This is a genomic window from Heyndrickxia shackletonii (assembly GCF_001420715.1).
Classification (GTDB): Bacteria; Bacillota; Bacilli; order Bacillales; family Bacillaceae_C; genus Margalitia; species Margalitia shackletonii.
In genome coordinates this window covers 1-57,671 of sequence record NZ_LJJC01000004.1, presented here as the reverse complement: position 1 = coordinate 57,671, position 57,671 = coordinate 1, and the positions used below count along the sequence as shown (strand labels likewise).

Below are 57,671 nucleotides of genomic sequence, written 5' to 3'. Positions count from 1 at the left end.
CCAATTTATATGGATAATGATGCGAGTAAAAGCGTTTGAACGGATCCCTTTCCGGACTAGTATATACTCTATAGCGATATTCCTTCCCAACGGCCTTATGTCTGGCATGGAAATCATCCTCCACCAGCTCTGCGCTTTTTACCAAAATATCATCCGGTAATGTCGTATTTAGAACAGTTGGCCACTTATCAACCGGAACATCTAGCGGTGAATCAAAATGGATCACTTGGCCATATGCATGAACACCTGCATCTGTCCTTCCTGAACCTTCCACCAAAATATGCTGCTGCTTATGAATCCGGCGGAGAGCCTTTTCTAGCTCCCCTTGAACCGTGCGATCCTTTGGTTGGATTTGATAACCGCAAAAGCCAGATCCATCATAAGAAATAATACATTTATAACGTGACATAGCGAACCTCGTTATGATCTTAGAATAGTTAAAATTGCTGTAATGAAAATTAATACGATTAGACTTGTAGTATCGGGCAGATGCCACAATAACAGCCGATACTTCGTTCTGCCTTCTCCTCCTCGATATCCTCTTGCTTCCATCGCCGTTGCCAGCTCCTCGGCACGCTTAAAAGAACTAACAAAAAGAGGAATCAATAACGGAACAATTGCTTTAATCCGATCCTTTAGAGGACCACTAGAAAAATCGACCCCTCTGGCCATTTGTGCTTTCATAATTTTATCTGTCTCGTCCATCAGAGTAGGAATAAATCGCAAGGAGATAGACATCATCAAAGCCAGCTCGTGAACAGGGAATTTGATCTTTTTTAAAGGATTTAATAATGTTTCTAAACCATCTGTTAACGAAATTGGCGATGTGGTTAAGGTTAGTAAGGAAGTTACAAATATCAGATTCATAAATCTTAATGAAATAAAAATTCCTTGCTTTACCCCTTCTTCATAGATTTTAATAAATCCAAAATGAAATAGAAGATGACCTTGCCTCGTAAAAAACAAATGCAAAACCAATGTAAATAGGATTAACCAAAGAACCGGCTTTAATCCATTAATAAAAAACCGAAGTGGAATCTTGGAGACAAAAATCAGAAAGAATGTAAAAACGGTTAAAATTGCATAGGTAACAAAATTATTTGCTAAAAAAACTATACAAATAAAGGCGAATACAAATATAAGCTTCGAGCGTGGATCTAAGCGATGTACGATGGAGTCCGCTGGTACATATCGCCCGAATATCATTTTCTCCATCATGTCCGCACACCTCGCAATTCAACATTCTTTAGGGCTTCCGTTAATTCCTCAATAGTAAGGCAAGTCTTTCCTAACTTCAAATGAAATTTTTCCTCAAATAAATATTGAAAGCGAACAACATCCGGAACGTTAAGACCTAGAGACATTAATTCTTGAGGAGCAGAAAAAATCTCTCGCGGACTTCCTTTTTGTTTTAATTCTCCATGCTGCAAAATAACAATTTCATCCGCATACATAGCGGCATCCTCCATACTGTGTGTAACAAGAATGGTAGTAAGTCCTTTTTCCTTATGCAAATGATAAAACATGTCCATAATCTCTCTACGGCCTCTTGGATCCAAGCCCGCAGTAGGCTCATCCAAAACAAGAACTTCCGGTTCCATCGCTAACACACCTGCAATCGCAACCCTTCTCATTTGTCCTCCAGATAAATCAAACGGTGACTTCTCCAGAACTTCTTCAGGCAAACCAACCTGTGAGATTAGCTCTTTTGCTCGCTTCTGAGCATCTTCTTTTGCTACACCAAAATTCATTGGCCCGAAACATATATCCTTTTCCACTGTCTCTTCAAAAAGCTGATGCTCCGGAAATTGAAAAACAATTCCAACCTTTTGACGTATTGGACGCAATTGTTTTTCCTTTTTACCAGATGTAACGGTACGATCACCGATTGTAATTGTACCAGCAGTCGGCTGCAGCAACGCATTAAGATGCTGTAATAAAGTTGATTTCCCCGAACCTGTATGGCCGATTATTGCTAGAAATGTCCCTTGTGGAATATGGAGATTAATATCATGAAGAGCCCGTCTTTCAAATGGCGTACCTGCTTGGTATTTGTATTCTACTTGTTCAAGTGTAATGTCCATAATGCGTCCACCAATTCTTCTTCTGTTAGATAATATGTTGATAAAGGATAACCTACTTCTTTCAGTGATTTAGACATTTTAATCGAAAAAGGAATATCTAAACCCAATTTTACTAATTCTTCATCCATCTCAAATATTTCACTAGGGGAACCTTCCCCATATACCTTGCCACCGTTCATAATGATAATACGATCTGCTTTTGCGGCTTCTTCCAAATCATGTGTAATGGAAATAACAGTAAGACCTGTTTTATCCTTTAATTCTCGAATCGTATTTACTACCTCTAATCGTCCCTTAGGATCTAACATCGAAGTTGCTTCATCTAATATAATTACATTCGGCCGTAATGCAATGATTCCGGCAATGGCTACTCTTTGCTTTTGTCCTCCTGATAAATGGTGCGGCTCTTGATTCAGAAAGCCTGACATATTGACTTTTTCTAAAGCGTCGTGAACTCTTTCAACCATCAGTTCTCGCGGTATTCCGTTATTTTCTAAACCAAAAGCCACATCATCCTGAACTGTTGTTCCAACAAACTGATTATCTGGATTTTGGAAGACCATCCCGATTCTTTTCCTTACATCCCAGACAGTCTCTTCTGATAATGAAATACCATCTACTATAACGTCCCCTTTTTCCGGGAAATGAAGTCCGTTTAAAAGCTTGGCCAATGTTGATTTCCCCGAACCATTATGACCAACAATAGCAAGCCATTCCCCCTCCATCACTTGCAGGGAGATATCTTCTAATGCGTAATTTTCCTGGCCTTCATATTTAAAAAATATATTATTTATTGTAATTATTGGTTCTGCCAACTTCTTTCCTCCTCATTCTAAGCTAGTCTAATCTAGTCTGATGTTTTCTTTCTCTGCTCTTCTATTATGTCATTAAAAAGGAGAATTTACATAATAAATAAAAAAGCCCGCACCCCTCTCCAAGGTTGTGCGCGCCCTTTTTATCATAACTCTTACATAAGAGATGGAGAGGGATACAAGGAGCTAGACGGGACACCTAATAAAAGAGAGATGCCCATCGTAACACTCTAATAGCTTTAACATTATACAAAAAGGGCATTGAAGCAGTTATGAATAACTGTCCTGCCCTTGATGTAAAAAAATATTATACTAATTCAATAATTACTACAGGTGCACCGTCACCGCGACGAGGTCCAAGTTTCATAATACGAGTGTATCCACCTTGGCGTTCTTGGTAGCGAGTTGCAATGTCACCGAATAGCTTTTGAACAGCATCTTCGTTTGTTTCAGCATTTGCTACTTCATGGCGAATATATGCAGCTGCTTGACGACGTGCGTGTAAATCACCACGTTTACCAAGTGTAATCATCTTTTCAACAACTGAACGTAATTCTTTAGCACGAGCTTCAGTTGTTTCGATGCGTTCGTTGATGATTAAGTCAGTTGCTAAATCACGAAGTAATGCTTTACGTTGGGCACTTGTACGTCCTAACTTTCTGTAAGGCATGAAGTTTCCCTCCCTTGTTGAATTATACTTTTTTCATCAATCGTCTTTTCTTAAGCCTAAACCAAGTTCTTCTAACTTAGCTTTTACTTCTTCTAAAGACTTGCGACCTAAGTTACGTACTTTCATCATATCTTCTTCAGTCTTGTTAGCTAATTCCTGAACAGTGTTGATTCCGGCACGTTTTAAACAGTTATAGGAACGAACGGAAAGATCTAATTCTTCAATGGTCATTTCAAGAACCTTTTCTTTCTGATCCTCTTCTTTTTCAACCATGATCTCAGCATTTTGAGCCTCATCCGTTAATCCGACAAAGATATTTAAATGTTCATTTAAAATCTTTGCACCAAGAGAAATGGCTTCTTTTGGTCCAATGCTGCCATCAGTCCAAACATCGAGTGAGAGCTTGTCAAAATTGGACATTTGTCCTACACGTGTATTTTCCACTTGGTAATTTACACGTTGAACAGGAGTATAAATAGAGTCGATAGGAATAACTCCGATAGGGAGATCTTCACGCTTATTAAGATCTGCCGGTGTATAGCCGCGACCTCTTGTTGCAGTCATACGCATACGGAAATGAGCATTCTTTGCCAATGTAGCAATATATAAATCTGGATTTAAGATTTCTACATCACTATCATGCGTAATATCTGCAGCTGTTACAACTCCTTCTCCCTGTACATCAATTTCAAGCGTCTTCTCTTCGTCAGAATAAATTTTCAATGCTAGCTTTTTAAGATTTAGGATAATAGATGTAACATCTTCTACGACGCCTTCAATTGTTGAGAACTCATGCATTACCCCATCTATTTGAATAGACGTGACAGCGGCACCTGGGAGTGAGGATAATAGGATACGACGTAAGGAGTTACCCAAAGTTGTACCATATCCACGCTCAAGCGGTTCTACGACGAACTTTCCATAAGATGCATCATCGTTGACCTCAACCGTTTCAATTTTTGGTTTTTCAATTTCAATCATTCAAATTTACCCTCCTTCAAAACGTCGAAACCCCGGTAAGAATCTAATTCTAATAACCCGAAATTCCCCATGTATACATTCCCGTTTGTGCACAACAACTGGATTAATCTTATCTGTTTCAAAAACATATCATATCCCATTATAGACAGGGATACAAAATCTCATACAGAAAAAATTAAACACGACGGCGTTTTGGTGGGCGACATCCATTATGTGGAACTGGTGTTACATCTTTAATAGCTGTTACTTCTAATCCTGCAGCTTGAAGAGCACGGATTGCAGCTTCACGACCTGCACCAGGACCTTTAACAGTTACTTCAAGAGTTTTCATACCATGCTCCATAGAAGCTTTTGCTGCTGTTTCAGCTGCCATTTGTGCTGCGAATGGAGTAGATTTACGAGAACCTTTAAATCCTAATGCACCCGCACTTGACCAAGCAAGAGCATTACCATGTGGATCTGTAATAGTTACAATTGTATTGTTAAATGTAGAACGAATGTGTGCAACACCTGATTCGATATTCTTTTTCACACGACGTTTACGAGTATTAGTTTTGCGTGCCATTCTATTAAGAAACCTCCTTTACTAATTATTTCTTTTTACCTGCAACAGTTTTACGAGGACCTTTACGAGTACGAGCATTGTTCTTCGTATTTTGACCGCGAACTGGTAAGCCACGACGATGGCGTAAACCACGGTAAGAACCAATTTCCATTAAACGTTTGATGTTTAAAGAAACCTCACGGCGAAGGTCACCTTCTACTTTAAGTTTATCGATAATATCGCGAATTTTATTTAACTCTTCTTCTGTTAAATCACGAACGCGAGTATCCTCAGATACACCTGCTTCAGCTAGAACCTTTTGAGCAGTTGGTTTACCAATACCATAGACATAAGTTAATGAGATCACTACACGCTTATCACGTGGAATGTCAACACCTGCAATACGTGCCATTGAAAAAGCGCACCTCCTTCAAATTATCCTTGTTTTTGTTTATGTTTAGGGTTCTCACAAATAACCATAACTTTACCTCTTCTGCGAATAACTTTACATTTTTCGCAGATTGGCTTTACTGATGGTCTGACTTTCATTTGTCTTTACCTCCTTAACAGTACGGAGTGCATTCATATTATTTATAACGATACGTAATTCTTCCGCGTGTCAAATCATATGGAGAAAGCTCAACCGTAACTTTATCTCCTGGTAAAATACGAATAAAGTGCATTCTGATTTTACCGGATACATGCGCTAAAACGGTATGGCCATTCTCTAATTCTACCTTAAACATTGCATTTGGCAAAGTTTCACTTACAGTACCTTCAACCTCGATAACATCGTCTTTCGCCACCGAACCAGTCTCCCTTCTATCTAACATTTGGGACCACATTTAATACCTCTTTTAGGAGGTATTGGTGTGTCTTCATGTAATTCTTGACCAATCCTATGTTCGGCATACTTGCCAACACGGAAAAAGCCCTTTTGCTACGACAATTAATGAATCGCATGAGAGATGTTCGAAAGACGCTCACCAGGCTTTCATTCTTGTAAGCCATGATTAGTGATTTCTCAAGTCACCTCTAATAGCTTCCCGGTTTCTATGTCAATTGTACCTAAAGGATAGGTCAATAAAGAATCACCATGACAGCCATTATAAATTAACATCGCAAAAGATGCTAGATGATTCCATCTTAAGAACGATCTTATGAAATATAAAGAACAAATTTCTTTGTTCATTTAAGCACATATGCACCCACGCATTCCATTATAACGTTTATAAGAAGGAATTGCATCAAACCTTAAAAGAAATTTTTCAGCAATTACATCCAATTCAGTGTTGTAATTCCTATTTTATTGGAAAATTATTAGCTTAGAAGATTATTTTGATAAACCTTCTAGCAAATTTTCAATATCAGCAAATACTTTATTAATATCTTGCTGACCGTTAATCGTACGCAAATATCCTTTTTGCTCATAAAAATCAAGTAGTGGCTGAGTTTGTTTAATGTTAACCTCTAAACGGTTTTGAACAGTTTCTTCATTATCATCAGCTCTTTGATATAATTCTCCGCCGCATCGATCACAAACACCCGGATTAGCAGGAGGATTAAAGACAAGATGATATGTGGCACCGCAATTTTTACAAATACGACGACCAGTTAAACGCTCCATTAAAATATCTTTGTCTACTTGAATATTTACACAAAAATCTATTTGCTTATTCAAATCAGTAAGAATTGCTTCTAGGCTTTCAGCTTGCGGAACTGTTCTTGGGAAACCATCAAGTAAGAAACCATCTTCACAATCCTTTTTGCTTAATCGTTCTCGAACAATGCCGATTGTAACTTCATCTGGAACAAGCTCACCTTTATCCATAAAGGACTTGGCTTTTACACCTAGCTCCGTGCCCTCTTTTATAGCAGCGCGGAACATATCTCCAGTGGAGATGTGTGGAATATGATACTTATCCACGATTCGTTCGGCTTGTGTTCCTTTTCCGGCACCGGGAAGACCCATTAACACTAAATTCACCAGTACTTCCCCCTTAAGACTTAATCCATGTTTTAGGAACAAGCGACCTGCTCCTAAAACATAGTATTACTTAATAAAACCTTTATAATGACGCTTTACAAGCTGTGATTCTAATTGTTTCATTGTATCAAGTGCCACACCGATCATAACAAGTAAGCTTGTTCCACCGATTTGAACTGCCGGCGGTAACCCTGCAATCGAAGTGAATATTACCGGTAAAATCGATACAACTGCAAGGAATATAGATCCTACAAATGTTAAGCGATACAATACACGTGTAAGATATTCTTGCGTACTTTTGCCAGGTCGAATTCCCGGAATATATCCGCCTTGTTTCTTTAGATTATCAGCCATTTGTTCTGGATTCACTTGAACAAACGCATAGAAATAAGTGAAAGCTATAATTAACGCAACATAGATTATAGCACCCACCGGTTTCGTATAATCGAATACCCACTGAATCGTATCTGTTACATTGTTGGAACCAAAGAAAGATGCGATTGTTCTTGGTGCTACGATAAACGATACCGCAAAGATAACTGGAATAACCCCTGCTGCATTTACTTTTAATGGTAAATGAGTCGTTTGTCCCCCAACAGGATTACGACCTGCAAGACGTTGTGCATATTGAATTGGAATTTTACGTAAAGCTTGTTGTACGAATATTACTCCAACTACAATTGCTATCACAACTAAAATAATAAGTAATAAGATTATAATTTTTAAAAATAACTGTTGACCAGCATTTTTAAATTGTTGCTCAAATACTTGGCTAATCATGTTTGGCACTCTGGCAACAATACCTGCGGCAATTAGAATAGAAATTCCGTTACCAACACCATATGCCGTAATTTGCTCACCTACCCACATTAAAAATGCAGTACCGGCAGTCAAAACAATAGCTATGATCAGATAAGTTCCCCAGTTAGGATTCAAAATTAACTGCCCTTGTGTCAAGGAGTTGAATCCATATGCCATACCGAGGCCTTCTATAAAAGCAAGAATGATTGTGAAGTAACGTGTAAATTGAGCTAATTTACGACGTCCCACTTCACCTTGTTTAGACCATTCCGTAAACTTAGGAATAACGTCCATTTGCAATAACTGAATAATGATGGAAGCGGTGATATACGGCATAATTCCCATCGCAAATAGTGAGAATTTATAAAGCGCTCCACCGCCAAATGTATTTAGGATATTGAAAAATCCATTTTGATCATTCGCTTCCAATGCAGCCGCATTTACAAATGGAACAGGAATGTAAGCTCCAATTCTAAAAACAACTAACATTAAAAGAGTAAAGAAAACTTTACGTCTAATATCACGCACACGCATAAAATTGGAGATTGTTGAGAACATTAAATCACCTCGGTAGTTCCGCCAGCAGCTTCAATTGCTTCTTTAGCAGCAGAGGAGAATTTGTGAGCTTTTACTGTTACTTTTTTCTCAAGCTTACCATTAGCAAGAATTTTCACTCCTGCTTTCTCTTTGCTTACAACACCTGTTTCGATAAGAAGAGCCGGTGTAATTTCAGTACCGTCTTCAAAGCGATTTAATGCATCAAGATTAACGATAGCATAATCTTTACGGTTGATATTAGTGAAACCGCGTTTTGGTAAACGACGGAATAAAGGTGTTTGACCACCTTCAAAACCAAGACGAACTCCGCCACCTGAACGAGCGTTTTGACCTTTATGGCCTTTACCAGCTGTCTTACCATTTCCGGAACCAATTCCACGACCAACACGATTACGCTGTTTGCGTGATCCTTCTGCAGGTTGTAATTCATGAAGTTTCATTTGTCGGCACCTCCTTGTATAAGAAAAATTAGATTACTGTTCTTTTACTGTTACAAGATGAGCAACTTTAGTGACCATACCACGGATAGCGGCATTATCTTCATGCTCAACAGTTTGATTTACTTTACGCAAACCAAGAGCTTTAACTGTGTCACGTTGATCCTGAGGACGACCGATCAAGCTGCGAGTGAGGGTAATTGCTAATTTGTTTGCCATTATAATTCCCTCCTTATCCTAACAGTTCTTCTACTGATTTATTACGTAATTTTGCAACATCTTCTGCACGCTTCAATTGTTTAACACCCTCGATTGTTGCACGAATCATATTAATAGGTGTGTTAGAACCTAAAGATTTAGATGTGATATCAGCTACCCCAGCTAATTCAAGTACCGCACGCACTGGACCGCCGGCGATAACACCAGTACCTGGTGAACCTGGCTTCATAAGAATAGAACCAGCACCAAAACGACCGATCACTTCGTGTGGAATTGTTGTACCTACCATAGGTACTTCAACTAAGTTTTTCTTAGCATCTTCAACCGCTTTACGAATTGCATCAGGTACCTCTTGTGCTTTTCCAGTTCCGAAACCAACATGGCCGTTTCTATCTCCTACAACGACTAGTGCAGAGAAACGGAAGCGACGTCCACCTTTAACAACTTTCGCAACACGGTTAACAGTAACAACGCGTTCTTCTAATTCAAGTTTGTTAGGATCAATGTTACGCATCTATTTGTCCCTCCTTTTTCTATTAAAATTCTAGTCCGTTTTCACGAGCTGCATCAGCAAGAGCTTTAATACGTCCGTGATAGAGATATCCACCACGATCGAATACAACAGATGTATAGCCTTTTTCTACAGCACGTTTAGCGATAAGTTCGCCAACTTTCTGAGCAGCCTCAACATTGCTTGTAGATTCTAAGCTAAGGTCTTTATCAAGTGTTGATGCACTAGCTAATGTAACGCCACTTAAATCATCGATCAATTGTGCATAAATGTTTTTGTTAGAACGATATACGTTTAAACGAGGACGTGTCGCAGTACCACTTAATTTAGCGCGAACACGAGCATGTCTTTTTTTACGTACTTGATTCTTATCTGGCTTAGTGATCATTTGTGGGTCACTCCTTTCTACTGTCTACGCAGCATTATTTACCTGTTTTACCTTCTTTTCTACGTACATATTCGCCTTCGTAACGAATACCTTTACCTTTATAAGGCTCTGGCGGACGAACGTCACGAATATTAGCAGCTAACGCACCAACGCGTTCTTTACTTGTACCTTTTACAATTACTTTTGTATTGGAAGGTACTTCGATCTCAAGACCGCTTTCAGGTTCAAATTCAACAGGATGAGAATAACCAACGTTCAATACAAGTTTGTTACCTTGTTTTTGAGCACGGTATCCAACACCGACTAATTCTAAAGTTTTTTCATATCCTTTTGAAACACCTTCAACCATGTTTGAAAGCAAAGCACGAGTCGTACCATGTAATGCACGATGTGCTTTTGAATCAGAAGGACGAGTAACATTGATTACATTTTCTTCAACGTTAATTCCGATTTCAGGGTTAAATCCGCGAGAAAGCTCGCCTTTAGGACCCTTCACTGTTACATTGTTATTTCCGTCTACTGTAATCGTTACACCAGATGGAATCTCAATAGGTTTTTTACCTACACGGGACATTTACCTGCACCTCCGTTCATTTCAAGTATTACCAAACGTAAGCTAGTACTTCTCCACCAACTTGTTTGTTACGAGCTTCTTTATCTGTTAGTACACCTTGAGAAGTAGATACGATTGCTATTCCAAGGCCGTTAAGAACTTTAGGAACCTCATCAGCTTTTGCATATACACGTAATCCAGGTTTACTGATACGTTTAATGCCAGTGATTACACGCTCATTGTTAGCGCCGTATTTTAAGAAGATACGGATGATTCCTTGCTTGTTATCTTCGATATATTCAACATCACGAACGAAACCTTCACGCTTTAGAATTTCAGCAACATCTCTTTTGATTTTAGAAGCAGGAACTTCTAATTTTTCGTGACGCACCATGTTTGCATTTCGAATACGAGTAAGCAAATCTGCGATTGGATCTGTCATTACCATAAGTTTTTACCTCCTTCCCAAATTCGGGTTTTACCAGCTAGCTTTTTTAACACCAGGAATTTGACCCTTGTATGCGAGTTCACGGAAACAAATACGGCAAAGTTTGAATTTGCGAATTACTGAATGTGGACGGCCACAACGTTCGCAGCGTGTATAAGCTTGCACTTCAAACTTAGGTGTGCGCTTTTGTTTCACGATCATAGATTTTTTAGCCACGTTTTCGCCTCCCTTTTTTTTAGCGATTACTTTTGAAATGGCATTCCGAATAGAGTTAATAACTCACGAGCTTCTTCATCTGTATTAGCAGTTGTTACGATAACAATGTCCATACCGCGAACTTTGCTTACTTTATCGTAATCAATCTCAGGGAAGATAAGCTGTTCTTTAACACCAAGTGTATAGTTTCCACGGCCGTCAAATGACTTCTTAGAAATACCGCGGAAGTCACGTACACGTGGAAGTGAAACTGAAATTAATTTATCAAGAAATTCATACATACGCTCTCCACGAAGAGTTACTTTACATCCAATTGGCATACCTTCACGAAGACGGAATCCAGCGATGGAGTTTTTCGCTCTTGTGATAACTGGTTTTTGACCAGTGATTAATGTTAATTCCTCGACAGCATTGTCAAGTACTTTTGAGTTTTGAACTGCATCACCAACACCCATGTTGATAACGATTTTTTCAATTTTAGGTACTTGCATTACTGATTTATAATTGAATTTGCTTGTTAAAGCAGGAGTTAATTCTTTTTCGTATTTTTCCTTTAGGCGGTTCATGTAGTGTACCTCCCTTCATCTAAGAACTATTTATCTAAAACTTCACCAGATTTTTTCGCTACACGTACTTTTTTGCCATTTACTTCTTGATAACCAACACGAGTTGGCTCGTTTGATTTTGGATCTACTACCATTACGTTTGATACGTGAATAGGTGCTTCTTGGCTAATGATTCCACCTTGTGGGTTAACTTGTGAAGGCTTGGAATGTTTTTTAACAATGTTTACACCTTCGACAATCACACGGTCTTTTTTAGGAAATGCAGCAAGGATTACACCTGTTTTTCCTTTATCTTTACCTGTAATAACCATTACTTTGTCGCCTTTTTTTACATGCATCTTAATCGCACCTCCTTGATTATAAATCTAATTATATTAAAGAACTTCTGGAGCTAAGGATACGATTTTCATGAAATTATTGTTACGTAGTTCACGAGCAACAGGTCCAAAGATACGAGTTCCACGAGGACTCTTATCATCACGGATAATTACACATGCGTTTTCATCAAAACGGATGTATGATCCATCAGGACGGCGCATACCGCTTTTCGTACGAACAACAACAGCTTTAACGACATCACCTTTTTTAACAACGCCTCCTGGTGTTGCTTGTTTTACTGTACAAACAATAACATCACCAATATTTGCTGTTTTGCGGCCTGAACCACCTAGAACTTTAATCGTTAAAACCTCTCTAGCACCAGAGTTGTCAGCAACTTTTAAACGAGTTTCTTGTTGAATCATGATTGTTTACCTCCCTTCGGAATAAACATGAATCCGATACTTTATATTAGATAATAACAGCTTTTTCAACGACTTCTACAAGACGGAAACGTTTTGTCGCAGATAATGGACGTGTTTCCATAATGCGAACAACATCGCCAATTTTCGCTTCATTTTGCTCATCGTGAGCTTTGAATTTTTTAGAGTACTTCACGCGTTTGCCGTAAAGTGAGTGTTTTTTATAAGTTTCTACAAGAACAGTAACTGTTTTGTCCATTTTATCAGAAACAACTCGTCCTGTATAAACTTTTCGTTGGTTACGTTCACTCATTGTGCAAACCTCCTCTCATTATCGATTGTTAACACCGATCTCTCTCTCACGGATCACGGTTTTCATGCGAGCAATCGCTTTGCGTACTTCACGGATGCGAGCAGTATTTTCAAGTTGCCCAGTAGCTAATTGGAACCTTAGGTTAAACAACTCTTCTTTTAACGATTTTACTTTTTGTTCTATTTCTGCAGTGGTAAGGTCACGAATTTCATTAGCTTTCATTTGATTCACCACCAATTTCTTCTCGTTTTACGAATTTACATTTAACCGGTAATTTATGAGCAGCAAGACGAAGTGCTTCACGAGCGATTTCTTCAGATACACCTGCAATTTCAAACATAATTTTACCTGGTTTAACAACTGCTACCCAGCCTTCAGGAGCACCTTTACCGGAACCCATACGAACTTCTAGTGGTTTTGCAGTATATGGTTTGTGAGGGAAGATTTTAATCCAAACTTTACCTCCACGTTTCATATAACGAGTCATCGCGATACGAGCAGCCTCAATTTGGCGGTTAGTGATCCAAGATGCTTCTTGAGCTTGTAAACCATATTCACCAAATGCTACTTCTGTACCACCTTTTGCACGACCACGCATTTTTCCACGATGTTCGCGGCGATATTTAACGCGTTTAGGTAATAACATGATTATTTTCCTCCTTCCTCAGTCTTTTTCTTCGTAGGAAGAACCTCTCCACGATAAATCCATACTTTTACGCCAAGTTTACCGTAAGTTGTATCTGCTTCAGCATGTGCATAATCAATATCTGCACGTAGAGTATGAAGTGGAACAGTTCCTTCGCTATAGCCTTCTGTACGAGCCATATCAGCTCCGCCAAGACGGCCTGAAACTTGTGTTTTAATTCCTTTTGCACCAGCGCGCATTGCACGTTGAATAGCTTGCTTTTGTGCACGACGGAATGATACACGATTTTCTAATTGACGAGCAATATTTTCTGCTACTAATTTAGCATCAATATCAGCTTTTTTAATTTCAACAATATTAATGTGTACGCGTTTGCCAGTTAGTTCATTTAATGCTTTACGAAGTGCTTCCACTTCAGTACCGCCTTTACCAATGACCATACCTGGTTTCGCAGTGCGGATTGTAATGTTAATACGATTTGCAGCACGTTCGATTTCAACACCAGAAACAGATGCATCGCTTAAACGTTTTGCAATGTATTCACGAACTTTAATGTCCTCATGTAGAAGGTCAGCGTAGTCCTTTTCCGCGTACCATTTAGATTCCCAGTCACGAATGACTCCGATACGTAAACCTATTGGATGTACTTTTTGTCCCACGAATTATCCCTCCTTCTTTTCTGATACTACGATAGTAATGTGGCTAGTACGTTTGTTAATTGCGCTTGCACGTCCCATAGCACGTGGACGGAAACGTTTAAGTGTCGGTCCTTCATTTACATATGCTTCAGTAACTACAAGGTTATTAACGTCCAAATCATAATTATGCTCTGCATTAGCAATAGCAGATTTTAATACTTTTTCAATGATCGGTGAAGCTGCTTTTGGAGTATACTTCAAAATAGCAATTGCTTCGCCTGCTTGCTTTCCTCGAATTAGATCAACAACTAGGCGTGCCTTACGAGGAGCAATTCGAACTGTTCTTGCAACAGCTTTAGCTTGCATCGGGATGCCCTCCTCTCATTAGCGTCTTGTTTTCTTATCGTCACCAGCGTGACCTTTATAAGTACGAGTTGGTGCAAATTCACCAAGCTTATGACCTACCATATCTTCAGTAACATAAACCGGTACATGTTTACGACCATCATAAACTGCAATTGTATGTCCGATGAATGCTGGGAAGATTGTAGAACGACGAGACCAAGTTTTGATTACTTGTTTTTTCTCTGATTCATTAAGCTTTTCGACTTTAACCATCAAATGTTCATCAACAAAAGGTCCTTTTTTCAAGCTACGACCCATGCTCGAACCTCCCTTCGTGATTGCGCTACGGCCCTATACCTGAACCGTAGTTCAATCGCGTTATTTTTTGCGACGACGCACAATAAATTTATCTGATTTATTCTTTTTCTTACGTGTTTTGTAACCAAGTGTTGGTTTACCCCATGGAGACATTGGTGATTTACGTCCGATTGGAGCGCGTCCTTCCCCACCACCGTGTGGATGGTCATTAGGGTTCATAACAGATCCACGAACAGTTGGGCGCTTGCCTAACCAACGAGAACGACCTGCTTTACCAATGTTGATTAATTCGTGTTGTTCATTACCAACTTGACCGATAGATGCACGGCAAGTAGCAAGAATCATACGAACTTCACCAGAAGTTAGTCGTACTAGTACATATTTTCCTTCTTTACCAAGAACTTGTGCAGAAGTTCCTGCAGAACGTACTAATTGTCCACCTTTACCAGGCTTTAACTCGATGTTATGAACAACTGTACCTACTGGGATGTTAGCTAACGGAAGTGCATTACCAACTTTGATATCTGCATCTGGTCCAGATACAACTTCCATACCCACTTTTAAGTTTTTAGGAGCTAAGATGTAACGCTTTTCTCCATCAACATAATTAATTAGTGCGATATTTGATGAGCGGTTTGGATCATATTCGATTGTAGCAACGCGTCCTGGTATACCATCTTTATCACGTTTGAAGTCGATAATACGGTATTGACGCTTATGACCGCCACCTTGATGACGAACTGTTAACTTACCTTGGTTGTTACGGCCGCCTTTGCTTTTTAGAGGCGCAAGTAATGATTTCTCTGGTTTATCAGTAGTGATTTCCGCGAAATCAGATACCGTCATGCCGCGACGTCCATTAGAGGTCGGTTTGTATTTTTTGATCGCCATGTTTTTCCCTCCTCTTCTATTCTTTCAAGAACTTATAATTAAACTTCGAATAACTCGATTTCTTTGCTATCAGGAGTTAAGGTAACAATTGCTTTACGGCGCTTGTTAGTATATCCTGCGTGTTTTCCCATACGTTTGAACTTACCTTTATAGTTCATCACATTAACTTTTGCAACTTTCACACCGAAGATTTCTTCTACAGCATCTTTTACTTGTGTTTTGTTAGCACGTACATCTACTTCGAATGTATATTTTTTGTCAGCCATTACATCAGTAGATTGTTCTGTGATGACGGGGCGCTTAATGATATCACGTGAATCCATTAACCAAGCACCTCCTCTACTTTTTCAACTGCAGCTTTCGTGATGATTAATTGATCATGTGAAACTACATCTAAAACATTAATACCATTTGCTTCAACAACAGTAATACCAGGGATATTACGAGCTGAAAGGGCAACATTTACATCAGAACCATCTGTTACTACTAATGCTTTCTTAGAAACAGAAAGGTTTTTAAGAACTGCTGCAAATTCTTTTGTTTTTGGAGCATCAAAAGATAATGATTCTAGTACAAGAATATTAGCTTCTAATACTTTTGAAGATAGTGCAGATTTAATAGCTAAACGGCGAACTTTCTTTGGTAATTTGTAGCTATAGCTACGTGGAACTGGGCCAAATACTGTACCGCCTCCACGCCATTGTGGTGAGCGAATAGATCCTTGACGAGCACGTCCAGTACCTTTTTGACGCCATGGTTTCTTACCACCACCGCTAACTTCTGAACGGTTTTTCACTTTGTGAGTACCTTGACGTAAAGATGCTCTTTGCATAACAATTGCATCAAATAATACGTTTTGGTTTGGTTCAATACCAAATACGGAATCTTTAAGTTCTACTTCTCCAACTTGAGATCCAGCTTGGTTGTATAGAGCTACTTTCGGCATTCCTGTTTCCTCCTTTCCTTCGTGTTAAATTACTTTGCTTTAATCGCTGATTTGACTTTAAGCAATGCTTTTTTAGGACCAGGAACATTACCCTTAACAAGGATAAGGTTGCGTTCTACATCAACTTTAACAATTTGTAAGTTTTGAATCGTAATTTGCTCTCCACCCATGCGTCCAGGTAATGCTTTTTGCTTGAATACACGGTTTGGAGCAACTGGACCCATTGATCCAGGGCGACGATGATAACGAGAACCGTGAGCCATAGGTCCACGAGATTGTCCGTGGCGCTTAATTACACCTTGGAAACCTTTCCCTTTAGAGATTCCAGTTACATCTACGATGTCACCTTCTGCAAAAATATCAACTTTGACTTCTTGACCAATTTCATACCCATCTAAGTTTTCTGCGTTAAATTCGCGAACGAAGCGCTTAGGAGCAGTATTGGCTTTAGTTACATGACCTTTTTCAGGTTTGTTAGCAAGCTTTTCACGTTTGTCTTCAAAACCAAGCTGAATTGCTTCGTAACCATCAGTTTCAACAGTTTTCTTTTGAAGAACAACGTTTGGAGTTGCTTGAATTACTGTTACAGGAATAAGATCACCATTCTCAGCAAATACTTGCGTCATACCGATTTTTCTTCCTAAGATTCCTTTGGTCATGAGTCACACCTCCTGTTTTCCATAAAATATTTATTAAAGTTTGATTTCGATGTCTACACCAGACGGTAAATCTAAACGCATTAATGAATCTACTGTTTGTGGAGTAGGGTTCACAATATCGATTAGACGTTTATGCGTACGCATTTCGAATTGTTCACGAGAATCTTTATACTTGTGCACAGCACGAAGGATTGTGTAAACAGATTTTTCAGTTGGAAGCGGAATCGGACCAGATACAGCTGCACCAGATCTTTTTGCGGTTTCCACGATTTTCTCTGCAGATTGATCAAGGATTCTGTGATCATATGCTTTTAAACGAATACGAATTTTTTGTTTTGCCATTACTTTCCCTCCTTTTTCGCCTATTTTAAATAGACATTCTCCATGGAAATTTCCCCCACACTCGCCATGGCAAAGCGGCCGGGTGTGTCGGCAACCTTCCACTTCATCGCAGTCAAAGACCAACATTGTCTATTATACATAAAACACAAATAATATGCAACACTATGCGGCATATTTGTTAGGTCACTTGCACTTTTTTTATTATACATACTTTGTATAGCAGGTTCAAGCTATTCTGTCTTACGTAGAATTTTCAATTTCTTTTCGAATTTAGTAGGAAATTATCTCTATTAAATAGAAGAAAAGATTATTACGGAAATTTTGGAGATAGATTTTAGTAAACAATGGATGCAGAAATAAAAAAGCAGACGATCGTCACCGTCTGCTTTTTTATTTATTTTAATTATTATTTGTTGATTGTAGTTACAACACCTGAACCAACAGTACGTCCACCTTCACGGATTGAGAAACGAGTTCCTTCTTCAATCGCGATTGGTGAAATCAATTCAACACTCATTTCAGTGTTATCACCAGGCATTACCATTTCAGTACCTTCTGGAAGTTGAACAATACCAGTTACGTCAGTAGTACGGAAATAGAATTGTGGACGATAGTTTGAGAAGAATGGAGTATGACGTCCACCTTCTTCTTTAGATAATACGTAAACTTCTGCTTTGAAGTTAGTGTGTGGTGTAATTGTTCCTGGCTTTGCAAGAACTTGACCACGTTGGATTTCTTCACGAGCAACCCCACGAAGAAGTGCACCAATGTTATCTCCAGCTTCAGCATAATCAAGAAGCTTACGGAACATTTCAACACCAGTTACAGTAGTTGATTTTGGTTCTTCAGAAAGACCGATGATTTCAACAACGTCACCAACTTTAACTTGACCACGCTCAACACGTCCTGTAGCAACAGTACCACGACCAGTAATTGAGAATACGTCCTCAACTGGCATCATGAATGGTTTGTCAGTGTCACGTTCTGGAGTTGGGATGTACTCATCAACTGCATTCATTAATTCAATGATTTTTTCTTCCCAAGCAGGATCTCCCTCAAGTGCTTTAAGAGCAGAACCTTTGATAACTGGTACATCATCACCAGGGAAATCATATTCAGATAGAAGGTCACGAACTTCCATTTCAACTAGTTCAAGAAGTTCTTCGTCGTCTACCATATCACATTTGTTTAAGAATACTACTAGGTATGGTACACCTACGTTACGAGATAATAGAATGTGCTCACGAGTTTGTGGCATTGGACCATCAGCAGCAGAAACTACTAGGATACCACCGTCCATTTGAGCAGCACCAGTAATCATGTTTTTAACATAGTCAGCATGTCCTGGGCAGTCAACGTGTGCATAGTGACGAGTATCAGTTTCATACTCAACGTGTGCAGTGTTGATTGTGATACCACGCTCACGCTCTTCAGGAGCACCGTCAATTTGATCATAAGCACGAGCTTCTGCTTTACCTGACTTAGCAAGTACAGAAGTGATCGCAGCTGTTAAAGTAGTTTTACCATGGTCAACGTGACCAATTGTACCGATATTAGCATGTGTTTTGGAACGGTCGAATTTAGCTTTAGCCATTAGAAAATCCTCCTCAATTTAAATAATTTAAATTTAAAATAAGTATATATGGTGCTTAAAAGATGTGTACATCATCTTTTAAGCAATCATAGCATATAATGTATTTATACTTTATTAAAGGCGATAAATCAATTATTCACCTTTATTTTTTTTGATAATTTCTTCAGAAATAGATTTCGGTACTTCTTCGTAGTGGTCAAAGTGCATAGAGAATACTCCACGACCTTGTGTACTAGAACGAAGTGATGTTGCATATCCGAACATTTCTGAAAGTGGAACCATCGCACGAACTACTTGTGCATTTCCGCGAGCTTCCATACCTTCAACACGTCCGCGGCGTGCTGTGATTTGACCCATGATATCTCCTAAATATTCTTCAGGGATAACAACCTCAACCTTCATTACAGGTTCAAGGATAACAGGGTTACATTTTGAAGCAGCATTCTTAAGTGCTAGTGATGCAGCAATCTTGAACGCCATTTCACTTGAATCGACATCATGGTAAGAACCATCATATAGTTTTGCTTTAACATCTACTAATGGATATCCAGCAAGAACTCCTCGCTCAAGCGCATCTTCAAGTCCTGCTTGAACTGCTGGAATGTATTCACGAGGAACCACACCACCAACAATAGCATTTTCGAACTCAAAGCCTTTTCCTTCTTCGTTTGGAGAGAATTCAATCCAAACATGTCCGTATTGTCCACGTCCACCAGATTGACGAGCAAATTTACCTTCAACCTGTGCAGATGAGCGGAAAGTTTCACGATAAGAAACTTGTGGCGCACCAACATTTGCTTCAACTTTGAATTCACGTTTCATACGGTCCACGATGATATCTAAGTGAAGCTCACCCATACCGGCAATAATGGTTTGTCCAGTTTCTTGATCAGTATGTGCACGGAAAGTTGGATCTTCCTCTTGAAGTTTTTGTAAAGCTGTCGTCATTTTATCTTGGTCAGCTTTTGATTTAGGTTCTACAGATAATTCAATAACTGGTTCAGGGAATTCCATTGATTCTAAGATTACAAGGTTCTTTTCATCACACAGAGTATCACCAGTTGTTGTATCTTTCAAACCTACAGCAGCAGCGATATCACCAGCATGAACTTCTGAAATCTCAGCACGGTGGTTCGCATGCATTTGCAGGATACGTCCTACACGTTCGCGTTTACCTTTAGTAGAGTTTGTTACATATGAACCTGATTGTAACGTACCTGAGTAAACACGGAAGAATGTTAGTTTACCAACATAAGGGTCAGTCATAACCTTAAATGCTAGTGCAGCAAATGGTTCATCATCACTTGAATGCTTTTCGATAACTTCATCAGAATCAGGAGCAGTACCTTTAATTGCTGGTACATCCAATGGAGATGGAAGATAATCGATTACAGCATCAAGCATTAATTGAACACCTTTGTTTTTAAATGCAGATCCGCAGATAACTGGGTAGAATTCTACATTAACGGTACCTTTACGAATAGCAGCTTTTAGCTCTTCAACAGTGATTTCTTCACCGCCAAGGTATTTTTCCATTAAATCTTCATCAAGTTCAGCAACTGCTTCAACTAATTTTTCATGATATTCTTCAGCTTGATCTTTATATTCAGCAGGAATTTCAATCTCTGTGATTTCAGTTCCTAAATCATTACCATACATAATAGCTTTCATTTCAACAAGGTCAATAATACCTTCAAATTGATCTTCAGCACCAATAGGTAATTGAATTGCATGAGCATTTGCTTGTAGACGCTCATGTAATGTTTTTACTGAATAAAGGAAGTCAGCGCCGATTTTATCCATTTTGTTTACGAATACTACACGCGGTACTCCGTAAGTTGTTGCTTGACGCCAAACTGTTTCAGTTTGAGGCTCAACACCTGATTGCGCATCAAGAACAGCTACAGCTCCGTCTAGTACACGAAGAGAACGTTCAACTTCAACAGTGAAATCCACGTGTCCTGGAGTATCAATAATATTTACGCGGTGACCCTTCCATTGTGCAGTTGTTGCAGCGGAAGTGATCGTGATACCACGTTCTTGTTCTTGCTCCATCCAGTCCATTTGAGATGCACCTTCATGAGTTTCACCGATTTTATGAATCTTACCAGTGTAATAAAGGACACGCTCAGTTGTTGTTGTTTTACCAGCATCGATGTGTGCCATGATACCGATATTACGAGTATTTTGTAGAGAGAACTCTCTTGCCATGTGGTTTTCACCTTCCTTTGTATGAATAATTTTTTAAAACTGAAGGTTTTATTACCAACGATAGTGAGCAAACGCTTTGTTCGCTTCAGCCATCTTATGAGTATCTTCGCGTTTCTTAACAGATGCACCAGTGTTGTTAGCTGCATCTAGAATTTCGTTAGCAAGACGCTCTTCCATCGTTTTTTCACCGCGAAGACGAGCATAGTTTACTAACCAACGAAGACCTAAAGTAGTACGACGTTCAGGTCTTACCTCTACTGGTACTTGGTAGTTAGCACCACCCACACGGCGAGCTCGTACTTCAAGTACTGGCATAATGTTCTTAAGTGCTTGATCGAACACTTCGATAGGCTCTTTACCTGTACGTTCACGAATTAAATCAAATGAATTATATAGAATAGTTTGAGATTTACCTCTCTTACCATCTACCATCATCTTGTTGATTAAACGTGTTACTAGTTTTGAATTATAAATAGGATCTGGTAAAACATCTCTTTTTGCTACTGGGCCTTTACGTGGCATTATGTTTTCCTCCTTTCAGAAAGGGTTTTATCGTTTTATAAGATTATTTTTTCTCTTTTGGTTTTTTTGTACCGTATTTTGAACGGCCTTGCATACGCTTATCAACACCTGCAGTGTCTAATGCACCACGTACAATGTGATAGCGAACCCCTGGTAAGTCCTTAACACGTCCACCGCGGATTAATACAACGCTGTGTTCTTGTAGGTTATGGCCAATACCTGGGATATAAGCAGTTACCTCGATACCGTTTGTTAAACGAACACGAGCATATTTACGTAATGCAGAGTTCGGTTTTTTCGGTGTCATTGTACCAACACGAGTACATACCCCACGTTTTTGAGGTGAAGATAAGTCTGTGTTTACTTTCTTAAAGCTGTTATAGCCTTTGTTTAGTGCTGGTGATTTTGATTTTTCAATTTTAGATTTACGAGGTTTGCGCACTAATTGGTTAATAGTAGGCATTTTATGTTTCCTCCCTTCACATTTTATAAGCCCACACATCCAGGTGGTTCATTTTAAAGCAAAAACAAAGTTCTTGCAGTTTCGTCTATCTGCAAAAACAGTTTTTAATAACTAATGGCAACAGCTGCTGCACCCACATCAATACCACAAGATTTACCAAGTTTCTTCATCGATTCCACTTGTGTAACAGGTATTTTCATTTCGTCCGCAACTTGAATAACTTTTTTCGTAATAATTGGATCAGCATCCTCCGCTACGATTAGTTCATTCACTTTACCGGATTTCAGTGCCTTCACTGTTTGCTTTGTTCCTATAACGATATTTTTCGCCTGCAATACTTTTTCATAAGACATATTTATATCCTCCAAAGCATCAGGTATTCATAGGAGCACCTTGAATATATTATCATTTTCGTTTTTTATTGTCAACAGAAAATGAATTCTTTCTTAATCAAAAGTACTTTTCTTTACCATTGTGTATTTTAAAGCAATAATAATTGCTTCAAAAAACTTCTTAAATATATTTGCCGGCCAAATGGCCGGCAACAGATTTTATTGTTCTACAAGTACACTTTCATCATCTTCCATTAATTGCGCAGTTGCTTTACGGTAGCGTTGCATACCTGTTCCAGCAGGAACCAGTTTACCGATAATAACATTTTCCTTCAAGCCAAGAAGCTCATCACGTTTACCTTTAATAGCAGCGTCGGTAAGTACACGTGTTGTTTCTTGGAATGATGCCGCAGATAAGAAGGAATCCGTTTCAAGTGATGCTTTCGTAATACCCAATAATACAGGTCGACCAGTTGCAGGCATTCTTCCTTCCAATAATGCTTGCTCATTGGCATCCGTAAATTGATGAATATCGAGTAATGAGCCTGGTAATACATCTGTTTCACCTGCATCCACTACACGAACTTTACGAAGCATTTGTCTCACCATTACTTCAATATGTTTATCGCCAATTTCTACACCTTGCATTCGGTATACTTTTTGTACTTCACGAAGCAAGTATTCTTGGACAGAATTAACATCACGAACTTTTAATAATTCTTTAGGGTCAATAGATCCCTCTGTTAACTCTTGACCTCTTTCCACTCTTGAGTTTACAGAAACTTTTAGACGTGAAGTATAAGGTGCATTATAGGTTCTGGTTTCAACATCACCTTGAATAGTAATTTCATGTTGACGGTCTCTTCCTTCGCTAATTGAGACAACCACACCATCGATTTCAGAAATAACCGACTGTCCTTTTGGATTACGCGCTTCGAAAAGCTCTTGAATACGAGGTAAACCTTGTGTAATATCGTCTCCTGCAACCCCTCCGGTATGGAAAGTACGCATGGTTAACTGTGTACCTGGTTCACCGATAGATTGAGCAGCAATGATACCAACTGCTTCACCAACTTCAACCTCTTGACCAGTAGCAAGATTTCGCCCATAACATTTCTTACATACACCATGACGAGTATTACAAGTAAATGCGGAACGAATCCAAACTTGTTCCACTCCGGCGTTTGTAACTTCTTTCGCTAAATCTTCTGTAATAAGTCCATTTTCAGGAACCATTACTTCGCCAGTCTCAGGATGTTTAATTGCTTTTCTTGCATAACGTCCAATAAGACGTTCTTCCAGACTTTCAATAATTTCCGTACCTTCTTTAAGTGCGCCAACAAGTAATCCTCTGTCAGTACCGCAATCATCTTCACGAACAATTACGTCTTGTGCAACGTCTACAAGTCGACGAGTCAAGTAACCTGAGTCAGCTGTTTTTAAGGCTGTATCCGCAAGACCTTTACGTGCACCGTGGGTAGAAATAAAGTATTCCAATACGGTTAAACCTTCGCGGAAACTCGATTTAATCGGTAACTCAATAATACGTCCAGCAGGGTTGGCCATTAATCCACGCATACCTGCAAGCTGAGTGAAGTTAGATGCGTTACCACGGGCACCTGAATCACTCATCATGAAGATAGGGTTTCGAGGATCTAATGATGCCATTAGTTTTCCTTGGATTGTATCCTTAGCACCAGACCAAATAGAAATTACACGGTCATAACGTTCATCTTCCGTAATTAATCCACGTCTGAACTGTTTCATAACGTTATCTACTTTTGCTTGTGCTTCTGCAAGAATATGTTCTTTTTCACGTAATACGACGATATCCGCAACACCAACCGTAATCCCGGCTTTAGTGGAATATTTAAATCCTAAGTCTTTCATACGGTCCAGCATCTTAGAGGTTTCTGTGATTTGGAATCGTTTAAAGACTTCTGCAATAATATTTCCTAAGAATTTCTTAATAAACGGTTTAATAGGTGGTTGATTTTTAATGAATTCTTTTACATCCACATTTGTATCAACAAAATATTTTTCTGGAGTTTTTTCCTCTAGATTCGTTTTTGTCGGCTCATTCATATATGGGAATGATTCAGGTAAAATTTCGTTAAAAATCAGTTTTCCTACCGTTGTAACAAGCAATTTTGTACGTTGCTCATCTGTGAATGTTTCATTTTTAATCGATCCAGCACGAACAGCAATCCTTGTATGCAAATGCACATAACCATTTTGGTAAGCAAGAAGTGCTTCATTGATATCATTGAAGACTGTACCCTCTCCAATTGCACCCTCACGTTCTAATGTTAAGTAATAGTTACCTAATACCATATCCTGCGAAGGAGTAACAACCGGTTTACCGTCTTTTGGATTTAAGATATTTTGTGCAGCAAGCATTAATAGACGTGCTTCCGCTTGTGCTTCAGCAGATAATGGAACGTGAACAGCCATTTGGTCGCCGTCAAAGTCAGCATTATAAGCTGTACATACAAGCGGGTGAAGACGGATAGCTCTACCCTCAACTAAAGTAGGTTCAAATGCTTGAATACCTAATCTATGCAAAGTAGGGGCACGGTTTAGAAGTACTGGATGTTCCTTAATAACTTCTTCTAACACATCCCAAACCTCAGGTGAAAGGCGTTCAATCTTCCTTTTTGCGCTTTTAATATTATGAGCAAGTCCTTTTTCCACTAGTTCTTTCATAACGAACGGCTTAAATAGCTCAATGGCCATTTCTTTAGGAAGACCGCATTGATACATTTTTAAATACGGACCAACGACGATAACCGAACGTCCTGAATAGTCTACACGTTTACCCAGTAGATTTTGACGGAATCGACCTTGCTTCCCTTTCAACATATGTGAAAGTGATTTTAACGGGCGATTACCTGGACCTGTAACAGGACGACCACGACGGCCGTTATCAATAAGCGCATCCACCGCTTCTTGAAGCATGCGTTTTTCATTTTGCACAATAATACTTGGAGCTCCAAGATCCAATAAGCGTTTTAAACGATTATTGCGGTTGATAACACGACGATATAAATCATTTAAATCAGATGTTGCAAACCGACCACCTTCTAATTGAACCATAGGGCGCAATTCTGGAGGAATAACCGGTAGCACATCTAAAATCATCCAGTCAGGTGAATTTCCGGAATGACGGAAAGCTTCTAAAACTTCCAAGCGTTTAATCGCACGAGTACGGCGTTGTCCTTGGGCTGTTTTTAGTTCTTCTTTAAGTAAATCTACTTCCTTATTCACATCAATATCTTGAAGAAGCTTTTTAATTGCTTCTGCACCCATTGATGCTTGGAATTTATTACCGTATTTTTCACGATATGCACGGTATTCTTTTTCCGAAAGAAGCTGTTTCTTTTCTAGTGCAGTATCTCCAGTTTCCGTTACTACATAAGAGGCAAAATAAATAACTTCCTCTAATGCCCGAGGCGACATATCCAATACAAGTCCCATTCGACTTGGGATACCTTTAAAATACCAAATATGTGAAACAGGGGCTGCAAGTTCGATATGGCCCATCCGTTCACGACGAACCTTCGCTCTTGTTACTTCAACACCGCAACGATCACATACTACACCTTTGTATCTAACACGTTTATATTTACCGCAATGACATTCCCAGTCCTTTTGAGGGCCAAAAATCCGCTCACAAAATAAACCGTCTTTTTCCGGTTTTAGTGTACGGTAGTTAATAGTTTCTGGTTTTTTTACTTCGCCATAAGACCAAGAACGAATTTTGTCTGGTGAAGCAAGACCAATTTTCATATACTCAAAATTGTTTACATCTATCAAGGGGTCTACCTCCCTTTTAGTCTATAGGTTCTACCCTTAAATAAAGGCCAGAAATCAGAAATCCCACATCCATAAGATGCTGATTTCTGGTTTCCAGCTATTTGACCATATCTAGCGCAAGCAGCCGATGAGCAAGGCACTTTCGCTTTTCAATTATTATTCCTTTGATGCGACGATTTCAATTTCTTCTTCTTTTGATTCAGGAGCGATGTTTAAAGTATCTGCTTGGTTAGCATCATCTTCATCTTCCAAATCACGCATTTCAATTTCTTCGTCATCACTTGATAGAATTTTTACATCCAAGCCTAAACTTTGCAGTTCTTTAATGAGTACTTTAAATGATTCTGGTACGCCTGGCTCCGGTACGTTTTCACCCTTAACAATAGCTTCGTAGGTTTTAACACGTCCGACCACATCATCCGATTTAACGGTTAGGATCTCTTGAAGTGTATATGCAGCACCATAAGCCTCAAGTGCCCATACCTCCATCTCACCGAAACGCTGACCACCGAATTGTGCTTTACCGCCAAGTGGCTGTTGTGTTACTAACGAGTATGGTCCGGTTGAACGAGCATGAAGTTTATCGTCAACCATGTGAGCCAATTTGATCATGTACATGATTCCAACAGAAACACGATTATCAAATGGTTCCCCAGTACGGCCATCGTAAAGAATCGTTTTCGCATCACTAGCCATGCCTGCTTCTTCAATAGTAGCCCATACATCTTCTTCACGTGCCCCGTCAAAAACAGGCGTTGCAACGTGAATTCCAAGCGTTCTTGCAGCCATACCAAGATGCAGTTCAAGAACTTGCCCGATATTCATACGGGAAGGCACCCCAAGTGGGTTTAACATGATATCAACAGGTGTTCCATCTGGTAAGAACGGCATATCTTCTTCAGGTAGAATCCTGGAGATAACCCCTTTATTACCATGGCGACCTGCCATTTTGTCCCCTTGGTGAATTTTACGCTTTTGAACAATATACACACGAACTAATTGATTTACACCTGGAGGTAATTCATCCCCATCTTCACGATTAAAGACTTTTACATCTAGGACTATTCCTCCGCCGCCATGTGGTACACGAAGCGAAGTATCTCGAACTTCACGAGCTTTTTCACCAAAGATGGCATGTAATAGACGTTCCTCCGCAGTTAGCTCCGTTACACCTTTAGGGGTAACTTTACCAACAAGAAGATCTCCATCTTTTACTTCCGCCCCAACTCGAATAATTCCACGCTCATCTAAATTACGAAGGGCATCTTCCCCAACGTTTGGAATATCACGTGTCATTTCTTCAGGTCCAAGTTTCGTATCACGAGCCTCTGATTCATATTCTTCAATATGAATAGAAGTATAGACATCATCTTTGACAAGTCTTTCACTCATGATAATCGCATCTTCGTAGTTATAACCATCCCATGTCATGAAGGCAACAAGAACATTACGGCCTAACGCTAACTCTGCCTTTTCCATAGAAGGTCCATCAGCAAGTACTTCGCCTTTTGTAACACGGTCACCAATACTTACAATTGGACGCTGATTATAACAAGTACCTTGGTTAGAACGAATAAATTTTTGTAACTTATATTTATCAAGGTCACCTTTTACTTCTTGACCATCAATTTCTTTTACACGTCGAACCCAAATAGAACGTGCTTCAACATGCTCAACAATCCCATCATGCTTACAAATAACTGCAGCACCTGAGTCTTTAGCTGAAACATATTCCATACCTGTTCCGACAATTGGCGCTTCCGGCTGCATAAGAGGAACCGCTTGACGCTGCATGTTCGCTCCCATTAGAGCTCGGTTAGAGTCATCGTTTTCTAAGAATGGAATACATGCTGTCGCAGCAGAAACTACTTGTTTCGGTGAAACGTCCATATAATCAATACGATCACGTTTAACAGCAGTGTTTTCCCCTCTAAAACGAGCGATAACTTCTTCATCAATAAAGGATCCATCTTCAGATAATCTTGCATTTGCTTGTGCAACAACATAATTATCTTCTTCATCTGCTGTTAAATAATCAATATGATCCGTTAATTTTCCTGTTTCAGGATCAACACGACGATAAGGAGTTTCGATAAATCCAAATCGGTTAACTTTCGCAAATGTAGATAACGAGTTAATTAACCCGATGTTTGGACCCTCTGGTGTTTCAATCGGACACATACGACCATAATGCGAATAGTGAACATCACGAACTTCCATTCCGGCACGTTCACGAGTCAAACCACCAGGTCCTAATGCGGAAAGTCTTCGTTTATGCGTTAATTCCGCAAGCGGATTCGTTTGATCCATAAATTGAGACAACTGGGAGCTTCCGAAAAACTCTTTAATTGCTGCAATAACTGGACGAATATTAATCAGTTGCTGCGGAGTGATGGTATTGATATCTTGAATGGACATTCTTTCACGAACAACACGCTCCATTCGAGATAAACCAATACGGAATTGATTTTGTAATAATTCTCCAACTGAACGTAATCGTCGATTACCTAAATGATCAATATCATCCGTATCTCCAACCCCATGAAGCAGGTTAAAGAAATAGCTGATGGATGCAATGATATCTGCCGGAGTAATATTCTTCACTGCTTCTTCCACATAAGCATTACCTATTACGTTAATTACCTTTTCTCCATCATCTATCGGAGCATAAATTTTAATGGATTGAAGAACGACATCTTCTTCTACTACCCCGCCGACTTGAGAGTACACTTTAAAACCGGCGCCATTTTCTAAATTAGGTAAAATTTTATCTAACGTTCTACGGTCTAATACAGTTCCTTCTTCTGCAATAATCTCTCCTGTTTCAGGATCAGCTAAAGTTTGAGCTAACTTTTGACCAAAGAGACGATTTTTCAAATGCAGTTTCTTATTAATTTTATAGCGACCCACATTTGCTAAATCATAGCGTTTAGGATCAAAAAAGCGCGAAACAAGGAGACTTTTTGCATTTTCTACGGTTGGCGGTTCACCAGGACGTAGGCGCTCATAAATTTCCAAAAGTGCTTTTTCCGTACTTTCGGTATTGTCTTTCTCCAATGTATTTCGTAGGTACTCATTATCACCTAATAAATCAATAATTTCTTGATCGGAACCAAATCCTAATGAACGTAACAGAACTGTTACAGGGAGCTTTCTTGTACGATCGATACGAACATAGACAACATCCTTCGCATCTGTTTCATACTCAAGCCATGCCCCACGGTTTGGAATTACAGTTGCTGTAAAACCTTGTTTACCGTTTTTGTCCATTTTTCCACTGAAATATACACTTGGTGAACGTACAAGCTGTGATACAATGACTCGCTCTGCACCATTTATAATAAATGTTCCAGTTTCTGTCATCAGCGGGAAATCACCCATAAACACATCTTGATCTTTCACTTCACCAGTTTCCTTATTTACAAGGCGTACTTTGACACGAAGAGAAGCGGAATAGGTTACATCACGCTCTTTTGATTCATCGACAGAGTACTTTGGTTCACCAAGACTATAATCAATAAATTCTAAGGAGAGATTCCCGGCGAAATCCTCAATTGGTGAAATGTCTTGAAACATTTCTCTCAAACCTTCATCTAAAAACCATTGATAAGATGCAGTTTGAATTTCGATAAGATTTGGTAATTCTAGAACTTCACTAATTCGCGCGTAACTTCTACGCTCCCGGTGACGTCCATACTGAACTAGTTGACCTGTCAACTGATTCACCCCTCAAATCATGCGTTTTGGTTGGCATCTATTAAAGTCTTATCATAGGTCAACCACCCCATCATAAGACAAAAAGAAAAAGGGTTTTTCCATTAAAAACCGCAATTTTCACATGACGAACTATTATTTTATAAGTATTTTCCATAACTACCATAAAATATACTTGACATTTTGAAATTAAAGTAGTTTACAAAAAATATGATATTGGCATTTTATAATATTACCATAGCCCCACAAACGAGTCAACCTTTTTTTGCTTTTAAAATATAATATCCTTTATCTTTACAAACAACTTCTACTTCATCAAATATTTCGCTCATTTTTTCCTTTGCAGATGGAGCACCTTGCTTTTTCTGTATTACTACCCATAACTCTCCCTTAGATAGTAAATATTCATAGCTTTTGGTCAGAATTTCATGAACTATTTTCTTTCCCGCACGAATAGGAGGGTTCGTAACAATGGCTGAGAAGTTTTGTTCCGATACATTTTCAAAACGGTCGCTTTCATAAATTTCTACATTCGGGATTTGATTAGAGGACGCATTTTCCCTCGCAAGTTCTATTGCCCTTTGATTCACATCCACCATATGAACTAAGCAATCGGGTTCTGATTTAGCGATAGATAAACCGATAGGTCCATATCCGCATCCGACATCAAGAATTGGTCCTTGTATTTCAGGCATTGCGAAGTTTTCAATTAGCAGTCTCGATCCAAAGTCTACTTCGCTTTTTGAAAATACACCTTGATCCGTTTTGAATCGAAATAAATTTCCTCGAAGAGTAAAATTCCAATATACAGGCTTGCTTTCCACCTCTGGGTTTCGGGAATAATAATGTTCGCTCATTGTATCACCTCCATCTCTCTGTCTAGCTACAATGCCTATCGGCTAGCGGAAGTACAAGGCGCCTTTCGCTTTTCTTAAGAATAGACAAAAAAAGCCCGCTTTAAACAGCGAGCTTTTTCCAATCTAGATGATTACTTAACTTCAACGTTAGCTCCAACTTCTTCAAGTTTCGCTTTGATTTCTTCAGCTTCTTCTTTAGATACGCCTTCTTTAAGTGGTTTTGGAGCGTTATCAACAACTTCTTTCGCTTCTTTAAGGCCAAGACCTGTAATTTCACGAACAACTTTAATAACTTTAATTTTTTGATCTCCAGCACTAGCAAGTACTACATCAAATTCAGTTTTTTCTTCAGCAGCACCGCCAGCAGCAGCTCCACCTACAACTGCAACTGGAGCAGCAGCTGTTACACCAAATTCTTCTTCAATAGCTTTTACAAGATCATTTAATTCAAGAACTGTCATACCTTTGACAGCTTCAATGATTTGTTCTTTAGTCATTTTAATATCCTCCTAAAAGTTTAAATTGTAGTTTATTCGTTAATGGATAGTAATTTACTTTTATAGACTTAAGCGCCTTGTTCTTCTTTTTGATCTGCAACTGCTTTAGTAGCAAGAGCAAGGTTGCGGATTGGAGCTTGAAGAACGCTAAGCAACATTGAAAGTAAACCTTCGCGAGATGGAAGTTCAGCAAGAGCTTTAATTTCCTCAACTGTTGCAGTATTTCCTTCAATAACACCTGCTTTGATTTCAAGAGCTTCGTGTTTTTTAGCAAAGTCGTTCAAAATTTTAGCTGGTGCTACAACATCTTCAGTACTGAATGCGATCGCATTCGGACCTACTAATGCCTCATTAAGACCAGAAATTTCTGCTGCTTCTGCAGCACGGCGAGATAATGAGTTTTTGTAAACTTTAAATTCAACACCTGCTTCACGAAGTTGTTTACGAAGTTCTGTTACTTCCGCAACATTTAAACCACGATAATCAACAACAACTGTAGATACGCTTGATTTGAATTTTTCAGCAATCTCTTGTACGACTACTTTCTTTTGTTCGATTGCATTGCTCATCTTTACACCTCCTATAGATTTACTAGATGAACACATTCATACCGCAAAAATAAAACCTCCAAATCGAATTAGACATGGAGGTTTTATGCATATAGCCAGCGAACGACTATAAATATATATCGCATTACCTCGGCAGGAAATTAAGCTGCTTATCAGCACCTGCTGTCTTTGGTATAAATGTTATTCTATTAACAACGTTTTAAATAATATCAAACAATTCTATGGAAGTCAATATTATTTTACGTTAAAGGAAGATGGATCAACTTTCACACCAGGTCCCATAGTTGAAGTAACAGAAATGCTCTTCATATAAGTACCTTTTGCTGCAGCTGGTTTCGCTTTAACAAGTGTTTCGAAAACAGTTGTAAAGTTTTCAGCTAATTTATCTGTATCAAATGAAACCTTTCCTACTGGAACATGAATAATACCAGCTTTATCTAAACGGTATTCTACTTTACCAGCTTTAATTTCATTAATAGCTTTTGTTACGTCAAATGTTACAGTACCAGTTTTAGGGTTTGGCATTAAACCTTTAGGTCCAAGTACACGACCAAGCTTACCAACTTCACCCATCATGTCTGGTGTTGCTACGATAACATCAAATTCAAACCAACCTTGGTTGATTTTGTTAATATAGTCAGCATCTCCTACATAATCTGCGCCTGCAGCTTCTGCTTCTTTCGCTTTTTCACCTTTTGCAAATACTAATACACGTTGAGTTTTACCTGTACCATTTGGAAGTACAACAGCTCCACGGACTTGTTGATCTGCTTTCTTAGGATCTAATCCAAGACGAAATGCAACTTCAACTGTAGCGTCAAATTTTGCATAGCTTGTTTTTTTCACAAGTTCAACCGCTTCATTAACTGCATAGAACTTTGAACGGTCTACTAATTTTAAAGCTTCAACATACTTTTTACCTTTTTTAGCCATTCTATTTTTCCTCCTCGAATGTGGTTTTAACGGAATAACCTCCCACGAATAAAGGTTGCGAGTGAAAAGTTTTTCGCATCGCAACCCCGTCGGACAGAAACCAATTGTTTACATGGATTAATCTTCGATTGTGATACCCATGCTGCGTGCAGTACCTTCAACCATACGCATTGCTGCTTCAACGCTAGCTGCGTTTAAGTCAGGCATTTTTGTTTCAGCGATTTCACGTACCTTGTCACGCTTAACAGTTGCTACCTTTTTACGGTTAGGCTCACCTGAACCTGACTCGATACCAGCTGCTTTTTTAAGTAAAACCGCAGCAGGTGGGGTTTTTGTAATGAATGTAAATGAACGGTCTTCAAATACCGTAATCTCAACAGGGATAATTAAACCAGCTTGATCAGCTGTACGAGCATTAAACTCCTTACAGAATCCCATGATATTAACACCGGCTTGACCTAGTGCAGGACCGACTGGTGGAGCAGGATTCGCTTTTCCAGCAGGGATTTGTAATTTTACAATTTTAATTACTTTTTTAGCCACGAGACACACCTCCTTAAGTCCGTGATGTGGTAATAGGGTTGTCCCCTCCCACTCATCTTATAAAATCTTTATTTTATTAAAGATATTCTTTAATTGTTCAGCTTTCTCAGCGAGAATAAATACTGACCTAAAGAATATTACCATTTATCAAGAAATATTTCAAGTTGTTTAAGTTTATATTTTATCAATTTGTGTAAAAACAAGATCGACAGGTGTTTCACGTCCAAACATGTTAACACTAACTTTAGCACGACCTTTATCACGGTCAATTTCCTCAATTTTACCAGTAAAATTAGCAAATGGTCCTTCTTTTACCGTAACGGTTTCGCCAATTTCAAAGTTTACGTCCACGCGTTTTTCTTCCATACCCATATGTTTTAATATTACATTTACTTCTTCCGGTAATAGCGGAGTTGGTTTTGAACCAGAACCGGCTGATCCGACAAAGCCTGTTACTCCCGGTGTATTTCGAACAACATACCAGGAATCATCTGTCATGATTATTTCTACAAGTACATAACCTGGGAAAACTTTCCTCTTTACTACTTTCTTTTTCCCGTTTTTAATATCAGTTTCTTCTTCTTCCGGTACTACCACTCGGAAAATCTTATCCTGCATTCCCATTGACTCGACACGTTTTTCTAAATTTGCTTTTACTTTATTTTCATAACCTGAATACGTATGAACAACATACCAATTCTTTTCCATTATTAAGGACTTGTGTCCGTCCCTCCCTAACATTAATTAACTATTTGATTACTACCAAGTGGTCGTTATCTTTGTCCAGCTACGTCGCCTATCGACTAGCAAACTTCTGGTCTCCTCCCTACGATAAGTCAACATCAGCTCGTGAACTACCTCAGCACAGTTTCCTTTATCTCAGTCGAAGCCCGAAAGGAAGTACGTCGATGAACAGTCGGCTTCGCTTTTCTTTTTCCAAATGAAAAAACCCGTTAAACGGGCTGAAGAACAATAAATGATTATTTTCCATTATACCATGTAATATGGCAAGTTATTCAAGCTAAAGTTTTTATTTCTATTGATTTAAGCTAAGAATCCATTTTACGAGATTAGAAACGCCAAAATCTACTATTACAAAAAACACAGTCAAAAAGACTACTGTACCAATAACGGTTGCTGTGTAGGTGATTAACTCTTTACGCTTTGGCCAACTTACCTTTCTCATCTCTGAAGAAACGTTACTAAAAAACTTCGCTATTGACATCTTTGTACCTCCAACAAAAAACAAAATAAATGCACTGCTACTTCGTTTCACGATGAATCGTATGTTCGTTGCAATGTTTACAAAACTTCTTGAGTTCCAGTCTTTCTGTTTGGGATTGTTTATAATCAGCTGTGTAATTACGAGAACCGCATTTTTCACAGGCTAACGCAACTTTTTTTTGCATAAAAACACCTGCAATCTATATCAAATCCTGATGATTTCTATTAAAATTAAAAGAATTACAAAAAGTATAATTTAAATATACCATTCTTTTTAAGAACTTAACATGGTAAATCTGCATTTGTCAATATAAGGTATTACTTACATGCTAAATTCACGCACTTCTAAATACCGTTCTAGTTTTCTCTTAACCCTTTGCAGTGCATTATCAATAGATTTAACATGACGATTTAATTCCTCAGATATTTCCTGATAAGATTGTCCATCCAGATACAACGCGAGAACCTTTCTTTCTAAATCACTTAGAAGTTCCGTTATTTTCCCTTCAATATTATCGTACTTTTCCCTATTAATAATAAGCTCTTCAGGATTTAATATTTTTGCACCAGTGATGACATCCATCAATGTACGATCTGACTCCTCATCATAAATTGGCTTATCAAGAGAAACATATGAGTTAAGCGGGATATGCTTCTGCCGGGTGGCTGTTTTAATTGCAGTAATAATTTGGCGGGTAATACATAGCTCAGCAAATGCCTTAAAGGAGGTAAGCTTGTCCTCTTTATAGTCGCGAATTGCCTTATAAAGACCAATCATGCCTTCTTGAATAATATCTTCTTTATCCGCACCTATTAAAAAATAAGAACGCGCTTTAGCTCTGACAAAATTTCGATATTTGTGGATTAGATAATCTAACGCTTCACTTTCCCCATTATGAACAGATTCAATCAATTGCTCGTCTTCCATGATTTCATACTTTTCGTTATGCTTGACCTCGATATTAAGGTTCACATGAATCCCCCCGAACGCGAAAGCAATAGATAGAAATATTATACATTACTGAAAATTCAAGCGTCAACAATCATTGCTTACCTCTCCGTAATTTTTCGAAATATTCGGCTACCTCCTTACTTAAAGGGATTCTAGATATTGGCTTTTCCTCTTGGATTTCCTTCACATTTTTTGTGATATTTTGGTTATTCATCTCTACTTCTGTTAATAACTCTCTAGCAGAAATACGCAAAGCACCTTGCCCAAAGATTGCCCACTGTTCCGTATAATCAGAGGTTGCTACATGAATTTGTGTCCTTTTATTATTAAGTTCTATCGCCATTTTCTCAATTCTTTCATCAGCAGATTCATTTTCCTTTGTATAAATGACTTCTACATTATGATGACGATATTTTTTTTGAATTCCCTTTACATCATATGCATCAAAAACAATGATTACTTTGTAACCAGTGTATCCTTGATACTCTGCCATTTTTTCTATTAGGCGGTCTCTTGCTGCACTAAGATTTGTCTTCTTTAACTTTCGAAGCTCTGGCCAAGCACCAATGATGTTATATCCATCAACAAGCAAAATATCCATTATTATTCACCGATAGGATAACGTTGTCGGTAAACCTCATAGATTAATAAGCTGGCTGCAACAGAAGCGTTTAACGATGTTACATGACCAACCATCGGTAAGTGAATAAGAAAATCACAGCTTTCCCTAATTAAACGACCTATTCCTTTACCTTCACTGCCTATGACCATTGCTAACGGAAGAGATCCATCCATTTTACGATAATCCTGACTTCCTTTCGCATCCGTACCGAAAATCCATATACCGCGTTCTTTAAGCTCTGCAATGGTTCTAGCTAAATTTGTCACCCTAACAACTGGAACATGTTCAATAGCTCCAGTTGATGCTTTTGCCACTGCTCCCGTCAATCCAACCGCTCTGCGCTTTGGAATAATAATTCCATGAACACCTGCAGCATCTGCCGTTCTTAAAATAGATCCTAAATTATGTGGATCTTCGAGCTCATCCAATATTAAAAAGAAAGGTGTTTCCTGTCTTTGTTCTGCCCTTATGAATAAATCATCTATTTCAGCATATTTATAGGCAGCTACCTGCGCTACAACACCTTGATGGTTTTCACTTACCATCTGATCAATTTTTTGCTTTGGAACATACTGAACTAAAACTCTTGCTTCTTTTGCTAATTGAATGATTTGCTGCATTTGGCCTTTTTGTGAACCTTCCGCTATCCAAATTTTATTAATTTCCCTATCTGACTTTAATGCCTCGATAACAGGGTTTTTCCCGCTGATATAATCCTGAGCCATTTATACGACCTCCTATCCAGTATTATTTTTTTCTTGTACCTTGTTCTTCAGCGATGGCAACGGCCATATCGATAATAGTTTGCAGCCTTATTTGATTATCAATTAAGTATAAATAGCCAATTAAAGCTTCAAATGCTGTGCTATGCCGATAAGTAAGTACATCTGTGTTTTTGGGTACTGTTCCTGATTTAGCGTTTCTTCCTCTTCTTACAACGGCCAGTTCTTCCTCTGTTAATATCTCTTTTTCCAAAAGCTCGTGTAAAATGGCGGCTTGAGCTTTCGCGGAGACAAATTTTGTTGCTTCACGGTGAAGCTGATTTGGCTTTGTTTTCCCTAAAAGGAGAAGATGGTGACGCACTTGTACTTCGTATATAGCGTCACCCATATAAGCAAGAGCCAGACTATTTAATCCTTTAACATCGAAGCTATGATTATTCGTTTCGGACATATTTATCCTCTTCTCCATCTAATACCTTGTGGTGTATCTTCTAAAATAATGTTCATCTCTTTCAAACGGTCACGAATTTCATCTGCAAGTGCAAAATTCCTTTCTTTTCTTGCAGTATTGCGCTTTTCAATTAGATCCTCAATTTCTTCATCTAGTAATTCTTCATTTTCTAATTTTAGCCCTAATACAGAGAAAAGATTTTCAAATTGCTTCATAAACGCTTCAATCACTTGATTGGAAGTGTTTTTTTCACGCAAATAGTAATTTGCTTGTTTAGATAAATCAAATAGTACCGAGATTCCATTGGCAGTATTGAAGTCGTCATCCATTTCATTCACAAATGATTGATGAAGTTCTTCTAGTTTTTGCAGCCATTCCTGATCATCATGAGTTAAGTTTGCGCTAACCTGCTTACGGTGCTTAAGGTTTTGATAGGATGTTTTCAATCTTTCTAACCCTGCACCTGCATTTTCCAATAATTCCTCACTATAATTAATTGGATTTCGATAATGTACAGATAGCATGAAAAATCTTAGCACCTGCGGATCATGATGTTGAATAATATCATGAACAAGAACAAAATTGCCCAGTGATTTTGACATTTTTTCATTATCAATATTAATATAACCGTTATGCATCCAATATCTTGCAAATGTTTTTCCTGTTAGTGCTTCAGACTGTGCAATTTCATTTTCATGGTGAGGGAATGTTAAATCTTGACCACCGGCATGAATATCAATCGTATCCCCAAGATACTTTCGAGCCATTGCCGAGCATTCAATATGCCATCCGGGTCTTCCTTTTCCCCATGGGCTCTCCCAGTATATTTCCCCTTCCTTCGCCGCTTTCCAAAGAGCAAAATCCAAGGCATCGTCTTTTTTCTCCCCAACTTCTATACGCGCTCCTGATTTTAAATCATCAATTGATTGGTGTGATAGCTTACCATAACTGGAGAAGCTGCGTGTTCTGTAATACACATCCCCCGCTGATTCATATGCATAACCCTTCTCGATTAATGTTTCAATAAATTGAATAATAATATCCATATTCTCCGTTACTCTTGGATGTATATCAGCCTTGTTGCAGCCTAATGCAGATACATCCTCGAAGTAAGCCTTAATAAAACGATCAGCAATTGTAGGGACATCTTCCCCCAGTTGATTGGCTGCTTTGATTAATTTATCATCGACATCTGTAAAATTGGAAACAAAGTTTACATCAAATCCGCGATATTCCAAATAGCGGCGTACTGTATCAAATACGATTGCCGGGCGGGCATTCCCTATATGAATATAATTGTATACGGTTGGCCCGCACACATACATTTTGACTTTTCCTTCTTCCAATGGGATAAATTCTTCTTTCTTTCTTGTCAGCGTATTATAAATTTGAATCGGCATGTTCCTTTTGAACCCCTTTCCTTTTCAATTCCTCGAATTCTACTTGTAATTGTCTCATTTTCTCTTCAATAGCCCAACATCGATCGGCTACTGGATCCGGCAAATCACTATGGTTTAAATCTTTTTTCACTTTTACCCCATCTCTAATGACCACTCGTCCTGGTATTCCGACAACTGTGGAATTCGGAGGTACATTCTTTAAAACAACAGATCCGGCGCCTATTTTAGCATTTTCTCCAACGGTGATAGATCCTAGAACCTTTGCACCGGTTGCGATAAGTGCATTATCTTCAATAGTCGGATGTCGTTTTCCTTTTTCCTTGCCAGTTCCTCCTAACGTTACACCTTGATAGACCGTAACATTATTGCCTATTTCGCAGGTCTCTCCAATCACCACGCCCATTCCATGATCGATGAAAAAGCGTCTGCCTATTTTAGCACCCGGATGGATTTCAATACCGGTAAAAAAGCGACTAACCTGTGAGATGACACGGGCAATAAAGAAAAGTTTCCTCTTATAGAAGCTATGAGCAATTCGATGAGCCCAAATAGCATGGAGCCCAGAATATGTTAGGATCACTTCCAGATAACTGCGGGCTGCAGGGTCCTGCTCAAAAACAACCTCGATATCTTCCTTTATCCTTCTAAACATTTTTTTCGCTCCTTAATATCAAATCCGTACGCCGATAGGCGCTGGTGAAATTTGAAGTGCCAATTTCACTTGAAGCTAGACGTGGACAATTCCCCAAACAAGTTATCCACGGGTATTCATTTTAAAACAAACAAAAAAGCGTCTCTGAATAGACAGAGACGCTTCACACGCGGTTCCACTCTGTTTGAACATAGAAACTTCACTATGTCCCAACTTTCCCTTTTAACGGAAGGTTTTCCGCTTACTCCTACTTGTGGGAACGTTCGGAATAAGGCTCAGAGGTGCATTTCAAAAAACGAGAGGCCTAAACCACTTTCAGCCGGTGATGGTTCTCTCTTAAAAGCTTCGTTCAAAATTATGAACGCTGCTTTTGTAAGCAATCGTTTTTTTACTTCTCCTCATCAACACTTTACGATATATAATCCCTGCATGACAGGTGTTAATAATAAGATATTTAATCTTACTATATAATATTTTGAACAAAATGTTAATCTAAAATACTTTCAATACGATTAATTATTTTTTGCTTTCCAAATAACTGAATCGCTTTTGGTAAATCTGGTCCATGGACTTGTCCGCTCACAGCAGCCCGGATCGGCATAAACAGTTTTTTTCCTTTATGTCCTGTCGCTTTTTGAACGGCCTTAATAGCTTTATTAATATATTCCGCCTCAAATACTTCAAGAGCATTGATTTCTGCTAAAAACGCACGTAAAACCTCCGGTACTTGTTCCTCAGCGAGCACAGCTTTTGCTTCTTCTTCATAGGTTATATCTTCTTTGAAGAATAGTTCGGAAAGTTCCACAATTTCCGCTCCATAACTCATTTGTTCTTGATATAAAGATACCAAGTTACGAACCCAATTGCTTTCCTCTTCCGTTAAATTATTTGGTACACGACCTGCTTTTATAAGATGCGGCAAAGAGAGCTCTACTGCTTTATCGAGATCTACTTTTTTCATATATTGATTGTTCATCCAAGCAAGTTTTTGTTTATCGAACAATGCTGGTGACTTAGATAGACGGTCTGCATCGAATATATTGATAAATTCTTCTCTTGAGTATATTTCCTCTTCCCCTTGAGGAGACCAACCTAATAGAGCAATAAAGTTAAATAAGGCTTCTGGTAAATACCCTAACTCTTCGTATTGTTCGATGAATTGAATAATACTCTCATCACGTTTGCTTAGCTTCTTACGGCTTTCATTCACAATAAGCGTCATATGGCCAAAAATTGGAGGTTCCCATCCAAATGCTTCGTAAATCATCAATTGCTTTGGAGTATTTGAAATATGGTCATCTCCACGTAATACATGAGAGATTTTCATCAAATAATCATCTACAGTAACGGCAAAGTTATAAGTTGGAATTCCGTCTTTCTTAACGATTACAAAGTCTCCAATTCCATCGGATTCAAAGGATACCTCGTCTTTTACCATATCGTGAAAAGTATATATTTTTCCTTTTGGAACTAAGAAACGGATACTTGGCTTTCTGCCTTCCTTTTCAAGGCGTTCTTGATCCTCTTTTGTAAGGTGGCGGCATTTCCCTGAATATTGAGGAGTTTCACCGCGAGCAAGTTGTTCCTCCCGCTCTGCCTCAAGCTCCTCCTCCGTACAATAACATTTGTATGCCTGTCCATTCTCAAGCAACTGATTATAATACTCCTGATATATATGATTCCGCTCAGATTGGCGATAAGGTCCAAACTCACCTTCCTTATCAACACTTTCATCCCAATCCATTCCAAGCCATTTTAAATATTTGAGCTGACTTTGTTCGCCGCCTTCAATGTTGCGCTTTGTATCCGTATCTTCTATACGGATAATAAAGGAACCTCCTTTACTGCGAGCAAATAAATAATTGAACAGTGCTGTTCTTGCATTTCCTATATGTAAATGTCCTGTTGGACTCGGTGCATACCTTACCCTAATATCCTTTGACATTTTGAAAAGTCCTCCTCGGTTTGTCTAAGAAATCTATTAATCCTGTACTATTTTACCACTGTCATTGTTTTAAGAAAAGCGCCGGCGCCTTGCTCATCCGCTAGCCGATAGGTGCCGAAGCTAGACAAAAGAAAAAAAGGGTGCTTACTTTACTGCTTGTAAAAGAACCACAGCTTGGGAGGCAATTCCTTCCCCGCGGCCAGTAAATCCAAGTTTTTCTGTAGTTGTGGCTTTAACATTTACCTGTGAAATGTCACCTTCTAACAACTCGGCAATTCTGCCTCGCATTTGTTCGATGTAAGGAGCCATTTTAGGCTTTTGGGCAATGATGGTACAATCAATATTTCCCAAACAATAACCCTTTTCTTTTACTAAATTCCAAACATGTGATAATAACTTAGCGGAATCTGCATCTTTAAAAGCAGGATCAGTATCAGGAAAATGCTTGCCAATATCGCCTTCTCCAATCGCTCCCAAGCATGCATCTGCCACTGTATGTAATAACACGTCCGCATCGGAATGCCCTAGTAATCCTTTCTCATAAGGAATGTCAATCCCGCCAATAATCAAGGGGCGACCCTCGGTCAACTGATGAACATCATAACCTTGTCCAATTCGAAACATAATTTTGCTCCTTTTCCACTTCTTTTACTTATTTAAAGATCGATGTTTTAAAATTGCCTCAGCAATATAGAGATCCTCTGGAGTTGTTAATTTAATATTATCATAATCTGCTGTCACAATTTGGACAGGATACTGCAGCCTTTCTACTAACGAAGCTTCGTCTGTACCAAGAAAATTTTCCTGCAAAGCTTGATGATGAGCTTCCCACAAAAGAGAAAAGCGAAAAGCTTGTGGGGTTTGTACCTGCCACAAGCTTGTACGCTCAATCGTCTCCACTACTTGGAAATCCTGAACCTTTTTAATGGTATCCTTGACTGGAACAGCAGCAATCGCAGCCCCTTTTTCATGGGCGGCTTTTGCAAGTTGATGAATGACTTCATGTCTAATAAATGGTCTAGCTCCATCATGAACTAATATAATGTTACTGTCTTTTATAACTTTCAAACCATTAAAAACACTATATTGTCTTTCTGCTCCACCAAAAACCAAATGAATTTTTTTGGTAGTACTGTAGGTGTTTAATAACTTTTTGAAAAAATCCTCATCATCAGGTTGAATAGCTAAAATAATTCCACTGCACTTTTCATCATCAAGAAAAACCTTAAGGGTATGAGAAATAATCGGTTTTCCATTTAAGTGGAGAAACAATTTATTTTTTCCCGCTCCCATACGTTTTCCTTGACCAGCAGCTGGAATAATTACCTGATATTCCATTATTCTATACCCCTATCACCTTTTATAATGCCTTCTCTAACAATTTGGGCTTGGCAAATATCATTCGACCGGCAGATGTTTGCAGTACACTTGTAACTAAAACATCAATCCGTTTTCCAATATAGTTTCTGCCCTCTTCCACAACGATCATTGTACCATCATCTAAATAGGCAATGCCTTGATGATATTCTTTTCCGTCTTTAATTAATTGAACATTTAGCTCTTCTCCTGGTAAAACAACTGGCTTTACAGCATTCGCTAAATCATTTATATTCAATACTTGTACATTTTGCAGTTCACAAACTTTATTTAAGTTAAAATCATTCGTGACTACAATACCATTCGTCAATTTTGCAAGTTTAATTAACTTACTGTCCACTTCTTGAATATCATCAAAGTCACCTTCATAGATTTGCACTTCAATTGGAAGCTCTTTTTGAATACGGTTCAAAATATCTAATCCTCTTCTCCCTCTATTACGCTTCAAAGCATCGGAAGAATCGGCAATATGCTGAAGCTCCATTAAAACAAATTGAGGAATAACAATTACACCATCCAAAAATCCCGTTTGGCAAATATCCGCAATTCTACCATCAATAATGACACTTGTATCCAATAGTTTCAATGTTTTTGTGTTCTTTTTTTCTTCCTCTACTTCGATATTTGCTTTCTTTTTGTTGGAACGAGAAATAGTAAATAGATTCATCAATTCCTCACGCTTTTTAAAACCAATTTGAAAGCCCAAATATCCAAGTAATAAAGTTAAAAGAATTGGAATAACTGAATTCACAAACGGAAATCTCATATTATTGAATGGTATTCCCACCAAAAAGGCAATAAGCAAACCAAAAATTAAACCTAAGCTCCCAGATATAATCTCCGTAATTGGGGCTTTCACCACAGAATCCTCAAACCATTTAACAAAATCAACCACATAATCAACTGTCCAAAAAGTAATTAAATAAAATATAATAGCACCTAAAATTGCAGTAACATAAGAATTATTAAGAAAGATAATATCATGTAAATTAAATAGTTTAAATAATTCAGGTAATAAAAAGATACCAAGCGTTCCTCCTATAATTAGAAAGCATGCTTGCACTAGTCTTTTTAACATTTTTTCACCTCCTTTATTCATTATAAACAAATTCTTAAGTTTAAAACGTAATATTGATGAATATTTTTATTTTGTAACGATATGGTCAAATTATTGTTATAACGAAGTATTAATTTGTACATTTGTAATATATATCTCCTCATCAATATAGTTATTTAAGTTGTTTTCACATTGATTGTTTCTTTTCGCCATTTATAATAAATCCTAACAAGACTGGCTTTCGGGGTTTGCCCATTTTTCGCTAAATAAGGATGGTACAACGTTTTTGTCTTCAAAATCAACAGAGTTTAATTTATAACTGGCGATCCGCAAATATTTGCTCTCTTATCAACTGCAATCCGTCTTTAATTTTTCTTGCTCTTACCTCACCAATTCCTTCTACATCATCGAGTTCATCAACCGAAGCACGAAGGATATTGGGAAGCGTTGAAAATGTATCTATTAAGTTTTCCAAAATGATCGTAGGAAGTCTTGGAATCTTACTTAGGACTCGATAGCCTCTTGGACTGACCGTTTCATCAGGATGAATGAAATTGTTATAACCTAATAGCTTCATCACGACGTTGTCATCTAAAACATCGGAACCCACCATATCCTGAAATCTTAATAGCAGGTCGATAGGTTTTATCTTTTGATCAAAAGCATAGTCTCTTATAATCAGCATTGCTTCATGTTCAATATCTGTCATAAGTTCTTTCATCTGGAGCCGGACTAAACGCCCTTCTGTTCCTAATTCATTTAAATAAGTAATCAACTCTTTTTTTATCCTTATGACCATTTCTAATCGATGAAGCACTTGCAATAAATCACTGTTTGTTACAAGTTCTTCGAATTCCAAAACAGATAGATTTGCGATACTTTGATCTAGCACAACCTTGTATTTTTCTAACGTTTGAATAGCCTGATTAGCCTTTGTCAAAATGACCCCAATGTCTTTTAATGCGTAGCGAAAGCTCCCTTGATATAAAGTAATAACATTTCTTCTTTGCGAAATAGCAATAACAAGCGATTTTGTTTGTTTCGCTACTCTTTCAGCTGTACGGTGTCTCATCCCTGTTTCAGAGGAAGTGATGGTTGGATCAGGAGCCAATTGAGCATTAGCAATTAAAATTTTGCTGCCAGTTTCATTCAAAATAATAGCCCCATCCATTTTAGCCAATTCATATAAGTAACTAGGACTAAAACTGCAATTAATAGTGAATCCACCATCCACTAATGCTTTCACCCGGTCATTATAGCCAAGGACAATTAAGCCACCCGTATTAGCACGCAATACATTATCAATACCTTCTCTAATCGGTGTTCCGGGTGCGATTAATTGTAGAATCTCCGACATGGATTTTTGTTGGGGCTTTTTATCTTCCATCCATTCATCCTCCTAGTGCATGCTTTAAAGCTTCTTTCACTGTTGAAACACCAATTACTTGAATGTCTTTTGGTATTTTCCAGCCTCCCAGATTATTATTCGGAATAATAACCCGATTAAAACCTAATTTTGCAGCCTCTTGTACACGCTGTTCGATTCTGGATACTCTTCTAACCTCACCTGTTAGCCCAATTTCACCAATAACAATATCATCGGCATTTGTAGGTACATCCCGGAAGCTGGAGGCAATGCTTACTGCGATAGCCAAGTCGATGGCCGGTTCGTCAATTTTTACTCCGCCTGCAACCTTTAAATATGCATCCTGATTTTGTAATAGCATACCTACTCTTTTTTCCAAAACAGCCATTATTAAATTTACCCTGTTATAATCGATCCCAGATGCCATTCTTCGGGGTGTTGGGAACATAGTAGGTGAAACAAGTGCTTGGATTTCCACTAAGATAGGTCGTGTACCTTCCATTGAGGCAACAACTGTCGAGCCTGAAGCACCTTTTGACCGCTCCTCTAGAAATATCTCTGACGGATTTTCCACTTCTACAAGACCTAATTCTTTCATTTCAAATATGGCCATTTCATTTGTCGAGCCAAATCGATTTTTTACAGCTCGTAAAATTCGATAGGAATGATGTCTCTCTCCTTCAAAATAAAGAACAGTGTCAACCATATGCTCTAAAAGTCTCGGTCCAGCAATATTACCTTCCTTTGTAACATGCCCTACAATGAAAATAGCAATACCATTTGTTTTAGCTATTCTCATTAGTTCCGCTGTACATTCCCGAACTTGAGATACGCTCCCCGGCGCCGAGGTTACTTCGGGGTGAAAAATGGTTTGGATAGAATCGATAATGACAAAATTGGGGTTTATATCTTGAATGGTTTGTTGAATAACCTCAAGATTCGTTTCAGAAAAAACATATAGCTCACTTGAAGTAATTTGAAGGCGGTCTGCTCGAAGCTTCGTTTGTTTAACAGACTCTTCCCCTGAAATATACAAAACTTTGTGTTGATGTGTAGAAAGCTGAGATGATACTTGAAGAAGAAGTGTTGATTTACCAATCCCAGGGTCTCCCCCAATTAAGACTAAGGATCCGGGTACTACCCCTCCACCTAGTACTCTATTTAATTCCACTAAATCCGTTTCTACTCTAGCTTCCTGTTCCGATTGAATGGTATTTATGGGGGCTGCTTTTGCCGCCGTTCCTGGAGCAGTATGTAAAAAAGCACCTTTAGGCTTACTAATGACAGAAACTTCCTCCGTCATTTGATTCCATTCATTACAGCCTGGACATCTTCCCATCCATTTTGGCGATTCATACCCACAAGATTGGCAAATAAATTTTGTTGTTTTCTTTGCCATTTTTTACTTCCTTTCTATATATCTATGCGTAATCAAAATAGTGATGACCTTTTTGAATAAGAAAAGCACAAGCGCCGCAGCTCTAGCATAAGGATTTCGCAGTCCTCAACGCAAGATTTAGGAAATCGTGCTGAAGGTAGTTCACTGGCTGATGTTTTACTCGCAGGGCGGAGTAGAATCCCGCTAGCCGGCAGACGCTGGTGAAATTTAAAGTGCCAATTTGACTTGAAGCTAAACAAAGGCTAATGGCCTTAATAAATTCTTAAAAAACTTATTTTTATCTCTTAAAATACAGTTTCATACAACTTTCAAGTATGAAAGGAGGTTGCATTCTTTTGATTAAATATCTCAACAAAAGAATGCAACCTATTCCATTAAATTACATATTATAGACGTTCCAACTACCAAAATGGTTTCATATATTTATGAAATCATTAAGATAATGTTCCGGTCATTTCTGAGGAGTTCACAACAAATTTACCGTCTTTTACATCAATCACAACATGCTGACCTTCTAAAATTACACCTTTTAATAGCTCTTCAGACAAGCGGTCCTCAATATATTTTTGGATTGCTCGGCGAAGCGGTCTAGCACCATATTCAGGATCATATCCTTTTTCGGCAATCTTTTCTTTAGCTGCCTCTGATATTTCAAGTTCAATTTTCTGTTCTTTTAAGCGTTTTACTAGCTCTTCTGCCATAAGGGTAACAATTTGTTTCAATTGGTCTTTTTCTAATGCATGGAAGACGATCGTTTCATCAACTCGATTTAAAAATTCCGGACGAAATGCTCTTTTAAGCTCTTCCATCACTTTGCTTTTCATATCCTTGTAGTCTTGATTATTATCTTGAATATTAAAGCCGACAAATTTATTACGCTTTAAGGCTTCTGCACCTACATTAGACGTCATAATGACTACTGTGTTGCGAAAATCAACTGTACGGCCCTTGGAATCTGTTAAACGGCCATCTTCTAAAACTTGCAGTAAAATATTAAACACATCTGGATGTGCTTTCTCAATTTCATCTAACAAAATAACGGAATAAGGTTTTCTTCTTACCTTTTCTGTTAATTGTCCGCCTTCTTCAAAGCCTACATATCCAGGAGGGGAGCCGACAAGTCTAGAGGTAGAATGCTTTTCCATGTATTCAGACATATCAATACGGATCATCGCATCCTCATCCCCAAACATTGCTTCCGCAAGGGCTCTAGCTAGTTCTGTTTTCCCGACACCTGTTGGACCCAAGAAGATGAAGGAACCGATTGGACGTTTTGGATCCTTCAATCCGGCACGTGCCCGGCGAACTGCTTTAGAAATAGCCTTAACGGCCTCTTCCTGCCCAATTACTCGAGAATGTAATAGCTCTTCCAGATTTAATAATCTTTCTGATTCTGTCTGTGCCAATTTAGAAACCGGAATTCTAGTCCAGCTTGAAACTACATTCGCAATGTCTTCAACTGTCACTTCACTATTTTCTTGACCTTGCTTTTCCTTCCAAGATTTTTTCGTTTCTTCAAGCTTTTCACGTAAACGCTGTTCAGAATCACGGAGAGATGCAGCTTTTTCAAATTCCTGACTTTGTACCGCGGCATCCTTTTCCTTTTTAATTTCTTCAAGATTTACTTCTAATTCTTTTAAGCTTGGAGGAGTTGTATAGGATCTTAAGCGAACCTTTGAACCAGCTTCATCAATTAAATCAATCGCCTTATCTGGTAAGAATCGATCCGAAATGTAACGATCTGATAATTTTACAGCTGCTTCAATAGCCTCATCTGTGATAGAAACACGATGATGAGCTTCATAGCGGTCACGAAGTCCTTTCAATATTAAGATAGACTCTTCTGTTGTTGGCTCATCCACTTGAATTGGTTGAAATCTTCTTTCCAAGGCTGCATCTTTTTCAATATATTTTCGATATTCATCCAGTGTTGTGGCACCAATACACTGAAGTTCCCCGCGAGCTAGCGAAGGCTTCAAAATATTAGAAGCATCAATTGCTCCTTCAGCACCACCGGCACCAATTAAAGTATGAAGTTCATCAATAAATAGAATGATATTTCCGGCTTGGCGAATTTCATCCATTACCTTTTTTAAACGGTCCTCGAATTCACCGCGATACTTTGTTCCAGCTACAACTGTACCCATATCTAATGTCATGACACGTTTATCACGAAGTGTTTCCGGTACCTCATTATTCACAATTTGTTGAGCAAGTCCTTCCGCAATGGCGGTTTTACCAACTCCTGGCTCTCCAATAAGGACAGGATTATTTTTCGTTCTTCGGCTTAACACCTCTATCACGCGTTGGATTTCTTTGCTTCTGCCAATAACCGGATCAAGTGTTTCTTCTCGGGCAATAGCCGTTAAGTCCCGAGCAAGGCTGTCTAATGTTGGAGTATTCGCATTAGAAGGAGAACCTCCTGGATGGTTACCTGTCTCATTGCTGCCAAGAAGCTGCAGAACTTGTTGGCGTGCCTTATTTAAGCTTACACCTAAGTTATTTAGAACTCGGGCAGCGACTCCTTCTCCTTCACGAATTAATCCAAGCAATATATGTTCTGTTCCAACATAAGAATGCCCTAGCTTACGCGCCTCATCCATCGATAATTCAATTACTTTTTTAGCACGCGGTGTATAATGAATGGTTTGCCCAGAATCTTGTCCTTTACCAATCAAATTTTCTACTTCCGATTGAATTTTTTCTGCACTTAGTCCAAGACCATAAAGTGCTTTTGCAGCTATTCCTTCTCCCTCTTGAACTAATCCAAGTAATATATGCTCTGTTCCGATATTATTATGGCGTAAACGAATCGCTTCTTCTTGTGATAATGCAAGAACTTTTTGTGCTCTTTCTGTAAATCGGCCAAACATCATAAGGATCTCCTCCTAACCATTATTCACTTCTTCAAGTTTTAAGCGTTCCCTAATAAGTGAAGCTCTTCTAATATCCCGTTCATGTGGGCGAAGAGGTCCTCCGGCATATTGCTGTAAAAAGCCAGGTTGTGTGAGTATCATCAATTCATTTAGAATACTCTTTGATACGCTTTTAATATACCCCGTGTCAATGCCTAGACGTACATCCGAAAGGCATTGTGCTGCTTCTTTTGATTCGATAATACGGCTATTTGCCAATACACCATAAGAGCGGTATACTCTATCTTCTAATTGTATGTTAGAGGTTTTAATCAATGCTTCTCTTGCAGACCTTTCTTGAGCAATTATTTGATGAACTACACTTGTTAGATCTGCTACAATATCCTCTTCCGTTTTTCCTAACGTCATTTGATTAGAAATTTGAAATATGTTCCCGAGAGCTTCACTGCCTTCACCATATATTCCTCTAACCACTAAACCAAGCTGATTAATGGCCGGAATAATTCGATTCATTTGTTGAGTCAAAATTAAGCCAGGTAAATGAACCATGACGGAAGCTCTCAATCCAGTTCCGACATTGGTTGGACAGCTCGTTAAATAACCAAATTTTTCACTAAAAGCATAGTGAATATGTTCTTCAATTAAATCATCTATACCATTTGCTTTTTCCAATGCATCCTTTAATTGAAGCCCGGGAAAAAGGCATTGAATACGGATATGATCTTCCTCATTAATCATAATACTTACATCTTCATCATCAGTTAAGATGACTGCCCCGTGTGAGGATTCATCAGCAAGATTGGGACTGATTAAATGTTTTTCAACTAAAACCCTCTTTTGTAAAGGTTGTAATTCATCCATTTTTAACAAGTCTATCTGACTGTGATCATTTCTTATCAAGTTAAAAATTTCTGTTACTTCCGTTATTATTTTCTTTGCTTGTTCAGGGCTATATATAGTTGGGAAATAATAATCTTTAAAATTGCGGGCCAAACGAATTCGTGAGCTTAACACAATATCAGAATCTGGTCCATCCTGACTCATCCATGAACTTATCGCTTTATTTAAAAATTTATCAAGAGTCATCTGGCCTCTCCTCCTTCAGAAAGAAGTTTAGCCTCTAAAGCACGAACTTGATCGCGAATTTCTGCAGCTCTTTCGAATTCTTCATTTTGAATAGCAATGTGCAGGTCCGCTCTGAATTGTTGGATTTGCTTCTTAATATGAATAGAACCCCCAATTCTTTTAGGGATTTTACCATGATGCTCATAATTACCACTGTGAAGCCTTTTTAAAATAGGAGTTAATTGTTCTTTAAAAGTCTCATAACAATGGGCACATCCAAACTTTCCAACATTTAAAAATTGTTTAAAGGTCATTTTACAATTTTCACACTGTAAAATTTCATTTCTAGGGAGTGTTTCTTGCTTTGTTTGCTGAAAGATTGGATCATAGCTAAATAATCCCGCTAATAAGTTATTGATTGAAAAACCTGGCTCTCCATCAAACATGAACATTTCACCTTTTTCTTGAGCACATTTTTCGCAATAGTGAAGTTCTGTTTTCTCCCCATTTAAAATCTTGGTAAAGTGTAGAGTCGCCGGGCGCTCGTGACATTCTTGACAAATCATGCCTTACACCTCTCCACTATTTGTATTTCAATGTTATAAGCATTGCCTTTAGCATTCTTGCCCTCAGTTCATCTCTTTCAGGTAAATCGATGTACAATACTGAACGATCCATCACACATAGCATAATTTTTGCTTCTCTCTCGGAAATAACCTCTTCCTCCACTAATCGAATAATTACATCTGTTGCATTAGACTGGGAGACACGGTTTTTAATAAGTAAAATAAGCTGGTCAATTAAATGGGCTTGATCATGACTTTTTACTTTCATGATGCGAATATAACCACCGCCGCCTCTTTTACTCTCCACTACATAGCCTTTTTCTATAGTAAAACGAGTATTTATTACATAGTTTATTTGAGATGGAACACACTGAAATTTATCGGCAATTTCACTTCTTTTTATCTCTACTATTTCACTGCCATTCATTTCCAAAACTTTCTTTAAGTAATTTTCTATGATGTCAGATATATTTTTCATCAAGTCCACCTCCTTCTCCCGACTTGACTTTGACTATATTTGACATTAATTATACATGATTATTCCAAAAGTGCAAGGGTTTCGATTCTAGCATATGTAGGCGGCGCTTAACACATTGCAATATATCTTATGTGAAATGACAATATTGGTTAACTGTATCGGATATTTCTAAATATCAGTTTCACCAAAGTGCATTTAAAATAAAACATGGAAAGAAAAAGTAAAAAATTATTTTTGTATACTTCTGTAGGTGAAATTTTGCTTGTTAAAACTAAAAAATGAGGTTTTTATATGATTTAGCATTTATTCTCGTCGGTTTCATCCATAATCTCGCGAATGTATCCACTAATAGCAGCTAATCTCGTGATTCGGGACTATAGAACTATTTTTACCATACAAAAAAGCCACAGAATAATATCTGTGGCTTTCGCTGTTTGCCTGGCAACGTCCTACTCTTGCAGGGGGAGAGCCCCCAACTACCATCGGCGCTGAGAAGCTTAACTTCCGTGTTCGGGATGGGAACGGGTGTGACCTTCTCGCCATAATTACCAGACCTTAGTTTTTTGCCAAAGGCAAAATAACTTTTTTTGTTGTGAGGTTTGTTCCCTCAAAACTAAATACTGTAGAAGAAGAAGTAAAGAGAATCGCTCTATTTTGGTTAAGTCCTCGATCGATTAGTATTCGTCAGCTCCATGTGTCGCCACACTTCCACCTCGAACCTATCAACCTGATCATCTTTCAGGGATCTTACTAGCTTGCGCTATGGGAAATCTCATCTTGAGGGGGGCTTCATGCTTAGATGCTTTCAGCACTTATCCCTTCCGCACATAGCTACCCAGCGATGCCTTTGGCAAGACAACTGGTACACCAGCGGTGCGTCCATCCCGGTCCTCTCGTACTAAGGACAGCTCCTCTCAAATTTCCTACGCCCACGACGGATAGGGACCGAACTGTCTCACGACGTTCTGAACCCAGCTCGCGTACCGCTTTAATGGGCGAACAGCCCAACCCTTGGGACCGACTACAGCCCCAGGATGCGATGAGCCGACATCGAGGTGCCAAACCTCCCCGTCGATGTGGACTCTTGGGGGAGATAAGCCTGTTATCCCCGGGGTAGCTTTTATCCGTTGAGCGATGGCCCTTCCATGCGGAACCACCGGATCACTAAGCCCGACTTTCGTCCCTGCTCGACTTGTAGGTCTCGCAGTCAAGCTCCCTTGTGCCTTTACACTCTACGAATGATTTCCAACCATTCTGAGGGAACCTTTGGGCGCCTCCGTTACTCTTTAGGAGGCGACCGCCCCAGTCAAACTGCCTGCCTGACACTGTCTCCCACCCCGATCAGGGGTGCGGGTTAGAATTTCAATACAGCCAGGGTAGTATCCCACCGACGCCTCCACCGAAGCTGGCGCTCCGGCTTCAAAGGCTCCTACCTATCCTGTACAAGCTGTACCAAAATTCAATATCAGGCTGCAGTAAAGCTCCACGGGGTCTTTCCGTCCTGTCGCGGGTAACCTGCATCTTCACAGGTACTATAATTTCACCGAGTCTCTCGTTGAGACAGTGCCCAGATCGTTACGCCTTTCGTGCGGGTCAGAACTTACCTGACAAGGAATTTCGCTACCTTAGGACCGTTATAGTTACGGCCGCCGTTTACTGGGGCTTCAATTCAGAGCTTCGCTTACGCTAACCCCTCCTCTTAACCTTCCAGCACCGGGCAGGCGTCAGCCCCTATACTTCGCCTTGCGGCTTCGCAGAGACCTGTGTTTTTGCTAAACAGTCGCCTGGGCCTATTCACTGCGGCTCTCTCGGGCTTGCACCCTACCAGAGCACCCCTTCTCCCGAAGTTACGGGGTCATTTTGCCGAGTTCCTTAACGAGAGTTCTCTCGCTCACCTTAGGATTCTCTCCTCGCCTACCTGTGTCGGTTTGCGGTACGGGCACCTTTCACCTCACTAGAGGATTTTCTTGGCAGTGTGGAATCAGGAACTTCGGTACTATATTTCCCTCGCTATCACAGCTCCGCCTTCACGGTTACGGGATTTGCCTCGTAACCAGCCTAACTGCTTAGACGCACATAACCAGCAGTGCGCTTACCCTATCCTCCTGCGTCCCCCCATCGTTCAAACGGTGAAGAGGTGGTACAGGAATATCAACCTGTTGTCCATCGCCTACGCCTTTCGGCCTCGGCTTAGGTCCCGACTAACCCTGAGCGGACGAGCCTTCCTCAGGAAACCTTAGGCATTCGGTGGAAGGGATTCTCACCCTTCTTTCGCTACTCATACCGGCATTCTCACTTCTAAGCGCTCCACTAGTCCTTCCGGTCTAGCTTCACCGCCCTTAGAACGCTCTCCTACCACGGACACCTGTCAGGTGTCCATCCACAGCTTCGGTGATACGTTTAGCCCCGGTACATTTTCGGCGCAGAGTCACTCGACCAGTGAGCTATTACGCACTCTTTAAATGGTGGCTGCTTCTAAGCCAACATCCTGGTTGTCTAAGCAACTCCACATCCTTTTCCACTTAACGTATACTTTGGGACCTTAGCTGGTGGTCTGGGCTGTTTCCCTTTTGACTACGGATCTTATCACTCGCAGTCTGACTCCCAAGCATAAGTATTTGGCATTCGGAGTTTGTCTGAATTCGGTAACCCGATGAGGGCCCCTAGTCCAAACAGTGCTCTACCTCCAATACTCTTCATCTTGAGGCTAGCCCTAAAGCTATTTCGGAGAGAACCAGCTATCTCCAAGTTCGATTGGAATTTCTCCGCTACCCACACCTCATCCCCGCACTTTTCAACGTGCGTGGGTTCGGGCCTCCAGTAAGTGTTACCTTACCTTCACCCTGGACATGGGTAGATCACCTGGTTTCGGGTCTACGACCTCATACTTATTCGCCCTATTCAGACTCGCTTTCGCTGCGGCTCCGCTTCATCAGCTTAACCTTGCATGAAATCGTAACTCGCCGGTTCATTCTACAAAAGGCACGCTATCACCCATTAACGGGCTCTAACTACTTGTAGGCACACGGTTTCAGGTTCTCTTTCACTCCCCTCCCGGGGTGCTTTTCACCTTTCCCTCACGGTACTGGTTCACTATCGGTCACTAGGGAGTATTTAGCCTTGGGAGATGGTCCTCCCTGCTTCCGACGGGATTTCACGTGTCCCGCCGTACTCAGGATCCACTCTGGAGGGAACGAAGTTTCAACTACAGGGTTGTTACCTTCTTTGACGGGCCTTTCCAGACCTCTTCATCTACTCCGTTCCTTTGTAACTCCGTATAGAGTGTCCTACAACCCCAAGAGGCAAGCCTCTTGGTTTGGGCTTCTTCCGTTTCGCTCGCCGCTACTCAGGAAATCGCGTTTGCTTTCTCTTCCTCCGGGTACTTAGATGTTTCAGTTCCCCGGGTCTGCCTTCATTACCCTATGTATTCAGGTAAAGATACTGCTCCATTACGAGCAGTGGGTTCCCCCATTCGGAAATCTCCGGATCAAAGCTTGCTTACAGCTCCCCGAAGCATATCGGTGTTAGTCCCGTCCTTCATCGGCTCCTAGTGCCAAGGCATCCACCGTGCGCCCTTACTAACTTAACCTATAAGGTTATTACTACTTTAAAATGGATGAAATCCATAAAGTGGCGATTCTCGGTTTTACTTGGTTTCTTCTATCAGTATCTAGTTTTCAAGGAACAAGGCTACTGACTTCAATCACATCATGATTAAACGTCAGAGAATTTGCTACATGCTGACTTGCTCCGAGGTGAACCTAATCATCCTCGAATACGCTTTGCCGCAGGAGCAAAATACTTCGTTAGAATTAGAAAAAGTTTCTTAATAATTTCTAATAATAACAATATATTTGAAAGGATTGACCTTTCAAAACTGAACAGAACTTATAAACGTCTTCTTATAACCACGTAAGTGGTTTTCCATTATCCTTAGAAAGGAGGTGATCCAGCCGCACCTTCCGATACGGCTACCTTGTTACGACTTCACCCCAATCATCTGTCCCACCTTCGGCGGCTGGCTCCAAAAGGTTACCTCACCGACTTCGGGTGTTACAAACTCTCGTGGTGTGACGGGCGGTGTGTACAAGGCCCGGGAACGTATTCACCGCGGCATGCTGATCCGCGATTACTAGCGATTCCGGCTTCATGCAGGCGAGTTGCAGCCTGCAATCCGAACTGAGAATGGTTTTATGGGATTGGCTTAACCTCGCGGTCTCGCAGCCCTTTGTACCATCCATTGTAGCACGTGTGTAGCCCAGGTCATAAGGGGCATGATGATTTGACGTCATCCCCACCTTCCTCCGGTTTGTCACCGGCAGTCACCTTAGAGTGCCCAACTGAATGCTGGCAACTAAGGTCAAGGGTTGCGCTCGTTGCGGGACTTAACCCAACATCTCACGACACGAGCTGACGACAACCATGCACCACCTGTCACTCTGTCCCCCGAAGGGGAACGCCCTATCTCTAGGGTTGTCAGAGGATGTCAAGACCTGGTAAGGTTCTTCGCGTTGCTTCGAATTAAACCACATGCTCCACCGCTTGTGCGGGCCCCCGTCAATTCCTTTGAGTTTCAGCCTTGCGGCCGTACTCCCCAGGCGGAGTGCTTAATGCGTTAGCTGCAGCACTAAAGGGCGGAAACCCTCTAACACTTAGCACTCATCGTTTACGGCGTGGACTACCAGGGTATCTAATCCTGTTCGCTCCCCACGCTTTCGCGCCTCAGCGTCAGTTACAGACCAGAGAGTCGCCTTCGCCACTGGTGTTCCTCCACATCTCTACGCATTTCACCGCTACACGTGGAATTCCACTCTCCTCTTCTGCACTCAAGTCTCCCAGTTTCCAATGACCCTCCACGGTTGAGCCGTGGGCTTTCACATCAGACTTAAGAAACCGCCTGCGCGCGCTTTACGCCCAATAATTCCGGACAACGCTTGCCACCTACGTATTACCGCGGCTGCTGGCACGTAGTTAGCCGTGGCTTTCTGGTTAGGTACCGTCAAGGTACCGCCCTATTCGAACGATACTTGTTCTTCCCTAACAACAGAGTTTTACGATCCGAAAACCTTCATCACTCACGCGGCGTTGCTCCGTCAGACTTTCGTCCATTGCGGAAGATTCCCTACTGCTGCCTCCCGTAGGAGTCTGGGCCGTGTCTCAGTCCCAGTGTGGCCGATCACCCTCTCAGGTCGGCTACGCATCGTTGCCTTGGTGAGCCGTTACCTCACCAACTAGCTAATGCGCCGCGGGTCCATCTGTAAGTGATAGCCGAAGCCATCTTTCAATCTTTCCTCATGCGAGAAAAGAAGTTATCCGGTATTAGCCCCGGTTTCCCGGAGTTATCCCAGTCTTACAGGCAGGTTACCCACGTGTTACTCACCCGTCCGCCGCTAACTTTTAAAAGCAAGCTTTTAAAAGTCCGCTCGACTTGCATGTATTAGGCACGCCGCCAGCGTTCGTCCTGAGCCAGGATCAAACTCTCCAAAAAAAGTGTTTGATATAGCTCATTATTTAAAACATTGACGTTTCGTTCTGTTCAGTTTTCAAAGATCAATTTTAAGTCATTTTCAGTAACGACTCTTTCTATGTTACTCTCTTGAATGGAGAATGTCAAGAACTTTTTTTGGTGGAGCCTAGCGGGATCGAACCGCTGACCTCCTGCGTGCAAAGCAGGCGCTCTCCCAGCTGAGCTAAGGCCCCATTTTAANAACCTGCGACCCCATGGTCCCAAACCATGTGCTCTACCAAGCTGAGCTACTTCCCGTTTGTATTGATTATGGCGCGCCCAAGAGGAGTCGAACCCCTAACCTTTTGATCCGTAGTCAAACGCTCTATCCAATTGAGCTATGGGCGCA

Annotated in this window: 64 protein-coding genes, 2 tRNA genes, 3 rRNA genes and 1 other annotated feature (1 of these 70 running past the window's edge); all 69 genes read right to left on the bottom strand. The window is 39.6% G+C overall.

Annotated features, from left to right (window positions below; genetic code table 11):
• Window positions 1–409: the 5' portion of a tRNA pseudouridine(38-40) synthase TruA gene (gene truA / locus AN964_RS00360; protein ID WP_055737828.1), read on the bottom strand. The gene continues 332 nt to the left of window position 1, outside the view; the window shows 409 of its 741 coding nt (coding positions 1–409); it begins with the start codon at window positions 407–409; the stop codon falls past the left edge of the window.
• Window positions 410–420: 11 nt separating this feature from the next.
• Window positions 421–1,218 carry an energy-coupling factor transporter transmembrane component T family protein gene (locus AN964_RS00355; RefSeq protein WP_055737827.1) on the bottom strand — a complete coding sequence of 266 codons (798 nt, stop codon included), beginning with the start codon at window positions 1,216–1,218 and terminating at the stop codon, window positions 421–423.
• Window positions 1,215–2,084, bottom strand: coding sequence for an energy-coupling factor ABC transporter ATP-binding protein (locus tag AN964_RS00350; RefSeq protein ID WP_055737826.1), 870 nt, complete (start codon window positions 2,082–2,084; stop codon window positions 1,215–1,217). The genes AN964_RS00355 and AN964_RS00350 overlap by 4 nt, the downstream gene beginning before the upstream one ends.
• On the bottom strand, window positions 2,060–2,899 hold the full coding sequence (locus tag AN964_RS00345) for an energy-coupling factor ABC transporter ATP-binding protein (RefSeq protein WP_055737825.1): 840 nt from the start codon (window positions 2,897–2,899) through the stop codon (window positions 2,060–2,062). The genes AN964_RS00350 and AN964_RS00345 overlap by 25 nt, the downstream gene beginning before the upstream one ends.
• 304 nt (window positions 2,900–3,203) lie before the next feature.
• Window positions 3,204–3,566, bottom strand: a complete 363-nt coding sequence (gene rplQ, locus AN964_RS00340) for a 50S ribosomal protein L17 (RefSeq protein WP_055737824.1) — start codon at window positions 3,564–3,566, stop codon at window positions 3,204–3,206.
• Between the two features lie 36 nt (window positions 3,567–3,602).
• Window positions 3,603–4,547, bottom strand: a complete 945-nt coding sequence (locus tag AN964_RS00335) for a DNA-directed RNA polymerase subunit alpha (RefSeq protein ID WP_055737823.1) — start codon at window positions 4,545–4,547, stop codon at window positions 3,603–3,605.
• Between the two features lie 175 nt (window positions 4,548–4,722).
• Window positions 4,723–5,112, bottom strand: coding sequence for a 30S ribosomal protein S11 (gene rpsK / locus AN964_RS00330; protein WP_055737822.1), 390 nt, complete (start codon window positions 5,110–5,112; stop codon window positions 4,723–4,725).
• 25 nt (window positions 5,113–5,137) lie between these two features.
• Complete coding sequence (gene rpsM, locus AN964_RS00325) at window positions 5,138–5,503, bottom strand: 30S ribosomal protein S13 (protein WP_055737821.1); 366 nt, start codon at window positions 5,501–5,503, stop codon at window positions 5,138–5,140.
• Between the two features lie 23 nt (window positions 5,504–5,526).
• Complete coding sequence (gene rpmJ / locus AN964_RS00320; protein WP_000868344.1) at window positions 5,527–5,640, bottom strand: 50S ribosomal protein L36; 114 nt, start codon at window positions 5,638–5,640, stop codon at window positions 5,527–5,529.
• A 38-nt stretch (window positions 5,641–5,678) separates the two neighbouring features.
• The gene (gene infA / locus AN964_RS00315) at window positions 5,679–5,897 is read right to left on the bottom strand and encodes a translation initiation factor IF-1 (protein WP_055741079.1); all 219 of its coding nucleotides are present in this window, start codon (window positions 5,895–5,897) and stop codon (window positions 5,679–5,681) included.
• 527 nt (window positions 5,898–6,424) lie between these two features.
• Entirely contained in the window at window positions 6,425–7,078 is a 654-nt protein-coding gene (locus tag AN964_RS00310; RefSeq protein WP_055737820.1) for an adenylate kinase, read from the bottom strand.
• A 66-nt stretch (window positions 7,079–7,144) separates the two neighbouring features.
• Entirely contained in the window at window positions 7,145–8,437 is a 1,293-nt protein-coding gene (secY, locus tag AN964_RS00305; protein WP_055737819.1) for a preprotein translocase subunit SecY, read from the bottom strand.
• Window positions 8,437–8,877 (bottom strand): 50S ribosomal protein L15, encoded by a 441-nt coding sequence (gene rplO, locus AN964_RS00300; RefSeq protein WP_055737818.1) that lies wholly within the window; start codon window positions 8,875–8,877, stop codon window positions 8,437–8,439. The genes secY and rplO overlap by 1 nt, the downstream gene beginning before the upstream one ends.
• Window positions 8,878–8,910: 33 nt before the next feature.
• Window positions 8,911–9,093, bottom strand: coding sequence for a 50S ribosomal protein L30 (rpmD, locus tag AN964_RS00295; protein WP_055737817.1), 183 nt, complete (start codon window positions 9,091–9,093; stop codon window positions 8,911–8,913).
• Window positions 9,094–9,106: 13 nt separating this feature from the next.
• A complete protein-coding gene (gene rpsE / locus AN964_RS00290) occupies window positions 9,107–9,607 on the bottom strand; it encodes a 30S ribosomal protein S5 (protein ID WP_055737816.1) in 501 nt (166 codons plus the stop codon).
• A gap of 22 nt (window positions 9,608–9,629) precedes the next feature.
• The gene (rplR, locus tag AN964_RS00285; protein ID WP_055737815.1) at window positions 9,630–9,992 is read right to left on the bottom strand and encodes a 50S ribosomal protein L18; all 363 of its coding nucleotides are present in this window, start codon (window positions 9,990–9,992) and stop codon (window positions 9,630–9,632) included.
• Window positions 9,993–10,026: 34 nt separating this feature from the next.
• The gene (gene rplF, locus AN964_RS00280) at window positions 10,027–10,566 is read right to left on the bottom strand and encodes a 50S ribosomal protein L6 (protein ID WP_055737814.1); all 540 of its coding nucleotides are present in this window, start codon (window positions 10,564–10,566) and stop codon (window positions 10,027–10,029) included.
• A gap of 28 nt (window positions 10,567–10,594) precedes the next feature.
• Complete coding sequence (rpsH, locus tag AN964_RS00275) at window positions 10,595–10,993, bottom strand: 30S ribosomal protein S8 (RefSeq protein ID WP_055737813.1); 399 nt, start codon at window positions 10,991–10,993, stop codon at window positions 10,595–10,597.
• Between the two features lie 30 nt (window positions 10,994–11,023).
• Window positions 11,024–11,209: a type Z 30S ribosomal protein S14 gene (locus AN964_RS00270; RefSeq protein WP_055737812.1), complete on the bottom strand. Its 186-nt coding sequence runs from the start codon at window positions 11,207–11,209 to the stop codon at window positions 11,024–11,026.
• A 26-nt stretch (window positions 11,210–11,235) separates the two neighbouring features.
• Window positions 11,236–11,775, bottom strand: a complete 540-nt coding sequence (rplE, locus tag AN964_RS00265; RefSeq protein ID WP_055737811.1) for a 50S ribosomal protein L5 — start codon at window positions 11,773–11,775, stop codon at window positions 11,236–11,238.
• 26 nt (window positions 11,776–11,801) lie between these two features.
• Entirely contained in the window at window positions 11,802–12,113 is a 312-nt protein-coding gene (rplX, locus tag AN964_RS00260; RefSeq protein WP_055737810.1) for a 50S ribosomal protein L24, read from the bottom strand.
• 36 nt (window positions 12,114–12,149) lie between these two features.
• Window positions 12,150–12,518, bottom strand: a complete 369-nt coding sequence (gene rplN, locus AN964_RS00255; RefSeq protein ID WP_055737809.1) for a 50S ribosomal protein L14 — start codon at window positions 12,516–12,518, stop codon at window positions 12,150–12,152.
• Between the two features lie 46 nt (window positions 12,519–12,564).
• Entirely contained in the window at window positions 12,565–12,828 is a 264-nt protein-coding gene (gene rpsQ, locus AN964_RS00250) for a 30S ribosomal protein S17 (RefSeq protein ID WP_041966521.1), read from the bottom strand.
• A gap of 18 nt (window positions 12,829–12,846) precedes the next feature.
• The gene (gene rpmC / locus AN964_RS00245; RefSeq protein WP_003351417.1) at window positions 12,847–13,050 is read right to left on the bottom strand and encodes a 50S ribosomal protein L29; all 204 of its coding nucleotides are present in this window, start codon (window positions 13,048–13,050) and stop codon (window positions 12,847–12,849) included.
• Window positions 13,040–13,474 (bottom strand): 50S ribosomal protein L16, encoded by a 435-nt coding sequence (rplP, locus tag AN964_RS00240; protein ID WP_055737808.1) that lies wholly within the window; start codon window positions 13,472–13,474, stop codon window positions 13,040–13,042. Before rplP ends, rpmC begins: the two co-directional genes overlap by 11 nt.
• Window positions 13,475–13,476: 2 nt before the next feature.
• A complete protein-coding gene (gene rpsC / locus AN964_RS00235) occupies window positions 13,477–14,133 on the bottom strand; it encodes a 30S ribosomal protein S3 (RefSeq protein WP_055737807.1) in 657 nt (218 codons plus the stop codon).
• A 3-nt stretch (window positions 14,134–14,136) separates the two neighbouring features.
• Window positions 14,137–14,478 (bottom strand): 50S ribosomal protein L22, encoded by a 342-nt coding sequence (gene rplV, locus AN964_RS00230; RefSeq protein WP_055737806.1) that lies wholly within the window; start codon window positions 14,476–14,478, stop codon window positions 14,137–14,139.
• A gap of 18 nt (window positions 14,479–14,496) precedes the next feature.
• Window positions 14,497–14,775: a 30S ribosomal protein S19 gene (rpsS, locus tag AN964_RS00225; protein WP_055737805.1), complete on the bottom strand. Its 279-nt coding sequence runs from the start codon at window positions 14,773–14,775 to the stop codon at window positions 14,497–14,499.
• A gap of 60 nt (window positions 14,776–14,835) precedes the next feature.
• Window positions 14,836–15,666 (bottom strand): 50S ribosomal protein L2, encoded by an 831-nt coding sequence (gene rplB, locus AN964_RS00220; RefSeq protein ID WP_055737804.1) that lies wholly within the window; start codon window positions 15,664–15,666, stop codon window positions 14,836–14,838.
• 38 nt (window positions 15,667–15,704) lie between these two features.
• Complete coding sequence (rplW, locus tag AN964_RS00215; RefSeq protein ID WP_055737803.1) at window positions 15,705–15,989, bottom strand: 50S ribosomal protein L23; 285 nt, start codon at window positions 15,987–15,989, stop codon at window positions 15,705–15,707.
• The gene (rplD, locus tag AN964_RS00210; RefSeq protein WP_055737802.1) at window positions 15,989–16,612 is read right to left on the bottom strand and encodes a 50S ribosomal protein L4; all 624 of its coding nucleotides are present in this window, start codon (window positions 16,610–16,612) and stop codon (window positions 15,989–15,991) included. The genes rplW and rplD overlap by 1 nt, the downstream gene beginning before the upstream one ends.
• A 29-nt stretch (window positions 16,613–16,641) precedes the next feature.
• A complete protein-coding gene (gene rplC, locus AN964_RS00205) occupies window positions 16,642–17,271 on the bottom strand; it encodes a 50S ribosomal protein L3 (RefSeq protein WP_055737801.1) in 630 nt (209 codons plus the stop codon).
• 33 nt (window positions 17,272–17,304) lie between these two features.
• Window positions 17,305–17,613 (bottom strand): 30S ribosomal protein S10, encoded by a 309-nt coding sequence (rpsJ, locus tag AN964_RS00200; RefSeq protein ID WP_003354783.1) that lies wholly within the window; start codon window positions 17,611–17,613, stop codon window positions 17,305–17,307.
• A gap of 406 nt (window positions 17,614–18,019) precedes the next feature.
• Window positions 18,020–19,207, bottom strand: a complete 1,188-nt coding sequence (gene tuf, locus AN964_RS00195; RefSeq protein ID WP_055737800.1) for an elongation factor Tu — start codon at window positions 19,205–19,207, stop codon at window positions 18,020–18,022.
• A gap of 132 nt (window positions 19,208–19,339) precedes the next feature.
• Window positions 19,340–21,418, bottom strand: a complete 2,079-nt coding sequence (gene fusA / locus AN964_RS00190) for an elongation factor G (protein ID WP_055737799.1) — start codon at window positions 21,416–21,418, stop codon at window positions 19,340–19,342.
• A 51-nt stretch (window positions 21,419–21,469) separates the two neighbouring features.
• Window positions 21,470–21,940 carry a 30S ribosomal protein S7 gene (gene rpsG, locus AN964_RS00185; protein ID WP_055737798.1) on the bottom strand — a complete coding sequence of 157 codons (471 nt, stop codon included), beginning with the start codon at window positions 21,938–21,940 and terminating at the stop codon, window positions 21,470–21,472.
• 43 nt (window positions 21,941–21,983) lie between these two features.
• Complete coding sequence (gene rpsL / locus AN964_RS00180) at window positions 21,984–22,403, bottom strand: 30S ribosomal protein S12 (RefSeq protein ID WP_055737797.1); 420 nt, start codon at window positions 22,401–22,403, stop codon at window positions 21,984–21,986.
• 104 nt (window positions 22,404–22,507) lie between these two features.
• Window positions 22,508–22,756, bottom strand: coding sequence for a 50S ribosomal protein L7ae-like protein (locus tag AN964_RS00175; protein ID WP_055737796.1), 249 nt, complete (start codon window positions 22,754–22,756; stop codon window positions 22,508–22,510).
• A 198-nt stretch (window positions 22,757–22,954) separates the two neighbouring features.
• Window positions 22,955–26,551, bottom strand: coding sequence for a DNA-directed RNA polymerase subunit beta' (gene rpoC / locus AN964_RS00170; RefSeq protein WP_055737795.1), 3,597 nt, complete (start codon window positions 26,549–26,551; stop codon window positions 22,955–22,957).
• A gap of 156 nt (window positions 26,552–26,707) precedes the next feature.
• Window positions 26,708–30,268, bottom strand: coding sequence for a DNA-directed RNA polymerase subunit beta (gene rpoB / locus AN964_RS00165; protein WP_055737794.1), 3,561 nt, complete (start codon window positions 30,266–30,268; stop codon window positions 26,708–26,710).
• A 251-nt stretch (window positions 30,269–30,519) separates the two neighbouring features.
• Entirely contained in the window at window positions 30,520–31,122 is a 603-nt protein-coding gene (locus tag AN964_RS00160; protein WP_055737793.1) for a class I SAM-dependent methyltransferase, read from the bottom strand.
• A 131-nt stretch (window positions 31,123–31,253) separates the two neighbouring features.
• Window positions 31,254–31,619, bottom strand: a complete 366-nt coding sequence (gene rplL / locus AN964_RS00155) for a 50S ribosomal protein L7/L12 (protein ID WP_055737792.1) — start codon at window positions 31,617–31,619, stop codon at window positions 31,254–31,256.
• 68 nt (window positions 31,620–31,687) lie between these two features.
• A complete protein-coding gene (gene rplJ, locus AN964_RS00150; protein ID WP_055737791.1) occupies window positions 31,688–32,188 on the bottom strand; it encodes a 50S ribosomal protein L10 in 501 nt (166 codons plus the stop codon).
• Window positions 32,189–32,228: 40 nt separating this feature from the next.
• Window positions 32,229–32,378 (bottom strand) — a sequence feature (ribosomal protein L10 leader region).
• Window positions 32,379–32,422: 44 nt separating this feature from the next.
• Window positions 32,423–33,121, bottom strand: coding sequence for a 50S ribosomal protein L1 (gene rplA / locus AN964_RS00145; RefSeq protein WP_055737790.1), 699 nt, complete (start codon window positions 33,119–33,121; stop codon window positions 32,423–32,425).
• Window positions 33,122–33,238: 117 nt separating this feature from the next.
• Window positions 33,239–33,664, bottom strand: a complete 426-nt coding sequence (gene rplK / locus AN964_RS00140) for a 50S ribosomal protein L11 (RefSeq protein WP_055737789.1) — start codon at window positions 33,662–33,664, stop codon at window positions 33,239–33,241.
• 174 nt (window positions 33,665–33,838) lie between these two features.
• Window positions 33,839–34,372 (bottom strand): transcription termination/antitermination protein NusG, encoded by a 534-nt coding sequence (gene nusG / locus AN964_RS00135; RefSeq protein ID WP_055737788.1) that lies wholly within the window; start codon window positions 34,370–34,372, stop codon window positions 33,839–33,841.
• A gap of 328 nt (window positions 34,373–34,700) precedes the next feature.
• On the bottom strand, window positions 34,701–34,889 hold the full coding sequence (secE, locus tag AN964_RS00130) for a preprotein translocase subunit SecE (protein WP_055737787.1): 189 nt from the start codon (window positions 34,887–34,889) through the stop codon (window positions 34,701–34,703).
• A gap of 37 nt (window positions 34,890–34,926) precedes the next feature.
• Window positions 34,927–35,073: a 50S ribosomal protein L33 gene (gene rpmG / locus AN964_RS25255; protein ID WP_083489161.1), complete on the bottom strand. Its 147-nt coding sequence runs from the start codon at window positions 35,071–35,073 to the stop codon at window positions 34,927–34,929.
• 137 nt (window positions 35,074–35,210) lie between these two features.
• Complete coding sequence (sigH, locus tag AN964_RS00125; RefSeq protein ID WP_187356718.1) at window positions 35,211–35,816, bottom strand: RNA polymerase sporulation sigma factor SigH; 606 nt, start codon at window positions 35,814–35,816, stop codon at window positions 35,211–35,213.
• Window positions 35,817–35,931: 115 nt separating this feature from the next.
• Window positions 35,932–36,441 carry an NYN domain-containing protein gene (locus AN964_RS00120; RefSeq protein ID WP_055737785.1) on the bottom strand — a complete coding sequence of 170 codons (510 nt, stop codon included), beginning with the start codon at window positions 36,439–36,441 and terminating at the stop codon, window positions 35,932–35,934.
• Between the two features lie 2 nt (window positions 36,442–36,443).
• The gene (rlmB, locus tag AN964_RS00115; RefSeq protein ID WP_055737784.1) at window positions 36,444–37,187 is read right to left on the bottom strand and encodes a 23S rRNA (guanosine(2251)-2'-O)-methyltransferase RlmB; all 744 of its coding nucleotides are present in this window, start codon (window positions 37,185–37,187) and stop codon (window positions 36,444–36,446) included.
• 22 nt (window positions 37,188–37,209) lie between these two features.
• Entirely contained in the window at window positions 37,210–37,635 is a 426-nt protein-coding gene (locus AN964_RS00110; RefSeq protein WP_055737783.1) for a Mini-ribonuclease 3, read from the bottom strand.
• Between the two features lie 2 nt (window positions 37,636–37,637).
• On the bottom strand, window positions 37,638–39,035 hold the full coding sequence (gene cysS / locus AN964_RS00105) for a cysteine--tRNA ligase (protein ID WP_055737782.1): 1,398 nt from the start codon (window positions 39,033–39,035) through the stop codon (window positions 37,638–37,640).
• Window positions 39,016–39,687: a serine O-acetyltransferase gene (gene cysE, locus AN964_RS00100; RefSeq protein WP_055737781.1), complete on the bottom strand. Its 672-nt coding sequence runs from the start codon at window positions 39,685–39,687 to the stop codon at window positions 39,016–39,018. Before cysE ends, cysS begins: the two co-directional genes overlap by 20 nt.
• Before the next feature lie 487 nt (window positions 39,688–40,174).
• Entirely contained in the window at window positions 40,175–41,632 is a 1,458-nt protein-coding gene (gene gltX / locus AN964_RS00095) for a glutamate--tRNA ligase (RefSeq protein ID WP_055737780.1), read from the bottom strand.
• Between the two features lie 144 nt (window positions 41,633–41,776).
• Window positions 41,777–42,256 (bottom strand): 2-C-methyl-D-erythritol 2,4-cyclodiphosphate synthase, encoded by a 480-nt coding sequence (gene ispF / locus AN964_RS00090; RefSeq protein WP_055737779.1) that lies wholly within the window; start codon window positions 42,254–42,256, stop codon window positions 41,777–41,779.
• A 24-nt stretch (window positions 42,257–42,280) separates the two neighbouring features.
• Window positions 42,281–42,970, bottom strand: a complete 690-nt coding sequence (gene ispD / locus AN964_RS00085; protein WP_055737778.1) for a 2-C-methyl-D-erythritol 4-phosphate cytidylyltransferase — start codon at window positions 42,968–42,970, stop codon at window positions 42,281–42,283.
• A gap of 22 nt (window positions 42,971–42,992) precedes the next feature.
• Entirely contained in the window at window positions 42,993–44,087 is a 1,095-nt protein-coding gene (locus AN964_RS00080) for a PIN/TRAM domain-containing protein (RefSeq protein ID WP_055737777.1), read from the bottom strand.
• A 292-nt stretch (window positions 44,088–44,379) separates the two neighbouring features.
• Window positions 44,380–45,453 carry a DNA integrity scanning diadenylate cyclase DisA gene (gene disA, locus AN964_RS00075; RefSeq protein WP_055737776.1) on the bottom strand — a complete coding sequence of 358 codons (1,074 nt, stop codon included), beginning with the start codon at window positions 45,451–45,453 and terminating at the stop codon, window positions 44,380–44,382.
• A 4-nt stretch (window positions 45,454–45,457) separates the two neighbouring features.
• On the bottom strand, window positions 45,458–46,831 hold the full coding sequence (gene radA, locus AN964_RS00070) for a DNA repair protein RadA (RefSeq protein ID WP_055737775.1): 1,374 nt from the start codon (window positions 46,829–46,831) through the stop codon (window positions 45,458–45,460).
• A gap of 434 nt (window positions 46,832–47,265) precedes the next feature.
• Window positions 47,266–49,707 carry an ATP-dependent protease ATP-binding subunit ClpC gene (clpC, locus tag AN964_RS00065; protein WP_055737774.1) on the bottom strand — a complete coding sequence of 814 codons (2,442 nt, stop codon included), beginning with the start codon at window positions 49,705–49,707 and terminating at the stop codon, window positions 47,266–47,268.
• 12 nt (window positions 49,708–49,719) lie between these two features.
• Window positions 49,720–50,793, bottom strand: coding sequence for a protein-arginine kinase McsB (gene mcsB, locus AN964_RS00060; protein ID WP_055737773.1), 1,074 nt, complete (start codon window positions 50,791–50,793; stop codon window positions 49,720–49,722).
• Window positions 50,790–51,338 (bottom strand): protein-arginine kinase activator protein McsA, encoded by a 549-nt coding sequence (mcsA, locus tag AN964_RS00055; RefSeq protein WP_055737772.1) that lies wholly within the window; start codon window positions 51,336–51,338, stop codon window positions 50,790–50,792. The genes mcsB and mcsA overlap by 4 nt, the downstream gene beginning before the upstream one ends.
• Before the next feature lie 16 nt (window positions 51,339–51,354).
• Entirely contained in the window at window positions 51,355–51,816 is a 462-nt protein-coding gene (locus AN964_RS00050) for a CtsR family transcriptional regulator (protein WP_055737771.1), read from the bottom strand.
• A 436-nt stretch (window positions 51,817–52,252) separates the two neighbouring features.
• A 5S ribosomal RNA gene (rrf, locus tag AN964_RS00045) occupies window positions 52,253–52,369 on the bottom strand.
• Window positions 52,370–52,470: 101 nt separating this feature from the next.
• Window positions 52,471–55,405, bottom strand: a 23S ribosomal RNA gene (locus AN964_RS00040).
• Between the two features lie 348 nt (window positions 55,406–55,753).
• Window positions 55,754–57,304 (bottom strand): 16S ribosomal RNA (locus AN964_RS00035).
• Together the 16S, 23S and 5S rRNA genes with 2 tRNA genes alongside form the textbook arrangement of a ribosomal RNA operon.
• Before the next feature lie 136 nt (window positions 57,305–57,440).
• A tRNA-Ala gene (locus AN964_RS00030) sits at window positions 57,441–57,516 on the bottom strand.
• Between the two features lie 77 nt (window positions 57,517–57,593).
• Window positions 57,594–57,670: transfer RNA gene (locus AN964_RS00020), tRNA-Arg, on the bottom strand.
• Window position 57,671: the final 1 nt, after the last annotated feature.

Excerpts from the sequence above, each read along its gene's own strand:
- rpsG (WP_055737798.1), bottom strand. The coding sequence starts at position 21,940 with ATGCCACGTAAAGGCCCAGTAGCAAAAAGAGATGTTTTACCAGATCCT.
- gltX (WP_055737780.1), bottom strand. The coding sequence starts at position 41,632 with ATGTCAAAGGATATTAGGGTAAGGTATGCACCGAGTCCAACAGGACAT.
- secE (WP_055737787.1), bottom strand. The coding sequence starts at position 34,889 with ATGTCAATAGCGAAGTTTTTTAGTAACGTTTCTTCAGAGATGAGAAAG.
- rpmD (WP_055737817.1), bottom strand. The coding sequence starts at position 9,093 with ATGGCAAACAAATTAGCAATTACCCTCACTCGCAGCTTGATCGGTCGT.
- rplX (WP_055737810.1), bottom strand. The coding sequence starts at position 12,113 with ATGCATGTAAAAAAAGGCGACAAAGTAATGGTTATTACAGGTAAAGAT.
- AN964_RS00050 (WP_055737771.1), bottom strand. The coding sequence starts at position 51,816 with ATGAAAAATATATCTGACATCATAGAAAATTACTTAAAGAAAGTTTTG.
- rpsQ (WP_041966521.1), bottom strand. The coding sequence starts at position 12,828 with ATGAGTGAACGTAACCAACGAAAAGTTTATACAGGACGAGTTGTTTCT.
- ispD (WP_055737778.1), bottom strand. The coding sequence starts at position 42,970 with ATGGAATATCAGGTAATTATTCCAGCTGCTGGTCAAGGAAAACGTATG.
- AN964_RS00335 (WP_055737823.1), bottom strand. The coding sequence starts at position 4,547 with ATGATTGAAATTGAAAAACCAAAAATTGAAACGGTTGAGGTCAACGAT.
- rpsK (WP_055737822.1), bottom strand. The coding sequence starts at position 5,112 with ATGGCACGCAAAACTAATACTCGTAAACGTCGTGTGAAAAAGAATATC.
- rplV (WP_055737806.1), bottom strand. The coding sequence starts at position 14,478 with ATGCAAGCTAAAGCTGTTGCAAGAACAGTTCGAATTGCTCCTCGTAAG.
- sigH (WP_187356718.1), bottom strand. The coding sequence starts at position 35,816 with ATGGAAGACGAGCAATTGATTGAATCTGTTCATAATGGGGAAAGTGAA.
- rplP (WP_055737808.1), bottom strand. The coding sequence starts at position 13,474 with ATGTTATTACCTAAACGCGTTAAATATCGCCGCGAACATCGTGGAAAA.
- secY (WP_055737819.1), bottom strand. The coding sequence starts at position 8,437 with ATGTTCTCAACAATCTCCAATTTTATGCGTGTGCGTGATATTAGACGT.
- rplF (WP_055737814.1), bottom strand. The coding sequence starts at position 10,566 with ATGTCCCGTGTAGGTAAAAAACCTATTGAGATTCCATCTGGTGTAACG.
- cysS (WP_055737782.1), bottom strand. The coding sequence starts at position 39,035 with ATGCCGATTCAAATTTATAATACGCTGACAAGAAAGAAAGAAGAATTT.
- rplN (WP_055737809.1), bottom strand. The coding sequence starts at position 12,518 with ATGATTCAACAAGAAACTCGTTTAAAAGTTGCTGACAACTCTGGTGCT.
- rplA (WP_055737790.1), bottom strand. The coding sequence starts at position 33,121 with ATGGCTAAAAAAGGTAAAAAGTATGTTGAAGCTTTAAAATTAGTAGAC.
- rpsM (WP_055737821.1), bottom strand. The coding sequence starts at position 5,503 with ATGGCACGTATTGCAGGTGTTGACATTCCACGTGATAAGCGTGTAGTG.
- disA (WP_055737776.1), bottom strand. The coding sequence starts at position 45,453 with ATGGAAGATAAAAAGCCCCAACAAAAATCCATGTCGGAGATTCTACAA.
- nusG (WP_055737788.1), bottom strand. The coding sequence starts at position 34,372 with ATGGAAAAGAATTGGTATGTTGTTCATACGTATTCAGGTTATGAAAAT.
- mcsA (WP_055737772.1), bottom strand. The coding sequence starts at position 51,338 with ATGATTTGTCAAGAATGTCACGAGCGCCCGGCGACTCTACACTTTACC.
- AN964_RS00110 (WP_055737783.1), bottom strand. The coding sequence starts at position 37,635 with ATGTCCGAAACGAATAATCATAGCTTCGATGTTAAAGGATTAAATAGT.
- rplC (WP_055737801.1), bottom strand. The coding sequence starts at position 17,271 with ATGACCAAAGGAATCTTAGGAAGAAAAATCGGTATGACGCAAGTATTT.
- AN964_RS00175 (WP_055737796.1), bottom strand. The coding sequence starts at position 22,756 with ATGTCTTATGAAAAAGTATTGCAGGCGAAAAATATCGTTATAGGAACA.
- rpsH (WP_055737813.1), bottom strand. The coding sequence starts at position 10,993 with ATGGTAATGACAGATCCAATCGCAGATTTGCTTACTCGTATTCGAAAT.
- fusA (WP_055737799.1), bottom strand. The coding sequence starts at position 21,418 with ATGGCAAGAGAGTTCTCTCTACAAAATACTCGTAATATCGGTATCATG.
- ispF (WP_055737779.1), bottom strand. The coding sequence starts at position 42,256 with ATGTTTCGAATTGGACAAGGTTATGATGTTCATCAGTTGACCGAGGGT.
- radA (WP_055737775.1), bottom strand. The coding sequence starts at position 46,831 with ATGGCAAAGAAAACAACAAAATTTATTTGCCAATCTTGTGGGTATGAA.
- rpsE (WP_055737816.1), bottom strand. The coding sequence starts at position 9,607 with ATGCGTAACATTGATCCTAACAAACTTGAATTAGAAGAACGCGTTGTT.
- clpC (WP_055737774.1), bottom strand. The coding sequence starts at position 49,707 with ATGATGTTTGGCCGATTTACAGAAAGAGCACAAAAAGTTCTTGCATTA.
- AN964_RS00120 (WP_055737785.1), bottom strand. The coding sequence starts at position 36,441 with ATGGATATTTTGCTTGTTGATGGATATAACATCATTGGTGCTTGGCCA.
- rpmC (WP_003351417.1), bottom strand. The coding sequence starts at position 13,050 with ATGAAAGCTAATGAAATTCGTGACCTTACCACTGCAGAAATAGAACAA.
- rplJ (WP_055737791.1), bottom strand. The coding sequence starts at position 32,188 with ATGAGCAATGCAATCGAACAAAAGAAAGTAGTCGTACAAGAGATTGCT.
- cysE (WP_055737781.1), bottom strand. The coding sequence starts at position 39,687 with ATGTTTAGAAGGATAAAGGAAGATATCGAGGTTGTTTTTGAGCAGGAC.
- rlmB (WP_055737784.1), bottom strand. The coding sequence starts at position 37,187 with ATGGCTCAGGATTATATCAGCGGGAAAAACCCTGTTATCGAGGCATTA.
- rplW (WP_055737803.1), bottom strand. The coding sequence starts at position 15,989 with ATGGATTCACGTGATATCATTAAGCGCCCCGTCATCACAGAACAATCT.
- rplD (WP_055737802.1), bottom strand. The coding sequence starts at position 16,612 with ATGCCGAAAGTAGCTCTATACAACCAAGCTGGATCTCAAGTTGGAGAA.
- tuf (WP_055737800.1), bottom strand. The coding sequence starts at position 19,207 with ATGGCTAAAGCTAAATTCGACCGTTCCAAAACACATGCTAATATCGGT.
- rplO (WP_055737818.1), bottom strand. The coding sequence starts at position 8,877 with ATGAAACTTCATGAATTACAACCTGCAGAAGGATCACGCAAACAGCGT.
- rpsJ (WP_003354783.1), bottom strand. The coding sequence starts at position 17,613 with ATGGCAAAACAAAAAATTCGTATTCGTTTAAAAGCATATGATCACAGA.
- rplE (WP_055737811.1), bottom strand. The coding sequence starts at position 11,775 with ATGAACCGCCTAAAGGAAAAATACGAAAAAGAATTAACTCCTGCTTTA.
- mcsB (WP_055737773.1), bottom strand. The coding sequence starts at position 50,793 with ATGACTCTTGATAAATTTTTAAATAAAGCGATAAGTTCATGGATGAGT.
- rpmG (WP_083489161.1), bottom strand. The coding sequence starts at position 35,073 with ATGCAAAAAAAAGTTGCGTTAGCCTGTGAAAAATGCGGTTCTCGTAAT.
- rplB (WP_055737804.1), bottom strand. The coding sequence starts at position 15,666 with ATGGCGATCAAAAAATACAAACCGACCTCTAATGGACGTCGCGGCATG.
- AN964_RS00355 (WP_055737827.1), bottom strand. The coding sequence starts at position 1,218 with ATGATGGAGAAAATGATATTCGGGCGATATGTACCAGCGGACTCCATC.
- AN964_RS00350 (WP_055737826.1), bottom strand. The coding sequence starts at position 2,084 with ATGGACATTACACTTGAACAAGTAGAATACAAATACCAAGCAGGTACG.
- rplR (WP_055737815.1), bottom strand. The coding sequence starts at position 9,992 with ATGATCACTAAGCCAGATAAGAATCAAGTACGTAAAAAAAGACATGCT.
- rplL (WP_055737792.1), bottom strand. The coding sequence starts at position 31,619 with ATGACTAAAGAACAAATCATTGAAGCTGTCAAAGGTATGACAGTTCTT.
- rpsS (WP_055737805.1), bottom strand. The coding sequence starts at position 14,775 with ATGGGTCGTAGCTTGAAAAAAGGACCTTTTGTTGATGAACATTTGATG.
- rplQ (WP_055737824.1), bottom strand. The coding sequence starts at position 3,566 with ATGCCTTACAGAAAGTTAGGACGTACAAGTGCCCAACGTAAAGCATTA.
- rpmJ (WP_000868344.1), bottom strand. The coding sequence starts at position 5,640 with ATGAAAGTCAGACCATCAGTAAAGCCAATCTGCGAAAAATGTAAAGTT.
- AN964_RS00080 (WP_055737777.1), bottom strand. The coding sequence starts at position 44,087 with ATGTTAAAAAGACTAGTGCAAGCATGCTTTCTAATTATAGGAGGAACG.
- rpsL (WP_055737797.1), bottom strand. The coding sequence starts at position 22,403 with ATGCCTACTATTAACCAATTAGTGCGCAAACCTCGTAAATCTAAAATT.
- AN964_RS00160 (WP_055737793.1), bottom strand. The coding sequence starts at position 31,122 with ATGAGCGAACATTATTATTCCCGAAACCCAGAGGTGGAAAGCAAGCCT.